Origin of the sequence: Mammaliicoccus fleurettii, assembly GCF_002018435.1 — a bacterium.
Taxonomy (GTDB): domain Bacteria; phylum Bacillota; class Bacilli; order Staphylococcales; family Staphylococcaceae; genus Mammaliicoccus; species Mammaliicoccus fleurettii.
On the sequence record NZ_MWJM01000005.1, the window covers coordinates 1 to 57671 of the forward strand.

Genomic DNA, 57671 nt, shown 5'->3' on the forward strand with positions numbered 1-57671 from the left:
CACTCTTTGAAGTACTATAAGTACTCAATTATTGGAATTAACGTTGACATATTGTCATTCAGTTTTCAATGTTCATTTCGTCTCACAAGAATCTATTATACACGCTTCTAAATTCGAAGTCAACAACTTTTTAAAATTAATTTTCAAAGTGTTTTGATGTGTTATTTATCTCTCGCTCACAAGATATAACTATACACGCTAAATCTAGTGAACTCAAGCATAAAAATTACACCAAAACAACCATTGTTCTCAAATATGATTATTTCTCAACATATTCTTTTAAATTATCGTATATTCTTTCAGCATCTTTGTAGCCTTGTTTATATAAAGCGTCTAATTTCTTAGGATTTTTCTCAATTCTATCTACTGATAACGAATCTGAAGGTCTTATTACGAATAAATTCCCTTTTTCTTCTTCCTCTTCTATCCATTCTAAAGTCTTATTGTAATGTTTATATCTAATGGCCATGAGATGATTCACTTTAGGATATGCTCTCAATCTAAAAACTCTAGAAAATCTACTTTGTTTTTTGCGATACCCTTTAGGTCTTGTAAGAATAAGAACGTTTTTCTTATAACCTTCCTCAATCGTTTTATTCAAAGGTATAGGATTTACAACTCCTCCATCTAATAAAGTATGTCCTTTGTATTGAACAGGATTTGCCATCATAGGTAATGAACTCGTTGCCTGTAATGCAGTTAAAATAGAATCTTTAGTTTCTTTCTTATCAAAATATACAGCTTCTCCTGTTTCACAGTCAGTTGTTACAATAACAAATTCTTCTTCAGCTTGATCAAACTTTTCAAAATCAAAGGGTTCTAAATAAGTAGGTATATAGTGATACACAAAATCCATTCCAAATATTTCTTTTCTCTTCACATAGTTGGAAAGGGAAATATATCGTTTATCCTTTATATACTTTGCCGTCACACGATGGTTACGTCTATATTGTCTAGATAAGTAACTTGCTGCCATTGAAGCTCCTGCTGAAACACCGATATTATATTCAAAATATAAATCTTTTTTAATAAAGAAGTCTAATACACCTGCTGTATACATACTTCTCATTCCGCCACCTTCTAATATTAACGCTGTGTCCTTTATCATATCCACACTCTTTTCTATACCTTTAGTTAAATGAAAGCAACCTGCTACATATTACATGTGAGCAGGTTGTATGTTTATTATTAAATTTCTGTTCTTCCAGTTATAGCTTTAGACAGTGTAACCTCATCAGCATATTCTAAATCGCCACCTACTGGCAATCCATGTGCAAGTCTAGTTGTTTTAATGCCGATTGGCTTAACAAGTCTAGATATATACATTGCTGTTGATTCACCTTCTATATTTGGATTCGTTGCTAATATAATTTCGGTAACTTCATCACTCTTTAGTCGTTCTAATAATGAAGGAATATTAATATCTTCTGGACCAATACCTTCCATTGGAGATATAGCTCCATGCAATACATGATATAAACCTTTATATTCGCGCATCTTTTCCATTGCTATAACATCTTTAGAATCTTGGACAACACACACAACAGTACGATCTCTTTGCTTATCTTGGCAAATATGACAAGGTGATACATCTGTTATGTGTCCACAAGTTTCACAATAAGTTAGTTCTCGCTTTACATCTACAAGAGATTTAGCAAAAAGAACAACATCGTCTTCTTTCATATCTAATACATGAAAAGCTAATCGTTGAGCTGTCTTGGGACCTATCCCAGGCAACTTCATAAAGCTATCAATTAATTTAGATATTGGTTCTGGATAAAACATCATTACATCATTCCAGGAATGTTAAGACCTTTTGTATGTTTACCTAAACGATCTGCAGTTACATCGTCTGCTTTAGATAAAGCATCATTTGTTGCAGCTAATACTAAATCTTGTAGCATTTCTATATCTTCAGGATCTACAACGTCTTCTTTAATGATTACGTCTAAAATTTCTTTATGTCCAGAAACAACAACTGTAACCATTCCGCCACCAGCTGTTCCTTCAATTTTTTCTTCTTTTAGCTTTTCTTGTTCCTCAGCCATTTTCTTTTGCATTTTTTGCATTTGTTTCATCATTTGTTGCATATTTCCGCCACCGCGCATAATTTCGTCCTCCTAATATCTATTTTGTTCGTTATAGAAAATTAATTTTTGTCATATTTATTATACATACCTTTGGAGATGATGTCATGTATTACTCATCAGTAACACGTACTGTGTCCTCACCAAATAGTTCTTGTGCTTTTTTAACGACATCCGCTTCTTTATGCTTTTCTTCCTTAACCGTATCATCTTGAGCAGGATTAGCTTTTTTAGATTGAATGTATTGTTGTCTAACTTGTAACCACTGTGAATTTGGTACGCCAACTACTTTGACAGTTTTATCTACTATTTCACAGACAATCGCTTCTATATGATTTCTTTTTTCATCATTTTTGTTAACTATCTCGCAATGTATATCTTCATCAAACTTTACCAGTACATGATCTTCACTAGCAGCGACAGGTTCCGAGTTCAGCAATAAACTAACTAATGCTCTTTGTTCTTTCTCTTTAACCGATTCGATAACTGCTTGCCATTTTTCTTTTAGTAAATTTAAATCATCACGATTAGCATGATCAAGAACACGCTCTATTTGTCTAATTGAGAAGACATGTTTAGATTGCTTTCTACCTATGTTCTGTTTATTTTCAATTGGTTTCGCCTTTTGACTACCACCATTCTGAGAAAGTTGATGAACGTGTTCCTCAAGTTGTTTGATTTTATTCATTACTTCACTTGATGCTACTTGATTACTTTGACCACCTGTTGTTGGTTGTTCTTTGTTATTACTTGTAATCAATTCCGTTAACTTAACAATGAGTATTTCTATATGAACATTTTGGTTAATTGCAAAACGCATTGAAACCAATGTGTCGTTAATGCAATCAATCATCTTGTACATTGTATTTAAATCAATATGATGAAGTGCATGTTGCTCGTCATCTTGATCAGTCGTTTTGGCTACAATTGCATCTCTAATGAAATAAATCATATCATTAACAAGTCTATTCACTTCTTTACCAGCAGCGATAAACTCATGATACCTCGTGAAAGCCTGTTTAATATCTTTAGCTACAATGTCGCTGAATAACGCGTTCAATGCTGCTTTATCTACACTACCTGTTACATTTAAAGCATGTTCAAGTGACAAATGTCCATCTCCAAATGCGATTGCTTGATCCATAATACTTAGTGCATCACGCATACCGCCTTCTGACACTTGTGCAATAAATGATAAAGCATCTTGTTCATAAGTAATATTTTGTTCGTCTGCAACAAATGCCAATCTACTTTCTATCTCACCAGAATGAATCGCTTTAAAATCAAACCTTTGACATCTCGAAATAATTGTTGGTGGTATTTTGTGAGGCTCTGTCGTAGCAAGAATAAATATAGCATGACTTGGTGGTTCTTCAAGTGTCTTTAGAAGCGCATTAAAGGCACCAGTTGTTAACATATGCACTTCATCTATAATATACACTTTGAATTTAGATTCACTTGGTGCATATTTTACTTTATCTCTAATATTTCTAATTTCATCTACACCATTATTACTTGCAGCATCTATTTCAATTACATCTGAATTTGTTCCTTGTGTAATACCTTTACAAATTGCGCATTCATTACAAGGTTCTCCATTTGTATTTTCTGTACAATTAATTGCTTTAGCAAAAATTTTAGCAATACTCGTTTTACCAGTTCCGCGTGGGCCATTAAATAAGTAAGCATGTGATTGCTTTTCTTTTTGGATTGCATTTCTTAATGTTTTTGTGACATGTTTTTGACCTACAACATCTGAAAATGACTGCGGCCTATACATTCTATACAAAGCTTGGTAGTTCAAAATGGCACCTCCAAAGTTTAATACGATATACCTTATATTATATCACGAATCGATACTGACTTCTTATTATAAATTACTGAAAATATTCAGGATAATGAACAGTACCTCTTATTTCTTTGGTTGGGTGGTCCCATAAATATTTGAACATGAAGTTCTCATCTGGCACTTCAAACGGCGCATAAATCTCAAAGTCCGAAGCAATATGATAGCCTAGCTTACGATAATATTCAGAATGACCGAGTACTACAACACCTATATAACCATTTTCATATGCTCTATATTCCAACGCTTCTATTAAAGCTTTGCCTATACCTTTATTTTGGTATTGTGGCAAAACTGAAACAGGTGCCAATGCTAATACAGTATTACTTTGTTCATCAGAATTTATTGTTACCTCTGACATCATTGCATGCCCTAATATTTTCCCTGACTCCGTTTTTGCTACTACTTCAAGTTCAGCGTTATAAGTTAGCGATTTTCGAATTTTTCCGATTAACTCAAATTCTTTTCCGTTTGATTGCGCTTCTGTTAAAAAAGATTGTTGTACAACTTCTTTAGCAAGTTCATATTCCGATTCCACAATAGTACCAATTAGTAATTGCGTCATGTATGATAATATCCTCCTGATATAAGAAAAAGGGCGACCGCGGTCACCCTTTTTGAATTTATATTTAATTTGATAATTTAAAATTTAAATACCGTGCACCTTTGCTTTGAACAAACATCACAAGCGTAACCTCAGTCGTTAGCTAAACCTCGGCAACCCTACGGCACATACAATGATCCACTTAATGCTGCTTCCTTCCGGACCTGACATGATTCATGGGTTTGTATTGCATAGGACCGACGTCTTCAGACACCACGTGCTGAGGGCAGACCTCACAATAATATGTCCGCAGCAAAGGAATTCAGTCCTGCATAAGCGGATTTCAAGTACAGGGAACCGCTACCTCCCCACTTAGCACGGCAATTTATATAGTACAACAAAACCTTTACATTTGGCAAGAGAAAACTATTCTTTATATTCGAGTTTGATTAATCACTCTTCGAGAAAAATCTACAAATTTAAATTCCGTTGCAATATGTCTAGATATATTATACTGAAATCGTTCAGCATTATTAAGGTGTACAATCCCTCTAACTGTTGCTGTAAAAGGTGGATCTAAATGACCAAAATAAGCGATCTCTTTATCCGACATTCTCTCAAAAGTAATAGATTTATTTGAATAACTGATTTCCACATTCATTTCATTTTCTATATAACGATAAATTGATTGTGAAGCTACTTCTTTCGTTAGTTTAGGAATCACACTACATATAAAGTAATCTTCATCCATAATATGCACATTGTTGTTCTTCTTTCTTGTTCTAATAACATGCCAAAGTTTATCCTGATCATTTAGTTCAAGAGCATGTTTTACAATTGGTACTTCTTCTGCACGTATTACTTCGAGAAGTTCGACTTCAGTTTCATAGTCTAAACCTAATCTTTGATTAATTTCTTGAAAACTTATCATTTCCGAAATTGGAAATTGAATGATGTCTTCATATATTACAACTGAACCTTTACCTCGTAATTTTTGTATATAGCCCTTTTCTTGTAATAAATTTAAAGCTTTCCTTACAGTTTCTCTAGAAGTTGAATATATTTTTGTTAATTCATTTTCTGAAGGTAGTTGCTGTAAATGAGCATATTCACCATTTATAATTTTTTCACAGATAGATTGGTAGATTTTCATATACTTGTTCATTGGGTTCACCTCTATACCTTCAAAAATTCCTTAACTTCCACTTACTTTAACTACAAATGCGTCATATGGTTGTAGTGTTTTACCTTTTAAATCGTTATTTGCAATCATAATCTCGCCTTCTATATCGATATCTGTTGGGATATCTACTTCTCGGTTAGAGTAATTTGCTATAACTATCCATACTTCATCATTCAAACGTCTTTTATATACAAATAAATCTGAATGCTCCATATAAAGTGGCTCTATTTCTCCATAAGTTATAATATCATGTTCATGGCGTATTTTGATTAATTTTTGATACGTGTAAAAGATTGAAGATTTGTCTTCCAGCGCCGCTTCTACATTAATGTGTTTATAATTATTCGGAATACCAATCCATGGTGTTCCAGTTGTAAATCCAGCATTTTCTTGTTTATTCCACTGAATTGGTGTTCTAGAGTTATCTCTAGACTTTTGTCCAATCACTTTCATAATCATTTCCTCATCTATGCCATTACTTTTTAAAAGTTTGTAAGCATTGAGAGACTCAACATCTCTATATTGATTAATGTCTGTAAACTTAGGATCCGTCATGCCAATTTCTTCACCTTGATATATATATGGTGTTCCTTGTAACATATGCAAAGATATTGCGAGCATTTTTCCGGATTTAACTCTATCTTCTTCTGTTGTATCATTTCCAAACCTTGTCACAACTCTTGGTTGATCATGGTTACACCAGAATATCGCATTCCATCCATTACCTTTAGCGATGTTTACTTGCCAATCCATTAAAATACGTTTCAGTTCAAGAAAATCAAATTTCATGTCTGACCACTTTTCACCATTCTTATAATCTACTTTTAAATGATGAAAATTAAACACACTGCTTAATTCGTGACGCTCAGGATTCGTATATTGAATACAATTATCAATTGTAGTTGAAGACATTTCACCAACCGTCATAATATCTTTATCACCAAAAGTCTGTTTATTCAGCTCTTGTAAATATTCGTGAACTTTTGGTCCATCAGTATAAAATTCTTTTCCAATTGCTTCTGAATTTTCGAATGCACCTTTAGATATTAAATTAATAACATCAAATCTAAATCCATCTATACCAAAATCAATCCAATAATTGATCATTTCGTATATTTCAGATTTAAGCTTGTCATTCTCCCAGTTTAAATCTGCTTGAGACACATCGAATAGTCTTAAATAATAACTTTCTGTTTGTTCATCATAAGTCCATGCATTGCCACCGAATTTTGATTCCCAATTCGTTGGCGGCTCGTCTTTCGTTCCTTCTTTCCAAATATAATAATCTCGATACGGATTATCTTTAGATTTACGAGACTCTACAAACCAATGATGAGCTGTAGATGTATGATTAATAACGATATCTAACATGATTTTAATACCTAGACTATGCGCTTCACTAAGTAACTCTTCAACATCTTCTTTAGTGCCAAAATCTGGATTAATTTGATAATAATCACTAATATCATAACCATTATCATTCATTGGTGATTCATAAATTGGTGTTAACCAAACATAATCAACACCTAAAGTTTGTAAATAAGGTAACTTTTCAATTATTCCTCTTAAATCACCTTGTCCATTTCCAGTCGTATCATTGAAAGATTTTGGATACACTTGATAAACGACAGACTTTTTCCAATCTAAAACTGCCATATTGGTAAACTCCTTTTATAAATTATTCTTTCACCATTTCTTTCGCTTTTTCATTTGCAAAGTTTGAAAGCACAACCGTTAGTATAGCTGGTAATACCATAGCTATCAATGTAGCAATACCGAACACAGCCCAATATTCTCTTTGAATTGAGATGATTGCAGGTACACCACCTACACCTACACTACCTAACACTTTATTAGCTCCAATAAATGCACCTAATAAACTTGAAGAAATAATTGCTGCAAAGAATGGATATTTAAGTGGTAAGTTGACACCAAACATCGCCGGTTCAGTTACACCTAGAAATGCTGAAATACCTGAAGTAACTGCTAAACCTTGTTCTTTACCCATTTTACGTTGTTTATATACTACCCAAGCTCCAAACGCTGCAGAACCTTGACAAATATTTGAAATGGCAACGATTGGCCATAAATATGTTCCTCCGAGTGGACTTCCCATCAGTTGGAAATCTACTGCTAAGAACATATGATGTAAACCAGTAATAACGAGTGGCGCATAGAACAATCCGTACACTGCTCCACCTAGCCATCCTGCACTTTCAAAGATTGCTTTAATAGCATCTGTAATAAGTGTACCTAAACCTAAAGCTAATGGCCCAATTACAATAAATGCTAAGAAACCAGTGACTAATAGCGCTACAGGACCAACGACTAACATCTTGATTGAATCATGAACACGTTTTGTAAGGAATTTCTCTATCACTGACAATACCCAAGTTGCAAATAATATTGGTAATACTTGTCCTTGGTAATTCAACTGCTTAATTTCTAAACCGAATATATGCCATACAGGTATTTCACTTGATTTACCGCCACCCAAATCATATTGAGAAGCAAGTTGTGGATGTAACAAGATTAAACCTAATACTAAACCTAAAATCGGACTACCTCCAAATACACGCATAGCCGACCAACCAATTAAAGCTGGCAAGAAGATAAATGCGGTACTTGCGATAACATTAATGATGTTCGCAAAATCTGCTAACCATAGATATTGCTCAATGAGCGGTTTAGGACCAAATAAATCCTTTGCTGTTAACACATTATTTAAACCTAATAGTAAACCAGCTGTTACGATTGCTGGCAAGATAGGAATAAACACGTCACCTAATAATTTAATTAAACGTTGGAAAGGATTCATTTTTTGTTCTGACGCTTTCTTTACATCATCTTTCGAACTTTCTTCAACCCCTGTTTCTTCTTGAAAAACTTTATACGCCTCGTCAACAGTTCCCGGTCCAATTACAATTTGAAATTGGTTATTCGCTGAAAAAGACCCTTTCACTAAATCAATTTCGTCTAACGCTTCCTTGTTAACCTTACTTTCATCATTTAATACTAATCGTAAGCGTGTAACACAATGCGTTGCTGCGTTAACATTGTCCTGTCCACCTATAGCATCAATGATCTGTCTTATATCTTCTCTTTTCACAGCCATTGAACTCACTCCCCCTATATTTATTTAACTGAATTATAACTTGTATATACAAGTATGTAAAGGCTTACAATTAATATTATATTTATAATGTAGTATGATTGGATAAAGGAGGTTTTGTATATGTCTTTTTTAACAGATGAATTCATAGACCACGATGGGCTTTCCCTAGAGTTCGCTAATGAAAGTTCTACGATTTTTACCAACCATCATCAAGAAGAAATATTTGAGTCTGCAAGTATAATCAAACTGCCAATCATGATTTATATTTTCAATCATACAACTAAAGAGGAACGACAAGAACAAATACAACTATCTAATATTGTTGGTGGGAGTGGTGTATTACAAAATATGAACACTCAGAATGTAAGCATAAATGACTTAATTTATTTAATGATTGTTGTGTCTGATAATACAGCTACAAACACTTTAATCAATCATTTTGGTTTACATCATATTAATTTATTTATAAATGAAACACTTCATTGCGAAAATACTGAACTAAATCGTTTTATGATGGATGAAAATGCGATTGCTGAAGGTATACAAAATATTACGACAGCCAATGACATGATTAAAATACTTCGCTATATTACGCAACACGACGACAAACAAGAAATGATGGACATTATGTACAACCAACATTTGAATGATAAAGTTTCTATTTATAAATCTTTCTATGAAGAATCACTTTCTTTTTATTCTAAAACAGGTGAATACGGGAACGTCGTAAACGATGTAGGTATTATCCAACATGAAGGTACACTCTATTATTATTGTTTTTTATCAAACACAAACAAACCCAAAAAGGCGATCGATTTCTCTCACCAATTCGGGTCATATATTATCCAATCTATTTTAAAAATCTAATAATCTTGCTGCTTTTACTAATATTTTTTGATAATAGCTTCCAGTTAATTTAACAATTTCAATACTTTTCGGTGTATGAGGTGCGTGAATCATCATATCATCACCCATGTATATACCAACGTGTGATAAGAAGCCCTTATCTTCTGGTTTACTAAAGAATAGAAGGTCACCAGGTTCAAAAGCTTTCTGTTCAATAGAAACATCTTCCATTGCTTCATACTGTTCATCTGCATCTCGAGGTATATGGAAATTCTGACTTTTATACATTTGGTAGCAAAGTCCTGAACAATCATATCCATAACTAGACATGCCCCCCCATAAATATGGCAAGTCTAAAAAGAGTCTGGCATTTTCAATTACACCTTGCATTGTCCCTTTCAGAAAAGTGCCTTGCTCATCACTTAAAATAATATCTTTTGAATGTATTAAACCTGTCCCTTCAGGGGTATCTACTTCAATATATTCATCATTATTATTTGTTACTGGCAACACCGTATTAAATGATAGAATTTGTTTTGTTGTAAAATCTAAATTAAACAAAGTTGTTTTCGGTACTTTAACGCGTGCTTTTTGATGTGATTGATAATCCTTCATTTCACTTAGTTGGCTAGTTGGAATATAGCCAGGGTAGCCTTTTTTATGTTGTTTTGAAGCCTGCTCTGTACATATCACATAACTCCAGCCGTCTTGTTCATCTATAACTTCAACCATTTCACCATACAATATTTGTGTATCTATTCTGCTGTCTTCTGTAAACGATAGCTTCTCTTTTAGACTGAGTTCTAGTAGCCATCTTTGAATATTAGCTGGGTACATTATGCCATCTCTATCAATATCTCTAGCTTTATCTGCACTTCTCCATATTGTCCCTACATTAACTCTGCAATATTTTTTCATGAACTCACCTTCTTATATAAAGATTTTCTATCTATTCCTAAACCAAATCCTTCTGACGGTGACACTTTAGCTCCTTCATATACAATACCGCCTTCAATTTCTCTTTCAACTACCATTAAAGGCGCATCAAAATCAACTCGATTTACTTGTTTAGCAGCTAAACTAAAATGCAAAGCCGCAGTTACAGAAACATGCGTCTCCATCATACATCCAACCATACAATGTATATCTGCACTTTGTGCTATATCATGAATTTTTAGTGCTTCGTGTATGCCACCAGTCTTCATCAATTTAATATTCCACAAATTATTAGCACCTACTTCTACTAATCTTCGTGCATCATATGTACTAAACAAGCTTTCATCAACCATTAAAGGTATATTAAATGATTGTGTTAATTCACCAAGAAGTTCATATTCATAGCGGCCAACCGGTTGTTCAATACTTTCAATTTCTAAATCTGCTTCATCAAAATGTTTTAGTGCATATCGCGCACCTTGTTCATCCCAAGCTTGATTAGCATCAGCACTCAATATGACATTGTTAGGCAAAGAAGTTCTCAAAGCCTTCAGTCTATTCAAATCAGTTTCAACATTGTCTTTCCCTACTTTTATCTTTAAGTGATTAAAACCTTCTTCGACATATCTCAAACCGTCTTCAACCATTTCATTTGCTTCATTCAGACTAACTGTATAACACGTTTCTAAATCTTTATTTCCTGGGTTATGATCCAAATACTTATATAAAGGTAATTCAGCTTCTTGAGCTAATAAATCATAAAGTGCAATATCAATTGCTGCTTTAGCACTTGTATTACCAACAATTATTTGTTGTATTTCATCTAACAAATCTTTCGTTAACTGTCTATTTATTAAAAGGGGTTTAAACACTTCTTCAATTGCAGCTTCAATTCCACCTTTTGTGTCACCAGTAATCACATATGTAGGTACAGCTTCCCCAACCCCTACTATATCTTCGTAATTTGTCTCTATAAAAACGTATATACTTTCTATTACTTCAACTGTTCTTAGAGCTGTTTTGAATGGTTTCTTTAAAGACGTCCCGTATCTATAATATTTTATATCTGTAATAAACATAATACTGCCCCTTTATTCTATATTTACACCTGATTCTATTTTTAATAATTTTTGATCCACGTCTAAAATTGCTTTCGTTCCAAATGGTATAGCGAAATGAGGTGTACAATGTCCAATATTCAAATCATATACTGCAGGTTTACCTAAACGCGTTATAAAAAAGTCCAAAACTTCATTCATTGTTAACGATTTTTTAGGATTTTTAGGTTCACTATCGGTAAATGGACCAATTATAAACCCTATAGCATCATCTAACTTTCCAGCCGACTTCAATTGTTGAAGAAAGCCATCAATTTTATATGGTTCTTCACCAATATCTTCTATAAATAAAATTTTCCCTTTTGTATCAATTTCATACGAAGTGCCTAAACTAGAAACTAATAACGATAAACAACCTCCAACAATATCACTTTCAACTCGTCCAGGTACAAGTGTTTTAAATGTTAATTGATCAGTTGGATATGTTATATCTTTACCATCAAATAACTGTTCAAAGCTCTTAATAGACGTCTCATTAAAAGTATCTCCAATATCAGAAGCAATCATTGGCCCTTGATATGTAGTCAAACCTGTTTGTTGTCTAATCGCATTATGCAAACAAGTTATATCACTGTATCCCCAAATAATTTTTGGATATTTCTTAACAAGCTCGTAATCAATTTGCTCCACAATTCTAGGTGTGCCGTATCCTCCACAAGCACAAATGATGCCCTTAACTTCATCATCTTTTAGCATGTCATGTAAACTTTGTATTCTTTCTTCATCTGTACCTGCTAAATGGCCATAAATGTGTTCAATATTATTCGCTAACTTAAATTTAACTTGGTATCTCTCCTCTAAACGTTTCAAGCCATTCTTTAAATGTTCTTGGTTCGGTGGACTCGCTAACGCTACAACACCTAACATATTTCCCCGTTTTAATCCCTTCGCCTTCATTCAGTCACGACCTTTATCAGAATATTCTTATATTATAGCAAAGTTGTAAAACATTTGTACAAAACAAAAAGCACTACCTACTAATGTAGGTAGTGCTTTTCTATATAATAGTCTTGGTTAATTTAAAAATAATGGCGGAGGAAGAGGGATTCGAACCCCCGCGAGCCGTTAAGCCCCTGTCGGTTTTCAAGACCGATCCCTTCAGCCGGACTTGGGTATTCCTCCAAATAAGACAATACTTATCTTATAACATGCCATCACTCATGTCAACAAAAACCGCAAAAATTAAATTGTAATTTTTTTCTTTAAGGCTTTATCTACAGATTTTGCGACTGCTCGCCCTTCTTTTATTGCCCAAACTACTAAACTTTGACCTTTTCTTGCATCACCAGCGACAAATATTTTATCTTGATTCGTTCTAAAATCTTTTTCATTTGCGACTATTTTATTACGCTTGGTATTTAAATTAAATGAATGTGGCACTAAATGCTCAGTTCCTTCAAAACCTATTGATAATAATACTAAATCTGCTGGCCAATGACGTTCAGTACCTTCTACAATAACCATACCATCTTCCGTTTCTTCTAATACTTGTGTATAAAGGCCACGGATATTATCATTCTCATCGACATCATAACGCATCGTTTGAATACCATAAGCTCTTGGTTCAAATCCAAATTTTTCACGGTACTCTTTATGAGCGTAGTCTAATTTGAATATTGGCATTGGTAATGGCCAAGACGTATTTTGTTCCATTTTGTCAGTCAATCTTACATATTTATTAAATTGAACTACTGATTTACAATCATCTCTTAATGCTGTTGCTACACAGTCTGCACCAGTATCACCCGCACCTATTACAATCACATTTTTACCTTTTGCTGTTATTGTCGGTTCTTCAATTTCTCCCATTTGTAATTGCGTTTGTTCTGTTAAATATTCCATTGCAAAATGAATACCAAAACTCATGCGTCCTTCTAATGGTAAGTCTCGTCCTTTTTGTGAACCGGTGCAAACTATAATCGCATCATATTGTGCATCTAGTTCTTCTTTCGTGATGTCTTTCCCCACATTAACATCTGTCTTAAAGACGATACCTGCTTCTTCCATTAATTTAACACGACGCTCAATCACTTCTTTATCCAACTTCATACTTGGTATACCATACATAAGCAAACCACCAGGACGATGATTTCGCTCATATACCGTCACATTATAGCCTAATAAATTTAATTCTTCTGCTGCAGTTAAGCCTGCTGGACCACTGCCTATAATCGCAACTTTCTCTTCAAGACGTTGTTCTGGAAACTTAGGTTTAACAAGTCCCATATCATATGCTTCATCAATAATTGTGCGTTCAATTCCTTTAATGGCTACTGAATCATTATTAATAGCTAAGACACATGACGATTCACATGGTGCCGGACAGACACGACCAGTAAATTCAGGGAAGTTATTCGTTTCAGATAATCTTTCATATGCTTCTTTATAATCTTTTCGATAAACTAAGTCATTCCATTCAGGTATATAGTTACCGATTGGACAACCTATTGTATCTCTACCGAATGATGAGCCTGTCTGACAAAATGGTGTGCCGCAGTCCATACAACGGGCACCTTGTGTTGCAGCATCTTCTGTTGTAAAGCGTTGTTGGAATGGTTCATATCCATTTATTCTATCTTTTAATGACAACTCATCAAGTTGTTGCTTAGGATACTTCATAAAACCTTTAAATTCACCCATAATATGCCCTCCTTCTTAATATACAGAAGCCAGTTCTTCTTCATCACCTATAGATTTTCGATCATCAAAGAATGCATTTAAAAGTGCGTCTTCTTCGTTTTCTAATTTGTGTTGTGAAATCTTCTGCATCATGAGTTTATAGTCTTTAGGAATCACTTTTACTACTTTTTCAACAATTGTGTCGAATGATGCTAACACTGCTTTTGCTTTTTTACTATTTGTATATTTAACATGCTCTTCTAACATATGTTTTAAATTAGCTATTTCATCTACATCTTTTAAAGTTTCAAATTCAAGTGTATCCAATGCGTTTCTTTTCTTGAATGCTTCAACATCTGAAGGCATTGCATAACACACACCACCACTCATACCTTGACCAAAGTTACGTCCAACATCTCCTAGGATAACTACACGTCCTCCAGTCATATATTCTAATCCGTGATCTCCAACACCTTCGACAACAACTTTTACACCACTGTTTCTAACACAGAAACGTTCTCCTGCTCGTCCGTTTATATAAGAAGTACCACTCGTTGCACCATAGAAACATACATTACCAACAATGATATTATCTTCTCTATCTTCATTCGGTGCTTTCAAGATTAATTTACCTCCAGATAAACCTTTACCAAAGTAGTCGTTTGCATCACCAGTATGATGTAAAGTCATACCTTTAGGCGTGAATGCGCCATAGCTTTGTCCAGCATGTTTAAATGTCTTAACATGTATCGTATCTTCTGGTAAGCCTGGTTCGCCGTGTACTTCTGTGATATAACTACCTGTGATAACACCAACATCTCGTTCTGTATTACGCACATTATAGCTTCCTACAAATTTTTCGCCGTGATCAATTGACGCTTTTGCATCTTGATATAACTTAGTTAAATCAAATCCTTCATCAAGATAATGATTTTGATTAGTTGAACGATATCTTTCACCTTCGTTTACGAACAACAATGCTTCTAAATCTAATTCTTTTGCTTTCGGATGAGAATAGTATCTCTTAGAAACTTCTAGTAAATCTGTTCTACCAACAAGATCATCCATTGTTTTTAATCCTAAAGAAGCAAGAATCTCTCTTATTTCCTCGGCAATAAAGTACATAAAGTTCACGATGTGATCCGCTTTACCAGTAAATAATTTACGTAAATCACCATTTTGAGTCGCTATACCTACTGGACATGTATCTTTATGACAAACTCTCATCATAATACATCCAAGAACTACTAATGGTGCACTTGCAAAAGCAAATTCTTCAGCACCTAGTGCACACGCTAAAGCTACGTCACGACCCGTCATTAATTTACCATCCGTTTCAAGCGTTACACGTGAGCGAAGCCCATTTAACATAAGGGTTTGATGTGTTTCTGATAAACCGATTTCCCATGGTAAACCAGCATGCTGAATACTCGTCTTAGGAGAAGCTCCAGTACCACCATCGTAGCCACTTATAACAATTTTATCGGCATGTGCTTTTGCAACACCTGCTGCAATAGTACCAACGCCTGATTTTGAAACGAGTTTGACGCTAATATCTGATTTTCTATTAGCATTCTTCAAATCATGAATTAATTGCGCTAAGTCTTCAATAGAATAAATATCGTGATGCGGAGGTGGCGAGATTAAACCAACACCAGGTGTCGAGCCTCGAACTTCAGCTACCCATGGATAGACTTTTGTTCCAGGTAACTGGCCGCCTTCACCAGGTTTTGCACCTTGTGCCACTTTAATTTGAATTTCTTTTGCGTGTTGTAAGTAATCACTCGTCACACCGAATCGACCGGAAGCTACTTGTTTGATTGCACTCATGTAGTTTGTTCCGTCTGGTTTAACAATAAAGCGTTCAGGGTTTTCTCCACCTTCACCACTATTACTTCGTCCGCCAATTCTATTCATCGCTTCTGCTAAAGTTTGATGCGCTTCTTGAGAAATTGAACCGAAACTCATTGCACCTGTTTTGAATCTTGTAACAATTTGATCTGCTGACTCTACTTCTTTCAAATCAATTGCTTTTTCAGATTTAAAATCAAGTAAATTTCTTAAATGACTCATGCGTTCATTATCAGCCGCTTCTGAATATTCTTTGAACATTTCAAAGTTATTTTCTCTACAAGCGTGTTGTAATAAATGAATTGTTTTCGGGTTAAATGCATGATGCTCTCCTTGCTGTCTCCATTGGAAAGTACTACCCGTATTTAAATGCTTAATGCGTTCTGATTGTCTTGCTTTATTTTCTTTATCAATCGTTTCTATAGATATACCAGACAATTTAGACGGTGTACCTGTGAAATATTCATTGATTACATCTTTACCTAAACCAATTGCTTCAAATATTTGAGCACCTTGGTAACTCTGCACAGTTGAAATACCCATCTTAGCCATAACTTTGATAACACCTGCAGATAACGTTTGACTATACGTATCGATATTCTGCTCAACCGTACCTTCAAGACGGCCCGCAGCAGTTAAATCTTCTATCGTATAATGTGCTAAATAAGGCACAACAGCGTTTGCTCCATAACCGATTAAAGTTGCTAAATGATGCACTTCTCTACATTCACCAGAGTATGCGACAATGCTTGTATCAAGACGTTGTCCGGTTCTTATCAAATATTGATGAATATGGCTCACTGCTAATAGCATTGGCATTGCAAATGATACCTCTTCATCTTCAACAGATTCATCTTCTAAAACAATAATTTCAGCGCCATTTTTTACAGCTTTGGAAACACTTTTTCCTAAGTCATCGAGCGCTTCTTTCAGCGATCCTGTATAAGTTGTCGGAATAACTGCTACACCAAAATTGCTTTCTTGAATTTTTTCAAGTTGTGCTTTTGACAATACTGGGTGGTTCAATTGAATTCTCTTTGTATTATCTTTATGTGGTTCTAACAAGTTACCTTCTTTTCCTAAATACACCAATTCACTTGTTACAATCTTTTCTCTATATGAATCAATAGGTGGATTCGTAACTTGCGCAAAATGTTGTTTAAAATAATTAAACAACGATTCAGGTCTTGTACTTAATACTGCAACAGGTGTATCAAATCCCATAGCTCCAATTGGGTCTTTTTTCTCGTTAACAAGCTCAGACATGTATTTGTTGATCTCTTCTTTTGTATATCCGAAACGACGTTGTAATTGGAATAATTTCTCCTGTTCTACATGAGAAGGTACAGCTACAATGTCATTTACATCTAATTCTTTATGACTAATCCATTCGTCATAAGGATATTCACTTGCGATACGTTGTTTTAACTCGTCATTTTCAATTACTTTATTCTCTTTAAAGTCTACTAGTAAGAGTTTCCCTGGATTCAATTGCCCTTTGTAGACAACATGCTCTTCATCTACATCAATTACGCCTACTTCAGATGAAAATATAATTTCATTAGTATCTGTGATCGTATAACGTCCAGGTCTCAATCCATTACGATCTGTTAAAGCACCTAATTTATCACCATCACAGAAGCTAATCATAGTTGGTCCATCCCATGGCTCCATCAAATAACTGTAATACTCGTAGAATGCTCTAATTTTCGGATCTTGCGTATCATTGTATAACCAAGGTTCAGGTATCAATAGCATTGCTGCTTGTTCTGGAGGAATACTTAAACTCAAGAACTCTAAAGCGTTATCGACTATAGCCGAGTCACTTCCTGATTCATCTAATACCGTTCCAATTTTATCTTTGACATCCCCAAAAATAGTCTCAATTAATTTGTCTTGACGAGCACGCATCCAATTAACATTACCTTTAATCGTGTTAATCTCACCATTATGCATTAATAATCTATTAGGATGTGCTCTCTTCCAACTTGGAAATGTATTTGTACTAAATCTAGAATGGACTGAGCCAAATTTCGAAACATAAGATTCATCTAATAAATCAGTATATAAACCTTTAATTTGATCTGAACGCAACCAACCTTTATAAACAATTGTTCTTCTAGATAAACTTGCAAAATATAAATCTAAATCTTGTTCATCACCATATCGTTCAATTTGCTTACGTGCAATAAATAAAGAACGATCAAAGTGTTCGCTCGTTTTGTTTTCAACAAATACTTGTTGAATATATGGCATTGTCTCCGCAACATGTTCTGCTAATACGGAAGAGTCTACCGGCACATCTCTATAAGAAATAACCTTTAATCCTTCTGCTTCAAAAAAAGCATTGAATTTCGCTTCGTGTTCACTACCTGCTATTTTCTTATCAGTGAAAAACATACCAACTGCATAATTTTCTTCTTCAGGTAAATTTAATTTTAATTTTTGTTTAAAATAGAGGTGAGGGACTTCAGTCATAATACCAGCACCATCGCCAGTAATACCATCTGCTCCAACTCCACCTCTATGATCTAACCTACATAGCATTTCAATTGATTTTAATACAATATCATGTGACCTTTTGTTGTCCATATTGGCGTAAAAACCAATTCCACAAGCATCATGCTCGTCCATTGAATCATATAGGCCAAGTTGTCTTCTATCTTTCTTAAATGACATACGACATCACCTCAACAGTAAATTTCAGAATCTTCAATAATTTATAGTTTATATCATACTTTATAAAGACTCATCTTAACAATATATAAAATAGATGAAATATATCTAAAAATTAGATAAAATAAAAGCGAGGTGTTAAAGATGGAGATAAAACAATTAATTTACTTTAGAGAAGTTGCAATCAGAGAGCATATTTCAGAAGCTGCATTAGAATTAGAAATCGCACAATCTGCTGTGAGTAGACAAATTGCTAATTTAGAAAAAGAACTTAACACAACGTTATTTTTAAGAGAAGGTAGAAATGTTAAACTAACAGACAGTGGCGAACTCCTTCTTTCACAAGCGAATCAAATTTTAAGTTTGATTGACGAAACGAAAGAGCTTTTCATACATCAAGAACAAACGGACAAACGTTCTATTAAACTCGCTTATACAGAAAGTTATGTTTCGCAAGCATTACCAGCGATCATTAAATCTTATGAACGCGACTTCAATTTAGAAATTAGACCAATGATGATGACACCTACAGAAATTGAAGAAGCCTTACTTTCACATCAAATAGATGTCGCATTATGTGAATTAACACCGAAACTATTAAACAATAAAAACACCATTAAACATACATTATTCGAAGAAACATACAATCTATATGTGCACAACAACAACGATTTATCTATGAATCCTAAACCGCCATTATCACAATTAAGCAATCAATACATTTATCATTTCAACACATTGCCCGACCAAATAGCACAATTAATACGTAAGCATGCATCACAGAAAGCATATCCAATTTCGAATTTCGCATTATTACGACAAACATTACTATCTGAAAAAGGTGTGCTTATCATTCCTGACTATTTAAGTAATGGAATAGAGAATGAACATCTCACTAAGATTGCTTTAACACATACAGAATTAAAAAGAACAATCAACGTTGTATATTTAGAGAACAATCAAAATAACCAATTAAAAACTTTCATAGAACACACACGTTCATTATTACAAAGACAAGCAACTTATCATTAAGGAGGCATAATCTTAAAATGGACTTTATCAATAGATCGACAGAAGAAATTGCTACTGACTTACTTGGCGTTAGAATAATTCATGAAACTAAAGATACCACTTATACAGGTTACATTGTTGAAACAGAAGCATATATTGGTAAACACGACCAAGCTGCACACTCTTTTAAAGGAAAGCGTACTAAAAGTGTACAATCACTTTATCGTGAAGGCGGCACAATTTATGCCCACTCCATGCATAAACAACTGCTCATTAACTTCGTGACACAAGTTGAAGGAGAACCTCAAGGTGTCTTAATAAGAGCTATTGAACCTGAATACGGAATTGAACAAATGGAAATCAATCGTAATGGTAGAACAAGTATTGAATTAACAAATGGTCCTGGAAAGTTCACACAAGCTATGAACATTTCTAAATCATTAGATGGTACTAAACTTAATGCTGGATGTCTTAAAATAGACACTACTAATCGTAAATTCCCTAAAAGTGTCGACCTATCTGCTAGAATCGGTGTGCCAAATAAAGGGGAATGGACAGATAAACCTTTACGATTTACAGTAGCTGGACATCCATATATATCAAAAGCAAGAAAGCGTGATTCTATACCTTGCAAAGACACATGGAAATAATTAATGTATTAATATAGAAGAAAGTATATTCAAATCAAATGAAAAACGATGGTGTAATTACATGAATCCACAACTCAAATCACAATTTAAAAAGCCATTTAACATAACAATTGTTGTCTTCATACTATTAATAATTGGTGCTTATATATTCACACAAAACAATGCACATTTTTATAAGACACCTGTTGGACAAATTACGAACATTACCAACAAGACTGCTGAACAGACTATTGATCAAAACAAAAATAAAGATACGCTACATAAAGAAAAAATTCATTTAAAAATAATGAATGGGAAACATAAAGGAGATAAAATTGAAATCTCCCATAAATACACAAATTCTTTAACTGATTCTGAAAAATATCATAAAAAAGACCAAGTTCTACTATCTTATAAAGGTAAAGAAGATACGGCAATTATTAAAGGGTTAAAAAGAGATGGATCTGTAACACTCATGACTGGTTTGTTTCTATTAACATTACTATTAGTCGGTAGAAAATCTGGTTTATATTCGATTATTTCACTTGTCATCAACGTTACCGTACTATTATTTATGATCGATTATTTTATGAAACATAATAACCATCACTTCTTTATATTGATGACCATAACCGTTATCTTTTCAACGGTCGTTTCATTATTGCTTGTTAGTGGACTTAAACGAAGAACTTTCGTTGCAATCATTTCAACGCTATTCGGCACATTCTTAAGTATTGGAATAGCCCAATTAATAATGATGTTAACAAATAGTGATGGCATTAAATATGAAACGATGAGCTTTTTGACGATACAACCGACACAAATCTTTCTAGCATCGGTATTAATCGGTTCACTTGGTGCTGTAATGGATGTTGCGATTACTTTAACGAGTTCTTTATATGAAATTAAAAAGCAACATCCTAACATCCCCCTTAAACAATTAAGGCAGTCTGGCATCAATATTGGCAAAGATATTATGGGTACAATGACGAACATATTATTCTTCGCCTACTTATCAGGAAGTATTCCAATGGTTATTCTCTATTTCAAAAATAGCAACACGATAACTTATACTCTCTCAATGAACTGGTCCTTAGAAATAACGAGAGCACTCATGGGTGGGATAGGGATTGTTATTACGATACCTATAACAATATTTGTTGCGATGTTATTTTTACAGAGAGAGGAGGCTAACCGATGACAACATTCATCTTAGCTATCATCTTACTTCTACTTATGATTATAGTAGGTGGGAAAACAGGATTCCGATCATTTATAACATTATTTTTAAACTTAATTACGTTATTTATCGCTTTACTATTAATCATTTATAAAGTACCAATATTCATCGTGTTATTTATTTTCTGCTTAGTTATAGCATGTATTAATTTATTTTATATCAATGAATATAATACAAAGACGATAGCAGCATTCTTTGCAACAATACTATCTACACTTATATTAATAGGATTAATCTATTTCATTGTTGATATTTCAATGTTGCAAGGATTTACAGAAGAAGAACAAGACGAAACTTATATATTCTCAATGAACGTCGGCATAAACTATGCACAACTTATGGTGTTCACAATAGTATTAGCTGTAATAGCCGCAGTTATTGATTTAACCATATCCATTAGTTCACCCATGTATGAACTGTATGATGCACATCCTAAAATTTCACTTGATCAACTATTTAGGTCAGGATTAACAATTGGCAGAGATATCCTTTCAACAACAACTAATACAATTTATTTTGCATTTATTGGCGGACAAATTACATTATTTTTCTGGTTTGGTAAATTGAATTACACATTCGGTGAAATTATCAACGCTAAAATATTTGCAGCAGAAATCATCACAATACTGTTAGGTGGAATAGCTGTCAGTATCGCGATACCTATAACATCATTTATTACCGTGCAATTAATAAAGAGACTACAAAGACAGTAATCAGGATTTATAGTAATAAAAAAACTGTCACCAAAATTAAAAATTTGGTGACAGTTTTTCTATTTTTAAATAGGATCTAAATTATCTTCAATTTCTGCTCTTCTTGGTTCAAGGAAACTTGGTAAGTCTAATTGTTGACCTAGTTGTTCAACGTCATTATAAGGCAAGCCTGGTCCTTCTGTAGCAAATTCAATTAATATATGTGAATGTCTATAATATAAACTCTTAAAGAAGTCTCTATCTACAATTCCAGAATGCACAACTTCTTTTTCATCTAACAATTCTTTCACTTTATTTAATTCATCTTCATCAGCTACTGATAAAGCGAGGTGATGGACACTACCTTTACCAGGTCTTTCTCTCTTACCTTTTTCTTCTTTTAATACGATATCACTATATAATCCATCTAAATCAATCGAATATAATAATTCACTTTCAGAATCTACTAATTCAAAATTTAAATCATTTTCTAAAAAGTTCTTCATTTCAGAAACGTCTTCAATTTTAAATTCAACAGGTCCCATGCCCATAATTTGATGTTCTTTCGGTACATCCGTATATCTATTATTTTGCCAAGCTTTTGGAACTTTGCGATCATCATTAGATAATAACACCATTTCCAAACCTTCATGATCTCTAAAATGTAATGCCATCATACCGTTATATATACCGATAACATCATGATCAACACCTAATTCTTCAAAACGACTCTTCCAATAACTCAAACTTTCTTCATTTGGAACTAACAGGCCAATTCTTGAAATTGAATTTGTACCTTTATACGTTTGACCCATAGGTTTAATTTCAAAAAATGTTAAAGAAGTACCAGGTGTTCCAACCTCATCACCATAGAACAAATGATACATCGAAGGATCATCTTGATTCACTGACTTTAAATACATACGCAAACCTAATTTATTCACATAAAAATCTTTATTTAACTTAGCATCTTTCGTTAACATTGAAATATGATGATGACCTAAAATTTCTACCATAGCAGTACCTCCTATATATTTAACTACATTATATCCGCTAAAGAATAATCATTACAAAAATTAAACTCACAGACGACAATATAGACACCAGTCATAGAGAAGTCACTATGACTGGTGTCTTGTTATGCATATTTTTCGAAATATTAAATTTTTAGCGTTATGATAAAGTTCATGAGGAGAGATAAGATATGACGAGTGAACAGAAGAAGCGATCTATTTCATTATTATTAGCAGGGTTTATTATTTTTTCTAGCCTATATGTTACACAGCCTATATTTAACGGTCTTAGTCACTATTTCAATGTTCCGTTATCTGATGTTAGTTTAACATTGTCTGTTTCTACGTTTATGCTTGGACTCGGTTTAATAATCGCACCAATGCTCAATAACATTGAAAAGAAACGTATGATGTCTATTTCTGTTTTATTAGTAAGCTTACTATCTATAGCTAGTGTATTCGTTACAAACTTCTATTTGTTCCTCGTTATTCGTGGTCTTATGGGTCTAGCCTTAAGTGGTGTTCCTTCAATTGCTATGGCGTACATAGCGGATGAAGTACATAAAGATCGTGTGCGTAAAGTCATGGGATTATATGTAGCTGGTACGACTTTTGGTGGTATGTCTGGTCGTGTTGTAGTAGGCATTTTAACAGACTTAGCGAATTGGCAAATTGCCATTGCGTCACTTAGTATAATCAATTTAATTCTTGCGATATTCATGGTGATATTACTACCCGCTTCAACTGTCCAAACGCCAAATTGGGTGTCACCTAAGCAACATTTAATTAAATACAGTCAATTATTGAGCGTACCTTCAGTTTTAAAAGCAATGTCGTTAGCATTTTTATTAATGGGTACTTTCGTAACAGTATACAGCTATATTACCGTTCGCTTTGAAAGAGCACCTTTTTCATTAAGCGAATCTACCATTGCATTTATATTCATTCTATATTTAATTGGTACATATAGCTCGATCAACTTTGGAAAACTCAGCACTAAACTTGGTATAAAAAAAGCATATAGATTAGCGATAACTATTATGATTATAGGAATAGCACTCACTTTTATCACGTACTTACCTATAGATATTATTGGATTAGCAGCTATGACATTTGGCTTCTTCGGTGCACATTCTATACAAAGTAGTTATATCGCGACACTTACAGACTCCAGTAAATCACATGCATCAACATTATATTTATTAGGCTATTATGTTGGATCTAGCTTATTGACCATACTTGGTGGACATATTTTCGTGAAATTTGACTGGTTAGGTATTGGTTTATTATCACTCGTGCTCACACTAACAGCAGTTGTCATTAGTAATTCATTATTTAAGAATGTCGTTAATTAATAGTCGTATGAAAGTAATAAATTAAGCCTGGGAAAGAGCTCCCAGGCTTAATTGTGCTATTCTAGTCCTAATTTTTCTAATCCTAATTCTTCTACTGTTAGCCCTTCTGTGAAGAAATCTCTTTCTAAAATGGTTGATGCTATTACAATGATGGCATCTATATTTGGTGTTGGTACACCTATTACTTTACCTAGACTTGACCAAAGTACTAAACCAAATGCAATGTCCTCTGTTAAATATCTATTCTCTACTTCGTTTGGACCATTAATTTGTGAAAACACTGGACTTGTATTGAATAATTTATTAAGTGGTTTTTCTTCATCATCTTTTGATAAGTAGCCTCGTTCTATACGAGCGCCTTTTGCTGTATTTAACTCGAACCCTAACTTTCTGCCTAAAGAAAGTCTTTCTAATTCTACAGCATGTAATAGTTTAACTGTATGTGGTGTGATCCCTTCTTTATATAATGAGAAACTATCTGCATAATCTATTCTCCCTACGTTTAAAAGTGTCGGTCCAGGATGTACTTCTGGATTACCATTTTCTAAGTTAGTCTTCCATAGACTTTCTTCTTTAACGACGTAAGGATAGATTTTTTTAATAAGCTTAAAGCTTTCTGTTAAATAGCTTTTATCATATGTTGAATAGTGTACCTTCTTAACATTAAGTGATAAGTTTACTTCTGCTTTATCGTAATCGACTCGTGTCCCATAAGTTAATGTATTCAACTCTGCAAATTTTGGCATCACATCAATATGTTTATGTTCCAAAACATTGATGAATCGTATAGAACCCATTGCTGCAGCTATATTAAATAGAATAAGCTGTTTTTCTGTTATAAATGGCGCCATCGTTTTAGCGTAGTGTTCGATGAATGATGAAGGGATAATCATTTGAATAACTTCTGCATCTTTCAATACATATTCCATATCATCACTGACATCTGTGAATTTTACGAAGTTCTTTTCCCCTTCATTATTAAAATCAAACCCTCCTCTTTCAATTGCTTTATCGAATTTATGGATAGATTGATTTCGGCAATATAATTTCACCTCATGTCCTTTTGAAATCATATCTAAAGCAGCTGTAACTGCACCATTACCAGACCCTACTATTGCTATTTTCATGTTATCCTTCCCTTCTTTAAATGATATAATTTGCCTTTGATTTATATATACCCAGGAAATTTTAACATAAAAGAAGCGTTCATCGTAGCACCTCAGAAAAAATGATTAGAGGCTAAGACAATTCATTTGTCCTAGCCTCTAATTACAATTGATATTTAGTTAATTTGTTTGTTTCGCTTTTTCCTCTATTGTTTGAGTGATCACACTAATAATTGTATTGATATCATCTTCCTCAATTACAAGAGGTGGCGCTAAACGTATAATGTTACCTTGAGTTTCTTTACACAAAACGCCTTGCTCATTGATACTTGATACAATTGATTGTGCATTCTCATTTAATTCAATACCGATAAACAACCCACGTCCTCTCACTTCTTTTATAATTGAACTGTCTATATTTTGTAATCCGCTTAATAATTTTTTGCCTAGTTGTTCTGAACGTTCTGGCAGAGATTCATCTATAAGTACATCTAAAGATGCAATCGATACCGCACATGCTAATGGATTACCTCCAAACGTCGAACCATGTGTCCCTGGTGTAAGTACTTGCATAACATCATCGTTAGCTACAACAGCAGAAATAGGATATAATCCACCACCTAAAGCTTTACCTAATAAATACATATCTGGCTCTACTTCTTCCCATTCCATTGCAAACATTTTACCGGTTCTACCTAATCCAACTTGAATTTCATCTGCAATGAGTAATACATTGTGTTGTTCACATAATGCTTTAACATCTTTAATGAAATTTTTAGGTGGTATATTTACGCCACCTTCACCTTGAATGGGCTCCAAAATGATTGCAGTTGTTTGAGGAGTAATGAGTGACTCTATTTGTTCTATATTTCCAAATTCACTGTATTTAATATTACCTGCTAATACACCAAATCCTTTTTTATAACTTTCATTTGATGACAGAGATAATGAACCAATCGTTCTACCGTGGAAATTGCCTTCCATTGCTATAATCTCTGCATCATCTGCGTTAATACCTTTAACATCTTGTCCCCATTTTGTAGCGACTTTAATTGCTGTTTCTACTGCTTCTGTACCAGTATTCATCGGTAAAACTTTATTTTTGTTCGCTAATTTACAAATTTTCTCTTCCCAAACACCTAAATTATCACTATACAATGCTCTAGAAGTCATCGTAATTTTTTGGCTTTGATCAAGAAATGCTTGTATGATTTTAGGATGACTATGACCTTGGTTAAGTACAGAAAAACCAGATACACAATCTATATATGTATTTCCATCAGAGTCTTTAACGTGTGCGCCTTGTCCTTCAGTCAAAACAATATTTAAAGGACTATAATTATTCGGGCTATACTTTTCTGTTAGTTCAATAAACTGATTCATTTTAGTACCCACCTTTTATAATAAATATACTTAAATTCGTATTAATATTCATAATCATACATTTATTTTGTATATAAGTCAAAATAAAAAGAGAAGATTTTCACTTCTCTTTTAAGAAATTTATTCAAATGATAGTCTTATAGCCATTACTAAAATTTGCTTTTACCATGGCAATTAAACATAATATATTAATATAAACCGTTCAAAAAATAATTGTCACGATTTCAAAGCAAAGGAGCAATATTATGATTATTAGACAAGCGACAATTTCTGATTTAAATCAATTAGTAGAATTAAGAAAAGCTCAATTAATAGATGAAGGATCCAATCCAACACCTAATATTGATCACGATTTAGAACGCTTTTTTACTGATGCATTAACTGATAAATCTCTATATCAATTGCTTGGAGTTGAAAACGACACAATCATCGCTAGCGGAGCAATTGTTTATTATCCATTCCCTCCATCATTTACTAATCCATCTGGCGAAAGAGCTTATGTTACAAATATTTATACTCATCCTGATTATAGAGGTCGTGGTATTGCACAAACAATCATTAAAGCACTCATTAAAAATGTAGAATCTAGAAACATTAAGAAAGTTTTCTTAGCTGCTTCAACATTAGGCAAACCCGTCTATAAAAAACTTGGATTTGAAGAAGCGCCTGAATGGATGGAAATCAATTATGATTTATAAAAAAGATTAAGCCTAATTTAACTAATTAATTTTAACCCTATTGTACTTGCTAATATAAGACCAATAAAAAACATTCTCTTTAAATCTTTAGATTCACCATAATAAATAATTCCTAATAAAGCTCCACCCACTGCTCCAATACCTGTCCATACTGCATAACTCGTACTCATCGGTATTGTATGCATTGCTATTGATAAACAAACAAAACTCAATGAGAAGAATAATACTAATCCTAATAAAGATGAAATATTATTACGTTTTGCATATATATTTATAAATAAGACACCTAGCATTTCAAAAAGTCCTGCCATTACTAACACTATCCATGCCATTTTATGCTACCTCCTCATCATTTGTTACAAGTTTCAATCCAACCACACCAATAATTAATGTCACGATTAATATCACTTTACCTACAACTAAAGGTTCACCAAAGAATGCGAAATCTGCAATTGTAACGCCTGTTGCACCTAGTCCTACATAAACTGCATAAGAAGTCCCAACAGGTAATTGTTTAGACGCATTAATTAACAAATAAAAACTTACTACAATTGCTATAACCGTTAAACACCATTCAAACGTATTAGTAGCATGTGTAAGACCAACTACCCAACCTACTTCAAAAAGTGCACCAACCATAATTTTTAACCAATTCATTATTCATTCCTCCTTAAATAAAAAAGCCTAGGAAACTTATTAAATAAGTCTCCCAGGCTTTTATCCTTCCGTGTCACAAGTACATACTCGTGGCTTTCTCTCGGTCCAGGCTAACATTTTTGTTACGGAACCCTAGAAAGCTTTTATTAGATTAATTCGAATTATAGCAAATACATAATTTTAGGTCAACAAAGTATAATTCGTATCACTTAATTACAAATCACAACTCAAATCATATATAATAGAATTAATATATTATGAGCTAAAGCAATTGAGGTGAATGCATTGAATCAAACAGGATATCGTATCAAACAAAGAAGAGAAGAACTTGGATTTAGCACGTATAAATTAGCCAAACTTATGAACGTAAATCAATCAACTATTTCCAGATATGAAACCGGGCAAACGGCCAAATTGACACCAACAGTAGTTGAAAAATTAGCTATCGCACTCTCTACTACACCAGCATATATTATGGGATGGGTAAACGTTCCAGAAGCGTATGAAGACGAAGAAGATTCTCAAATAATAAATGAATCCATTCAACTCCTAAGATCATTAAACAAAAAGAAAAAAAGAGAAGTTTATGAGTACATTCAAGAAATTTCTAAACAATAGAGGATTCTATACTCCATAAATTTTAAGGAGGCAATACGTATGAACGTAAACTATCAAACAGACGAAACACATGCTCATCAAACAATAACAACTAATATCCATTCAAATAAATCACATATCTTCAAGCTATTAGGTACAACCACAGGAATACAACAATGGTTTCCAGAACTATCATTTGAAGAAGAAAAAGAAGGCAGTCGTTTAGTTTTCGATTTAGGAAACAATCAATATGAGTATTTTGATATTACCAACTACGAATCAGACAGCCGCATAGCATATAATTGGGATCAAGGACATGTAGACTTCACACTAGAAGAAAACGGAGACACAACAACTCTAACATTCAAAGAATCATTACCTTACACATTCCAAACCATAGCCAATGACTTTACAGGATGGTATTTCCAGATACAAAGCGTTAAAAAATTAGCAGAAACCGGACAACCACTATCAAAATCAGACTTTGATTTCGAATCAAAAACTAAAGAAATTGAAAGATCATTAAAAATTGACGAATAATGAGCTAAAATTAGTAAAATTAGTTTACCGAAATGAATAATAAAACCCAATGAAGTGTTAGGGACATAATTACGAGTAATGTCCCTAAGAGCAACTATAAAAAATAAGCATATCACTGTAAACTTTAAAAAAGCAGTTAAGTGATATGCTTATTTATTTTAAGTTAAGATTTATGTCCAAAACTCTTCATTATTTTATAATCTCCATATTTTCATACTAATATAAACAATAAGAAAAGCTACACCCGCAAATATAAACGGTATCATAATTGCCATAATCCTATCTTTACTTTTAACTTTCTTAGTTCTTTCTCTTATTGTTTTAACATCTTTACCTTCCATATGATCCAAAATCTGGCTAAAAGTTTTAATGTTATGTTTTGCTTTAAATCTATCAATTTTAAAACCATAAAACATACTGATTAACCACAATATAAAAGGTATAACCACCCCATACATACCTATAAATTTAACAATCGGCATTACGGTAATAAGTGCCAACAGTAAATATAACAACATCAGCCAAGTCCACTTATCAAGTTCTTTTCTATTAATTTCATTCTTCATCATATTTACGTCTCCTTTAACTAAATGATCTAAGGAAACATCGAAAATATTACTTAGCAGCAACAAAGATTCTATATCAGGATAACTCTTACCTCTTTCCCAATTGGAAATAGATTGTCTGCTCACAAATACTTTTTCTGCTAAATCTTCTTGAGATAAATTAAACTCTTTTCTTAAATGAATAATTTGCTTACTTAAGTTCATTTCGATGACTCCTTGTTATCAATTTAGTAAAAGACTTAAAAATAGTGTACCAAACAAAGTTTACATTGCACCAAAAAACTAAAATTATAATTGCAAAATATTTTTTGCAACGTTGTTATATCAAGGTTCAACTAAAAAGAAGCTGACAGTCCTTAGCTGTCAGCTTCTTTAATATTAAAGTGATTCCAATAAACTAATATATTTTTTCTTTTGTTTATTGGAAACGTAGAATTCATATTTCCCTTTTTTATACCGAAATTCGTATTTAGATATTTGCATCTTATCCTGTAATGTTTCGATGTCAACTTGCTTTTCTTCTAATAAATCTGTAATTCTTTGGTTATAAAAATCTTTTCGAATTCTTAAGTTCATCATAATAAAATGAAATATAAACAAAGGTACAGCTGCAATTTCTAAATACATACCCTTTGCAATTAAATAATATAAGATGCAAATAATGAATATCCCTATAATTTCCAAAATATATCTTATTGGATTATATTGATAATTTTCTATTAATGCTCTTCTTAAAGTTCTCATTTTACATCCTTCTAATTATTATAATTTCCAAGAATTTTTAAATATTTTTTCTTTCTAGATGACGAAACAAAAAACTCATAAGTATTTTCATTTTCAGTTACTTCATATTTTGTTAAACCAGTTATTTCGTATAATTTTTCTTTAGAGATATTTTTCTTGCGAATATGGCTATTTAACTTTTCATTTAGTACTTCCCTTGTAACAAATACATTAAAGTGAATAAAATTTAATAAGACCATCACAACACCAAATAAAATTATTTGTACGATATCAGACTTTAAAATTAATAATGCTATCCAAACTATTAGACAAGGTATTATGAATGAAAATATAAATTGCTTTGGTCTTAACTTTATATTTTCTGTAATTGTGTTCATTAACATCACCTCGTAACAAAATATTAGTTTATATTATTAATTATACAGACTAAAATCATTATTTTTCAACACTCTATTATAGCCCCGTATTTCCTTTTTGTAATTGTCTTTCGATAAATGTTCGTTTCGATTCTAAGTGTTCTGGTAAGTATAGCGGGATGTCTTGAAATTGCTTTTCTTCAAATGTTATTGCTTCCATATTGAGCTTTAACGTCGCTACTTCGAATAAGAGCTGATTAGGGTCTTGATAATATATGGATTTAAAGAAGCCTCTATTTTTTATAGGTGAGTGTATCATATTTAATTTATCTAATGATACTGCGATATCATCTAATGTACTTTCCGCTTCTGCTGATATTGCTACGTGATGTATAGCTCCAAATCCTTGTTCTTCTAATGGATTAAATGTGTCGTAAATCAAATGTACTTCATGGTACATTTCACTATTGTTGTTATGCAGTATATTTACGGTCAAACCTGTATCAAAGAATGCTGTTTGACCATATGTCTTCCAATTGAATAAATCTTGGAAGTGTTGTTTACTTGCTTCTGGATATCTCACTCTAGCGTGTACGGAATCTAAGGCTAATATTTGATGTTCAAAGGGCACAACACTATTTTCATCTCTGTTGAATAAGCTAATGTCTTCATGATCAGCTATTACGATTAAGCCAAGCGGTGTTTGATCTGGTCCTTCAAATCGAATTAGACTGCGGTCAGTATAACTTTCAATACCGTAGTGACAAACTTCAAACTGATCAAATCGCTGTTCCCAATATTGTAATGACTCTACTGATGGTACTTTAAATAACAATCGATCAAATGCATTAGCTCCGAATTGATTATCTTTACCTTCTTTCATTTCAAACAATGTCACTTCAGTTCCAGGTCGACCATATTTATCTGCAAAGAAAATATGATACATTTCATAGTTCTCTTGATTAACAGTCTTCATTAGTAAATTCAGACCTAGTATATTACGGTAGAAGTTAAATGATTGTTCTGCATCGTGATTAATAATAGATACATGGTGTATAATTGAATCATGATTCATTAACAACAGCCCTTTCAAATTTATGGAGGAGATAGAATGGAATATTTCTTACAAGAAAACCCAAACTCTGATACTTTAATTGTACTTTTTCATGGTACCGGAGGCAATCAATACCAACTTCTACCGTTTTCAGGTGCGTTATTCCCTGAAGCTAACATATTAAGTCTGCAAGGCAATGTTGGAGAAGGAACAGAAAGACGATTTTTCGCACCATTAAATCATAATGCTTTAGATCGAAATGATTTTAGCAAACATACTGAAGACTTTGTAGAATTTTGGCATTCATTTATTAAAGAACATAACTATCAACATATTATATTCTTTGGTTATTCAAATGGTGCAAATTTCATCATTGGTCTACTTGAACAAGGCATTACAAATATTGACCGTGTCTTATTACTTCATCCATCTAATTTAGAATATAAAATCACTGAAAGATATGAACATACATCTATTATCATAACAAGTGGTTCAAACGATTATTTAACTGTACCAGGTAAAATTAAGGCACTAGCCGATGAACTTAGACCATTATTTAAAGAAGTTCAATTTGAGCTTTTAGACGGTGGCCACGAATTAGATGAACCAGAAATCGAAAAATTAAAAACAATCCTTTAGTCATTATTGATTTATAAAATGACCAAATTTATCTTATCAAAAGTGCATTTACAGATGATATAATAATGAAGTCGCCTTAACTTCCGGCGGTATTTTCGGCGGAAGGAGGTGTAGCCAGTGGAACTACTTTTTGTTAGTATAATTGCACCTGTTGTTTCAGGATGCATAATTGCGGGTTTTACGTTTTGGCTAAACAGCCGCAATAAATAATAAGGTGACATAGCCCATCAAAAAGAACCCCCAACCTATTCCAGTAGGTTGGGGGTTCGGTGTTCCAATGGAACTACTTTTTGTTAAACATATTATAACATCATAGTTTAGAAAAATGCAAAAAGGATCACCTAGTTAAATTTGTTTAACATATTCGCGTAATTTATTCAGTGCATGCTTATGTTCGAAACTCTTGTTCACATCATGACCACAGTCATCGGTGGTTGTATTGTCACTCTATTTGCGCATTGGCTACGCAATCGAGATGATAAGTAAAATAGGCGACTAGCCAACACAAAAATCCCCTCACTACTCGCAATAGTGAGGGGATTAGTGCATATATGTTCGAAACTCTTGTTAAAGAGATTATAACATCATAGTAGAGAAAACTGCAAAGTACATACTATAATAATCGTCCAGCTTTATTTAAAAGTGTTCAATCTTGATTCTTTTTTTATTAGCATTTTTTACTTTGAAACTTATACTGTTATTCTCGATTCATTATCTTTGCTATTGCAATATCTAAATGGTCCCCAGATTCTTTAAGTTTACTTATTATATTATTTTTGTCTTGTTCGGTACGTGTTTGACTTAATTTATATGCAGCTTGTATTTCTTTAACTTCAATTTCAAATCCTATAATTCCATTGATTTGTTTACGTGTGTTTTCAGACATATTGTCCCAAGTTGCTCCGTTGTCTCTATGTCCTTCATATTTATTCAACAAATAGGTTAAATCTTTAATAAGTTCGCTTTCACTTAAAAGTCTACTATCCCCATATACATGAACACTTTGATAATTCCACGTTGGGACATCTTCTTTTTCATACCAAGTAGACGAAATATATGCATGAGGTCCTTGAAATATAATTAAAACATTTGATGCTTTATTTAATAATCTCCATTGATCGTTATTCTTAGCTAAATGACCAGTAACATATATCTCTCCGTTTTTTTCATGAATATTAATTGGTACATGCGTCGCTATAGGTTTATCCCCATCGTTTGTTATGATCGTTACAAATTGATGTTCTAGCATAAATGATTTGATTTCTTGAATATCATTTTCTTTATAATGTTTTGGAATATACATAGTAAAGCCCCCTTATAAGTGTTTAATCATGATATAGTCTATTTGTTTTTCATCCCCCATATAAAAAGCATGTTCATCTATTTTTTCAAATTTAAATTTTTCATAGAATGCAATAGCATTATAGTTCTTCTCCCATACACCTAGCCAAATATGATCGCATGATAATTCTTTAGCTACCTCAATTGATTTATCATATAGTTGCTTACCTAATCCAAGTTTTTGAAATTGGTTTAGAACATAAATACGTTCAATTTCTAAATTATTTCCTTCAATAAATTCCGTTTGAGCGTCTTGAATATTTAATTTTAAGTATCCTGCTAATGATTTTTGATAAAATATAAAATAAAAAAATGAATTTGAATTTTGAAATTCTTTTAATAATCTTTCTTTAGTGAAAGTGTGTAGTAAATAATTGTCAATGTTCTCTTTTTTATTTTGTTCTCTAAATGTTTCATCAAATGTTTGGTATGATATACTTTGCAATTGTTCTAAATCTTCTATGACACATTCTCTTATCATTTTTTCACCATCCTTTAATATTGTCTTTTGTTACCTTTTTTAACGCTTAACCAATCCTCAGATATATTGTTTTTCACTCGGTCTAAAGCTCTCGTTAGATCATTAATTTCTTCTTCAGTAAAACCTTTTAATGCTACTGAATTAGAGTGATTGTTTTCCCTTATTATAAACGGATAAAGTTCTTCACCTTTTTTAGTCGGGAATAACATTTTACTCTTTTTACTTTGATGGTGATTTTTTTTGAAAATTAATTCGTTTTTTTCAAGTTTATTTATTGCTCTTGATGCTGTAGTGCGGTCAATCCTCAACATTTCAGCCAATTTTTCTTGTATGATACCTGGATTTTCACAGATTCTGACTAAATATACGAATTGGCCTTTTGTAAGACTGATTTCTTTGAATTCTATGTTGCTTATAGAGTCTAATGATCTAGAAATAATACCTATATCTCTTAATATGTCTTTCATTGTCTTACCCCTTTTATTTTTGTTGCAAATGCAACTATTTTATTTAATAATGTAACATATATTAATTATATTTCAAGGATCTATTACTTATAAATTAAGTCGTAATAACTAAGAGTGAAATAAAATAAATTCTAAAATACTTTGGGACACAAATCCCTTTATCAAAAAAGTCACCCAATCTGGAAGATTGAGTGATTTTTTGTTTATGATTTTTAGTACAAAGCAATTAATAAGTAAATAAATAATACATTATTAGCTATCCCATTTTGAACGTAATATACATGAACAGAAGTTATTTTGTGGGTATTCTGGTTCAAAATACTTTATAACGTCTGATTTGATATTGCCAAATGTCGTTTCTGGTTTATGTTTGAAACCATCGTAAAATGCTTGTATTACATCATGTTTAAAATTCCCTCTAGGGAATTTTGTAGCGACTGCTTTACGTAATTGATCAGAATATTGATTCCAATTATCGCCCATAACATCCATACCAACACCATGATATAGTAGAGCAACATTATTTTCCTTATGTTCTGCAATACCTAAAGTCGTGTGTAAAGCTATAGAATCCCATGCTAATTGCAAATCACTTTTATCATAATTATAATTTTGTAAAAATTGTCTAACAGCATTTGCTCCATCAACTTCAAATCTTAAATCATCGCTGCCATAAGTTTCAGTTAAGCCTAAATCGTGAAATAACGCTGTGATATAGAGCAATTCTTCATCCTATTTTAGTTGATCTTGGATTCCTTTTGTTTCTCCAAATAAATAAACTCTATTAGAGTGATTCCAAATTAATTCATTTCCATATTCTCTTACAATCTCTTGTGCATCTTGAATAATTTTACTATCTGGGACTTTAATTTCATCTAAACTTTTAATCAATTAAAAAACCCCTTCTCAAATTATAATACATTTAATATATTCCTCTTAATTTAAAAAAGTAAACTTATTTGAGAAGGAGGAAAGTTGAGATTTTTACCATGAAAGTACATTGGATTATCACACTCAAATTTTAGCGACACCTTTTCAGGTGAGTAATTTCGCTTTTGGATATTTCAAATCAACTCATACTGATGAATAACATAGGTGAATTAAATATCAGTATAATCTTTAATTTTAAAGTCAGAAAATGTTGAATCATAATCTAAGACATATTTAGATTTGATACTTTTGCCATCATTGTCTTTCTTTTCAATCTCTATTGTGATTATGTCACCTTTTTTATCATACTTTGTTACTTTTGGTGTAGTGAATTCTATGCCTCCACCTTCTTCTACAACTTTTTCAATATGATCTGCTGTATCTGAACTACTCTTAATATAGCTTGATACATACATGTAATCTTCTTCCTCATATGCTTCATTTAATGCGTCGGTATAGTCTTCCATAAACGACTGCACATCTTCTTTAAGATCTTCATTTTCTTTATAATCTTTAATTTCATCATCATCAAATGACAAATCTACTGTCACTTCTTCTTCGTCTTCTTCGACTTTATCAACATTTACTGTATCCGTTTTAAATGTTTTATCATTTACTTTAGTTTGAGCATATACTTCTACTTTTTCATCTGGTAAAAATGGACCATAAACTGTTTCATCATATGTATTATATGTGCCTTTTTTCTTACCATTTATAAAAATATCTACATCTTCTTCACCATAGCTATATTCTGAATCAATATTAACTATGATATTTTTTTGTTTAAAATTCTCAATAACTTCTGAAGAACTCGCCATGTTTACAATCATTTCTCCATTAAACTTCTTCTTCCCTTGTTCTTTAGTTGCCTTTAAATTGTAGTTACCTATTGGAAGTGTAGCAAATGACTTTTCATCATTTTGTAATAGTTTAATTTTTTGTTTTTTACCATTATATTCATATGTAACCACGCTGTCATTATCGGGGTTAATTGATACATTTTCTTTTACAACTTCAAAATCATAATTATTAAAGATTCCGTACTTTTTACCATTTTTCTTTAATTGAATGACTGCTTGATCGTCAGCATTGATAGAAGTACTTTCTGCATCATTTTCTTTCATTTCTTGTACTTTGCTTTCAATTTCATCAGCGAATCTATCTGAACTATCCGCTTCAACTATATAATCATAAAATGCTCTACTTTCTGTCTGACTCAAATTACGATTATTAAATTTTAGATGGGTTTTTAAATTTTTTGTGTTTCCTTTTTTAATATCAGTAGAAATTTCTTTAGCTTCATTTACTGGAGATAACTTTGACTCAAAGACTTTATAAACTGCCAATATCAATAAAAGTAATAAAGCAACGATTGCTATGATAATAATTGCTTTTTTGTTCATTTTCTTTTGTCGTTTTGGGCTATTAGGTTGTTCATTAACAGGCGTACCACATTGAGTACATACCTTTTGCCCTTCAGTGAGCTGATTCCCGCAATTTTTACAATATTTCATGGCTACCCTCCTAATAATCCGTCAAAATCGAATCAATCATTTCTAATGAACTAGATATCGATCTTTCCACTAAAATACGTATAATAATCGCTGTAATAATAAAATAAATCAAAATGCCATACACAACTGGCATACGTAAGTTATTTTGATTACTATATTTTGTCATTAAGTAGATTGGTGATATTGCAAACAACAATATACTTAGAAAAATTAATATTGTTGCGAAAGTAGGTACTTTAATAGTCATAAAAAGTAGTCCTATGAAGAAAACTACCGTTGAGAATAAATTAAAAGATACAAAATCAGATAACACTTTATGAACACTTGAATCAATGTTTAATATTTTTATAATTCCAAATGTGATACCAAATAGCACTGCTAAACATACAACTGTGGGAATTAATATACTAAATATGATACTCGATTTAGATGGCCCCCAAATTCCAAGGTCTGCAGGAACTATAATCAATAAAAAGATTAATAACAATAACACCCCTGCACCTACTAAAGATGCTATAAATTTATAGCTGTAAGCATGTTGACTCGTCACTTCTTCATCTATTCTTGTAAAAATATTCTTGAAAAAGCCTTTACTTTCATTTAAAGTATCGTTTTTATATGTATTCAAAGAACTCTTAAATTTTTCTACTTTTTCACTACTATTGTTTGGTGCAGCAGTAGTTACACTACCGTCAGACTGAACTAACTTTTCTCCACATTCTCCACAAAATCTATCATCTTGTGTCACTGGCGAACCACATTTTGGACAATTCATATTAAACACTCCTTATTTATATTTATATATAATGTTATCATAAAAATATATAATTTTTTATAGAAAATTTAAATAAATCAAAAAAGTTATAATATTTTATGTTAATACCTATAATTTTATAAATAACAACGATGAACTTATAAATATTTAATATGAATTTTTTCTACTTTATTAATATTTTCCCTCTTATAATTCATAGGTTATAGCCCAGGAAATATTGACCTCTTTATAAATTAAATGAGCTTTTTACAATATGACGATATTATAAAAAGCTCCAGGTTTTATTATTTTATAATTGTGTTCTCAAAGACAAGTCTAGGTTTAGCACCTAATATTAATAAGAATATTTGAGCGTATTTTACATCTTGATGATGTTTAAAGATATTCATCAAAATATCAATATTTTCATCTTCAGTAATTTTTTTAACTTCGTCAGTATAAATTTGTAATACTGAATCTTTAATAAACGGTGGTCGTGATTCAATTTTATCAATACCATTTATCAATTCACCTAAATATTGATAGTGGATTTGTAATTGTCTCGTTAAACTGACAACATGCTCTAAGTTTTCAAAGAATCGAGGATAGTTCTTTTCTAATGATACAATGTCATTTTGAACTTTATAAATTTCATTTGTACTTGCAAACATAATTAGTAACTCCCTTCTTTAATTCTTTCCCAAGGTTTTTCTAAACCTATTATTTTTGTTAATTCTTGGCTATGCTCTCTTCTTTGTCTTCTCATGTTTGCACGTTTACTTCCTGATTCAAATAAAAATAATTCTTCTTTCGTTTCTGGTACTATAGCTGGAACTCTTATAGGTCTCTTGTCACCATCTAATGCTACGAATGTTAAAAATGCAGTTGCCGCAATTTTTCTTTCTCCTGTTAACATATCTTCAGCTATAACTTTACAGAAAATTTCCATCGATTTATTCCCTGTGTATGACACGAATGACTCAATACAAACTGAATCTGTTTGTCTAATTGGTACTAAGAAATCTATAGAATCCGTAGAAGCTGTTACGCATTCTTTTACTCTTGCATGTCTTCTAGCTGATAACGTTGCATTGTTATCTAACTTTTTCATTAATACGCCTCCGAACAACGTATTATAATTATTCAAATCATTGACTAGTACTTGGTCTGTACTTACTACTCTGCTCTCGTTGGGGTGTTTAAAATGTATCATATATATTTCCTTCCTTGTATCTCGTATAACTACATCTTAATCCCCTAAATACATTTATAAAAATCGTTAATTTTTATATAAACTATAAAAATAATCTATGTAAACGCATTACTCATTCATTTAAAAGTAATCTGTCTTGTAAAAATTCAAGCAATTTCTTTGTAATATGGTTTTGATAACCTTCTTTTTTCCAAATAATCGCCAATTCCCACCCGATATTCAAGTTGCTAATGCTGACACTTTTCAAGTCTTCATTCAGCAAATCTGTAATACTAGAAGGTAAAATACAAATACCTAAATCAGATAAGATCATCTGCTCAATAAAAGTCCACTGCGTACTCTCAGATATAATATTCGGAATAAAGCCCGACATTCTACAACATTGCTTAATACGATCATTTAAATAATAATCAGAATTAAAAAGAATGAAACTCTCGTTTGAAAGTTCACTTAGATCCACAGACTTTTGATCAGCTATATAATGATTTTTATTAACTACAACTTTCAACTCTTCACTGAAAAAGAAGAACGAATTAAACAAATTATTATCAGTAGGTAGCACAGTAATACCTATGTCTAAATCATCCTTTAAAATCTCATCCTCAATTCTTTTACTACCATCTTCCAAAATATGAAACGTCACATTAGGATATAGTTGATGGAATTCAGAAATCAGCTTAGTAAACTTATTCACATTCATAATCGTAGGAATACCAATTCTCACATGACCTTCTTCAATTTCTAATAAATTATTCAATTCAACAGGAATATTCTCATACATCTTCAAGAAATCCTTACAAATTTTATAAAAGACTTTTCCAGCATCCGTTAATACGATTTGTCTCTTAGAACGATCAAACAACGCAACATTTAATTCCTCTTCTAATAACTTAATTGAATTACTAATAGTAGGTTGTGTAATGTATAAATTCTCTGAGGCTTTCGTCATACTCTTGAACTTTGCAACTTCTATAAAATATTGCATTTGTTTTATCTCCACGATAAATCCCCCAATAATTATTAATCTTCTTTACATTATTACACAAAACGAGGCTGAGACAAATTTATGTCTCAACCTCGCTTTTGTAATCAAACCAGCTTATATAGTTTCCTTATCAGCAGTTTTGCTGGGAACTGCTTTTAACACTACTCTTATCAGCAATTTTACTGAAATCTGCTTTTAACACTACCCTTATCAGCAATTTTGTTAGAAACTGCTTTTAACACTACCCTTATCAGCAATTTTACTGATAACTGCTTTTAACACTACTCTTATCAGCAATTTTGTTGAAATCTGCTTTTAACACTACCCTTATCAGCAATTTTACTGAAATCTGCTTTTAACACTACCCTTATCAGCAATTTTACTGATAACTGCTTTTAACACTACTCTTATCAGCAATTTTGTTGAAATCTGCTTTTAACACTACCCTTATCAGCAATTTTACTGAAATCTGCTTTTAACACTACCCTTATCAGCAATTTTACTGATAACTGCTTTTAACACTACTCTTATCAGCAATTTTGTTGAAATCTGCTTTTAACACTACCCTTATCAGCAATTTTACTGAAATCTGCTTTTAACACTACCCTTATCAGCACTTCTAAATTATTCCATCTTTTTTCTTCTTTTGTTTTTCCTATATTAGATATTTTTGTCATGACCCAACTTACAATAGACGTAGAACCATAGGAGAATGCATCTACAATATTTTTATATCCTTTTAAATGTTCCGATTGTGCCATCTCATTTATTCTTTTACTCAATTTAAGTCATGGTCATAATATGCCATAAATTAAAAATAATAAATTTATCAATGGTAGTATCGTCAATATATAAAATCTTTAGTTTACACTCTCAAAATCAACTAAACTACATTAGCTATAATAATCAAAATTATAGCGCAAAAAACAGCTATCGCACTAGTGTATATACTAGTTTTGTATCTAACACGCTTATTACTTTTGCTTATGATTTTATAAATTTCATATCCCCAAAGATTCAAAGAAGCAAAACCAAATGCTACAAAACCTATTCCAAATACATAACCTAATATAATTAAAATCATTATTATTTTCCTTTCTAATTTTAATTTCCACCTAGATTCAAAAAGTTAAAACTCTATAAAATCAACACAAAAACAACCCTCTAACCGTTGATGTTAAAGGATTGTTCTATTTTTATATATTATTCCCACTCAATTGTACTTGGGGGCTTAGATGTAATGTCATAGACTACTCTATTTACGTGATCTACTTCATTTACGATACGGCTTGATACTTTTTGTAAGACTTCCCAATCGATTCTTGCAAAGTCACTTGTCATGCCGTCTATTGATGTTACTGCGCGTACGCCGACTGTGTAGTCATATGTACGATAGTCTCCCATAACACCTACTGAACGGATGTCAGGTAATACTGTGAAGTATTGCCATATATCTCTTTCTAGACCTTCTTCACGTACAACTTCTCTAAGAATTGCATCAGATTCTCTCACGATTTCTAATTTATCTTCTGTGATTTCACCTAACACACGGATACCTAGTCCTGGACCTGGGAATGGTTGACGCCATACAAGGTGTTCTGGTATTCCTAATTCTATTCCTAGTGCACGTACTTCGTCTTTAAATAATGTATTAATTGGTTCGATTAATTGGAACTGCATATCTTCTGGTAATCCACCTACGTTATGGTGTGATTTAATTGTTTGTGCAGTTTTTGTTCCTGATTCGATAATATCTGTATATAACGTTCCTTGAGCTAGGAAGTCTACACCTTCTAACTTAGATGCTTCGTCATCAAATACATATACGAATTCATTACCAATGATTTTACGTTTCTTCTCTGGATCTGATACACCTGTTAATTTATTCATAAAGCGCTCTTTAGCGTCTACTCTGATGATATTCATATTAAATCCTTCACCAAAGTTTTCCATTACCATGTCGCCTTCTCCTTTTCTAAGAAGTCCATGGTCTACGAAAATACATGTTAATTGATCACCAATTGCTTTATGAAGCAATACTGCTACGACTGATGAATCAACTCCACCACTCATCGCACACAATACTTTACGATCTCCAACTTGTTTTCTAATTTTTTCTACTTCAATATCAACAAAGTTTTCCATCGACCAGTTACCTGTACATTCACATACACGACGAATAAAGTTTCTTAATAAGTCGTTACCAAATTCAGTATGACGTACTTCTGGATGGAACTGTACACCGTATAATTTTCTTGATTTATCTTCAATTGCTGCATTTTGACAACTTGGGCTATCTGCAATGATTTCAAAGTTCTCAGGTATATCAATAACCTTATCACTGTGACTCATCCAAACTGTTTGACTGTTAGGTAAACTAAAGAATAAATCATCATCTGATTTAACGTTTAACGTTGCTTTACCGTATTCACGTTCATTCGCTCTTTCTACAGATCCACCTAATAATTTTGTCATTAACTGCATCCCATAACAAATACCTAATACTGGGATGCCAAGCTCAAAAATTTCAGGATTAACTGTGAATGATCCTTCTTCATAAACTGAATTAGGTCCACCTGAAAGGATAATACCTTTAGGATTCATTTTTTTAATTTCTTCGATTGAGATTTCATGGTCGTGTAATTCACTATAGACGCCCATCTCTCTTATACGACGCGTAATCAATTGATTATATTGACTACCAAAGTCCAATACAAGAATTAACTCTTGTTCAAAAGCCATTTCCATAATTGTTGTTCTCCTTTAATTAAAATGAGTAGTTTGGTGCTTCTTTAGTAATTTGAACATCATGCGGATGTGATTCTTTAAGTCCGGCGCCAGTCATTCTAATAAACTGAGCATCTTCTCTTAATGCTTCTAAATTAGCTGAACCTGTATAGCCCATACCACTCTTAATACCGCCAGTTAATTGATAGATTGTATCTTGTAGAGGTCCTTTAAAGTCGATTCTACCTTCAATACCTTCTGGAACGAATTTCTTAGCTGTAGTGTCTTCTTGGAAGTAACGGTCTTTTGAACCTTGTTCCATTGCACCAAGTGAGCCCATACCACGATATACTTTGTATTGACGTCCTTGGAAGATTTCAGTTTGTCCAGGGCTTTCTTCTGTACCAGCAAGTAAACTACCTAACATTACAGCGTTACCACCAGCTGCTAATGCTTTAGCGATGTCTCCTGAGAACTTGATACCACCATCAGCAATAATTGCTTTACCATGTTTACGAGCTTCAGTTGCACAATCGTAAATAGCAGTAATTTGAGGTACACCAACACCAGCAACAACACGCGTTGTACAAATTGAACCTGGTCCAATACCAACTTTAACTACATCTGCTCCTGCTTCAAATAATGCTCTTGTACCTTCTTGCGTTGCAACATTACCTGCGATGATTGTTACTTCTGGATATGATTGACTAATTTCTTTAACTACATTTAATACACCTTTAGAATGACCATGAGCAGTATCTATAACAAGTGCATCTGCACCCGCTTCTACTAATTTTTGAGCACGGATTGGTGTATCTTTTGCAATACCTAATGCAGCGGCAACAAGAAGACGTCCTTCTTTATCTTTTGCAGCATAAGGGAATTCAATTACTTTTTCAATATCTTTAATCGTAATTAAGCCTTTAAGTTTACCTTCGTTAGATACTAATGGAAGTTTTTCAATTTTATATTTTTGTAAAATTTCTTCAGCTTCATCTAAAGTTGTTCCAACTGGAGATGTCACTAAATCTTCTTTAGTCATAACATCTGAAATTTTGATGGAGAAGTTCTCGATAAATCTTAAATCACGGTTCGTAATAATACCTACAAGTTCCATATCTTCTTCGTTATTAACAATAGGTACACCAGAAATACGATATTTACTCATTAATGCTTCTGCTGCATATACTTGTTCGTCAGGTGTTAAGAAGAATGGGTTTGTAATAACACCATTTTCAGAACGTTTAACTTTTTGCACTTCGTCTGCTTGATGTTCTATAGACATATTTTTATGAATAACACCTAAGCCACCTTGTCTAGCCATAGCAATCGCCATTTTAGCTTCAGTAACTGTATCCATTCCAGCTGAGATAATAGGAATATTCAACTGAATATTCTTAGATAATGAAACGCTTAAGTCTACATCACTCGGTAATACTTCTGATTTTGCTGGTACTAATAATACGTCATCGAACGTTAAACCTTCTTTTTGAAATTTGTTTTCCCACATGAATAGAACCTCCACTTATTTATTTTCATATTTATTATTTCACATTTTCAATGTTTTGTTGATTGTTTAATCCATTAAAACACAAATTCAATATAATAGCTGAGAAAGTACCAAGTACTATACCGTTTTGAGTTAACCATGCATATTGTTCTCCAAATGTTTCAAGCGCTTGTGGTACAGCAGTAATTCCAGCACCTATTCCTACAGATACAGCAATTACGAGTAAATTGTTTTGTTTGTTAAAGTCTATGCCTCCAAGCATCTTAACGCCGTAAGCCATAACCATTCCAAACATCGCAATCATTGCGCCACCTAATACAGGGAAAGGAATCATACTTGCTAAAGCACCAAGCTTTGGTATCGATCCACATACAATTAAAAGTGCAACCATCATATACATGATCTGATTCTTTTTAGCTCCCGATAATGATACGAGTCCGACATTTTGAGAGTATGCTGTATATGGAAATGCATTAAATATTGCTCCAATCATTATAGCAATTCCTTCAGCTCTATAACCTTTTGATAAACCTTTCCTAGTGATTGGTTGCTTCGTAATTTCACTCAGTGCGTGATACACACCTGTTGATTCAATAAGACTCACAATTGCTACAATTACAAAAACAATCGTAGTGCCAAATTCGAATTCAAAGCCACTAAATCTAAATGGTCTTGGTAACTCTAACCAATTTGATGTTCTTAAACTTGATGTATCTAATAATCCATAAAATGAAGCAACTATCGTACCAATCAGTAAACCTAATAGTATGGCAATAGATTTTATAAACCCTTTTGATAATCGTTGTATAATTAAAATAATGACTAGTGTGAAGACACCTAGGAATATATTTTTAGCATCTCCATAATTTTTCTCACCTTCTCCTCCAGCTAAATAGTTCATAGCTACTGGCATTAAAGTGATACCGATTATTGTCACTACACTACCTGTAACAACTGGTGGAAATAATTTTACTAAATATGAGAAAAATGGAGAAATTAAGACAACAATAATACCCGATAAGAATATTGAACCATACAAGACACCAATACCATGTGTATTACCAACTAGAATCATTGGTGCAACAGCAGTAAATGTGCATCCCAAGACTACCGGTAGTCCAATACCTATTCCTTTATAAACTTGTAAAAATGTTGCCACACCACACATAAAGATATCAATAGAAACTAAATATGCAACTTCTTCTGGTGTGAACTTAAGAGCAGAACCTACAATAATAGGTACCATTATGGCCCCGGCATACATAGCGAGTAAATGTTGAATACTTAATATAAAATTTTTCATTTTATTCGCCTACCAACTTGACTTCATTTCCTAATAAAGAAGCAACTTGGCAAAGTGATAACACTTCTAATCCTTCAGATTCTAATTTTTCTCTACCTGGTTGGAAACTTTTTTCAATAACAATTCCTATTCCTGATGTTGTAGCATGAGCAGCTTTCACTAAACGATGTAAACCTAATGATGCTTCACCGTTCGCTAAAAAGTCATCGATAATTAATACGTGATCATCTTCATTTAAAAATTGTTTCGAAATAACCACTGTACTTGTTGTATTTTTTGTAAATGAGTGGATATCTGTGTGATAAAACTCAGACGTCATTGTAGATGGTTTTGCTTTTTTAGCAAATAAACACGGAACATCTAAATGTAAAGAAGCCATAATTGCTGGTGCGATACCAGAAGCCTCAATAGTAAGTACTTTCGTAATTTTCTTATCTTTAAAGTGTTCAGTAATGACTTGACCAACTTCGTACATTAACTTTGCATCAATTTGGTGATTTAAAAATGAATCAACTTTAAGAATCTTCTCGTCGATTACCACACCGTCTTCTTTAACTCTATCTTGTAGTGTCCTCACACTACTCGCCTCCTCATTTAGATTAAAAAAAACACACCTTAATCCTAAAAAATAGGTAAGATGAGTAAAAAATAATATAAAACCACACCATTTTAGATAGTCTGATTCCAATGTTATTCATTTACTCATAGTCGTGTCATTTAAGGCAACACGGTAGAAACTTCTAAAGCCATATCCTTCAGATTATATGAGTTTTTAGTAATAAATTATTCATTGATAATAACAAAGTATCAGTATTTTTACAATAGGCAAAACCTTATAATCACGCGATTTAAACAGTATTTAAATAAACTGAATTGTTTAAATAATTAGAAAGTTGGTTTATTTTTGTTTGATTCCTTTCTACAAGGGTATTTGTGAATTATATTGTATTTATATAAACAATATTTATTAAGTTTTAAGCGCAAGAGAATAATCACTATTTATCAGATTTTTACACATTACAAATTTATGGAGGTTTTAGTATGGGTAAAATAGAAAAGTTTAATAACGAAAGTGATTTATTGCAACGTATTGATGAATTAAAGCAAGAAGGCGTAGGAGAAAGTGATTTACAAGTTATCTCTGAGGATAAGTTAGAAGATAACTCTTTAGATTACACAGATGTTAAAGTTAAAAGCTCAAGAGGATCATTTAGTGATAAGATTACGGCATTATTCTCTGGTGAAAGTTCTGAGGAAAGAGTTTTATCAAGTGTACATGTTCCAGAAGAGAAATTAGATGAGTACAAAGCAGATTTAAATAACGGCAAGATCTTGTTATATATTGATAATGATAATTTAGATGATAGTAAAAACTATGATTCAGAACACCCTAAAGGTTCTCAATCAGGAAATGAACATTATGACAATACAAAACCATTTTCAAATGAAGGGAATGAAGAAAGTGGCGTTTCTAAAGGAACAGCTGCTGGTGCAGGCGTAGGAGCAGGTGCTGCTGGTGCTGCTGCAGCTAGTTCATCTAAGAATGATAACGATACTTCTCATGATCAAAATGAATTTGGCAATGCTGATAAAGAAAATGAATTCAACCGTAGTGACGACGTTTCTAATAATGATGTTTCTCGTAATTCAAATGAAGACAATGATTCAAATGGCGTTTCTAAAGGAACAGTTGCCGGTGCAGGATTAGGAGCAGGTGCTGCTGGTGCCGCTGCAGCTAGTTCATCTAAGAACGATAATGACATTTCTCAAAATCAAAACGAATTTGGCAACGCTGAAAGAGAAAATGAATTTAACCGAAGCGATGACGTTTCTAATAATGATTTAACTCATAATACAACAGAAAAAACGGATTCACCTTCATTTGATAATGAAGCAGAAACAGATAGATCTACTGACACTAATCGCTATGGCAATAGTATTGATAAAGAAGAAGTTGCACATGATGATGTAGACAATTCTAATTTTGCTGATAATAATGATGACACTTCCACTTCAGCAAACTTAGCAGGTGCATCAGGACTTGGCGCTGCTGGTTATGCGAACAAACAGTCTGATGAACAAGAAACACAAGTAAACGATGAAGATAATCGTAAAGTATACTCTAGTGATAACGAAAGAGATTTAGAAGCATTAAATAATAGAGAAAAAACAAATACCACATATCGCGAAACGGATAATGTTAAAGACCAACAAGATCTTTCAAGAAATGATGATTCATCATTCTCAAGAGTTCACGATGATGATGTGGAAGCAGAACGTTCAACATTAAATTATGATAAGCCAAATGAAAGTGTTGAGCCACCTGCATCAAACGTAGATACAACACGTGAATCTAATTTCTCAACTAGTCAAAATGAAAGAGATACTAACATTAATGCATCTAATCAATCATTTAATGATGGTACTCGAAATGACAAAGATGAAGATTCTGTTCAATTACATGAAGAACGTTTAAATGTAGATAAAGAGAACGTTGAAACTGGTGAGGCATCAGTTGATAAACGCGTAGTTGAAGAACAAGAAGAATTTGATGTACCAGTTGAACGCGAAGAAGTTACAATTGAACGTCGACCAGTTAATGAGAAAGTTGACGAAGACTTCAACGCTCAAGGAGACGACTCAGTGCGTGTTCCATTACACGAAGAACGCGTAAATGTTGATAAAGAGAATGTTGTATCTGAAGAAATAGTTATCAAAAAAAATAAAGTTCAAGATACAGAGCATGTATCTGAAAAAGTAAGACGTGAAGAAGCAGATATAAACAATCCAACAGAAGATAATAATAGACGATAAACTTAATACTTAAGAGGCTGAGACAATTAATTGTCTCAGCCTCTTATTTTTTATTATCATCACAGTTGAATTCTACCTCTATTAATATCTTATGTTATAATATTAGAAAATATTGATTTGAGGGGTTCATAACTATGAATTTTGAAGTTGTAACATCTATCGATGATCCATTATTTAAAAAGTCTTTAGAAATGTACGAAGAAATTTTCAAAGCTGAAGTAAGAGAAGATCGTCACGTCTTTATTCACTCATTAACATCTGAACATATTAAAAAGCATTATATATTTTTAGTTGGTTTAATTGATGATACAGTTGTTAGTTTATCTACAGGACACTATGAACCTACTACCAACTCAGCTTTTATCATTTATTTAATGACACACCCTGAATACCGTAATCAACGTGTCGGTGCACAAACTTTAGAAAAAACTGAAGAAGCACTACATAAACATGCTCAGAACGTTCATGGAAGAGACGCTAACATGATTATGTTAGAATCATTTGGAGCAGATTCATACGATGATCAAAGTAAAAAAGACCTTGCCATTTTAAGAAATAATTTCTTTAATAGACATGGTTATGAAATTCAACAAGATATACCCTATATACAACCAAATCCACAAAAATCATTACCACCAACACCGATAGACTTATACATTAAACAATACTTACCACTTCAAAAAGATGTAATCTCACCAAGTATTCGTTCATGTTATATTAATAAATATATTCATGGAAATGAAAATGATAGAGAATTTGTATATGAACTATTGGATTCAATGGAATTATAATAATTAAACAAGAATCCTAGGACATAAATTAGAATTTTTGAAAGAATGAAATAAGTTGTAGATTAAGTCGACAGTTAATCGAAGAGATTAGCCAAGTTGTAGATTAAGTCGACAGTTAATCGAAGACATACCCAAAATCAACACCATACAACGAAAAAATTCTGGAACATAAATGATTTTCATAAAAAATAAGAGCAGAAATTCATTATTAAAATGAATTTCTGCTCTTATTAAATTTTTAGGACATTTAAGATATAACCTTATTCTATATAATATCTCTTCATTAACTCAGCTACTGTTTCATCTTTTGCGCCTTCTGGATGCGTGCCACACCAAAGATTCATATAGTCTGGATTTTCTAATTTTTTAGACTGCCCTCTCATTGGTTGTGTTAATTTATTTTGAATTGGATATGAGCAGATGCTTTCTTTAAATTGTTCCATATACTTTATATAAGTATTGTTTATACCATTTGCATAACGACCACTAAAGGTATTCGTCAAAGTTATTTCTTCAGACTTTGCTTTTAAAATACTTTCTTTATGAATATTTGGCGCACCACTTTCTTTTGTAGTTAAGAATGCTGTTCCAAGTTGTACGGCTGCCGCACCTTTTTCAATATAATATTTAGCCTGTTCAGGTGTTGTAATTCCTCCTGCTACTACTAGCGGCAAATTCACTTTGTTGTAAGTTTGATTGAATAATTCTTCCAACGTTAATCGGACATAAGGGAGTTCTTGTTTAAACGAACCTCTATGACCACCCGCTTCACTTCCTTGTAATACTATTGCGTCTACACCTATATCTTCTAGAGCTTTTACTTCTTCAAAGTTGGTTCCTGTACCTATCACGATTATATGATGCTGATGTAATTTTTGAACAAGATTTTGTGAAGGTTTCCCAAAAGTAAAACTAACAATTTCTACATTTTTCTCAATAATTATGTCTATCATTTCATCAAAATTGTCCTCTATTGAAACTTCATTCACTCGTTCGTAGTTTAATTTTTCTGCTATAGGTTTCAATAGATTATTCATATTATCTATTTTTTCTTGATTTATTTCAGGGAATTCTGGCACGAATAAATTTACACCAAATGGATTTTGTGTCATTTCCCTAATTTGATCAATATCTTTGGCAAGTGTTTCTGGTGTCATATAGCCTGCACCAATTTGTCCAAGCCCTCCTTCATTGCTAACAGCAGCAACTAAATTAGGTGTCGTCACTCCACCAGCCATTCCTGCTAAAAATATTGGTTTAGTTATTTGTAAACGCGACAATACTGTATTCGTTTCCATTTTCAAAACCTCCAAAATAAATTTTGAACCGTAAGCTAATTATTTTGTTTTTCCTAATAATTAGTGCATTATAATGACATCATACTAAAAGGAGAACTAAAATGACACACTCAAAACTTTCATTAACTGAAATTATAAATAAAAGAAAATCAGTTAAAGAATTCGATCCAAACTTTAAAATTCCTAGAGAAGAAATGACAGAAATGATAGAACTTGCAACTAAAGCCCCATCTTCAATTAATCTTCAACCTTGGCGCTTCGTTGTAATTGATTCTGAAGAAACGAAACAAAAATTAGACCACCTTGTACAATTCAACCAAAGACAATTACACTCTTCAAGTGCAATTATTCTTGTTCTTGCAGATTTGAAACACGCTGAATATGTAAGTGACATTTATGAGAAAAATGTTGAACTTGGTTATATGGATGAAAACTCTAAAGATTACTTCATTGAAACTATTTCTAATTTAATTAGTAGTGCTGATGAAAGTTACTTTAACGCACAAGGATTAATGGATGCTAACTTAGCTTCAATGCAATTAATGTTGATCGCTACAGACCATGGCTATGATACAAATCCAATTGGTGGATTCGATAAAACAGCTGTACTAGAAGCTTTAAACATTGATACTTCAAGATATGTTCCAGCTCACTTAATCGCAATTGGTAAAGGTGTTAAAGCACCTCATGACTCAAGTAGATTACCTGTAGAAAGCGTACTTGCTTGGAATGACGAAAGTAACGGTACTATCGGTCAATAAATAAATTTATCAAATTTTAATTAAGACACCTACTGTCAATTTAATATTTTGAGGCTGAGATAATTAATTGTCTCAGCCTCATTTTTCATATTGCATTCGACACCATTATCGTGTAAAATTCATGTCTATGAGTTTTATTTTTTTACTTAAAAGCTTTACCGCTTTAAAGTATTCATATAGTAAGGGAAGGAATTAAAATGAAAAATTTATCGCAATGGTCATCAAATATTGGCTTTATTTTAGCCAGTGCTGGTTCTGCAATTGGACTAGGTGCAGTTTGGAAGTTTCCATATATGGCTGGTACTTATGGTGGTGGCGCATTTTTATTAATATTTATTATATTTACACTGCTCGTTGGCTTACCTTTACTTTTAAGTGAGTTTGTTTTGGGACGCTATGGTAGAACATATTCAACCAATATCTTCAAAAAAGTATCTGGGAAATCATCATTTAATTTAATAGGATGGCTCGGGAATTTAACAGTATTCGTATTGTTTTCATTCTATAGTGTTATTGGTGGTTGGATTATTCTATATATTATACGTACCTTATTAGATAGCTTTGGATTAACACAATCCCATGATTACGGTAATATTTTTACTGATTACATCTCTAACCCATTTTACTCGTTAGCTAGTCAATTCGCTTTTATACTCTTTACTGTCGTTATTGTAAGTAAAGGTGTCGAAAAAGGGATTGAAAAAGCATCAAAAATAATGATGCCACTGTTATTTATATCTTTTGTCATCATTATTATTAGATCAGTAACATTAGACGGTGCAGTTGAAGGTATTCAATATTTCCTACAACCAAAAATTTCAGATTTAAGCTCTGAAGGTATACTATACGCATTAGGACAATCATTCTTCGCTTTATCACTTGGTACATGTGGAATGATGACTTACGCTTCTTATTTAAATCGCAAGACCAATATCGTAAAAAGTGCTAGCGCCATTGTATGGATGAACATTGCAGTATCTATAGCAGCAGGTTTAGCAATATTCCCTGCAATATTTGCTTTCGGTTTAGAACCAAATCAAGGACCAGGATTATTGTTTATTGTTCTTCCTCAAGTATTTGATCAAATGTTTATAGGACAATTATTCTATCTGCTATTTTTAATATTATTCTTGTTTGCAGCAATTACATCTTCAATTTCATTATTAGAATTGAATATATCTAACATTACTAAAAATAATAACGATAATAGAAAAAAATGGTCATATATTATTGGTAGCTTAGTATTTGTATTCGGTATCCCTTCTGCATTATCAAACGGTGTGTTACAAAACTTCACATTTGGTGTTGGAACATTCTTTGATAATATGGATTACCTAGTCGCAAACGTATTAATGCCTATCGGTGCATTAGGTGTTACAATCTTTGTCGGTCATATATTTAATAAAGAGACAATTTTGAAAGAACTTAATATGAGTGATACTAAAAAAGGCAGAATATTCGTCAACGTTTGGTATTTCTTAGTTAAATTTGTTCTTCCAATCATTATCATCGCAGTATTTATCGGGCAATTATTATAAATTATTAAAATAGTGAGGTTGGGACAAAAATACCCATTCTCAAATAAAGAGAGCTTATCCATCATTTTCGGATTAGCTCTCTTTATTTATAAAATTTAATTAATAACCACAAAAAATGATACTGCTCATTTTGTTACAATAATCCTAACCATTAACAAGGAGCTGAAACTAATCACAAATTTTCAGATTTCATAAATAATGACATATTTCTTATTTGTATATAATACTTTCTATAATTAATACAACAAATACTTGAACTTTATCTTAATTACATGTAATGTAATAAGGGAAGTGTGACGGTTGTCTACCCACAGACAACCCTACCTATAAAACTACTGTCAAACAAAGGATGATTTATACCATGTTAACTAAAGAATTCTCAGCTAAGGTCGGTCTTAGTGAAAAGCAAGTCAGAAAAATCGTACAGCACTTAGAAGATAGAGGATATCAACTTTCTAAGACAGAATACCGTGGAAGAGAAGCAACTGACTTCCAAGAAGAAGATATTGAACTATTCCAAGAAATAGCTGAAAAGGTCAAAGAAACTAACAGTTATGATCAAGCTTTCGAAACGCTTGAACAAGAAAAAGACTTCTTACAAGTTCTAGTTAAAGACGAGCCAGCCAATCAAACACCTGAGCTACAACATTTAATCGAAGAATTAAGATTAGAAGTTCAACATATGCGTAGAGAAAGACAAATGTTAGGAGAAATGTTACAACAAGTACATATCCAACAACAAAAATTGGAACAAACGTTAGCTTTACAAGCTCCTGAACAAACTTCACAAGCTACAGAAACTAAAGTTGGAGCAAGTACAACAGAAAAGGCTAACAGTGCTGAAGAAGTAACAGCAGATAAAGCTACTAAAGAAACTGCTGATAGCAAAGAAGATACTAAATTAAACGAAGATACACCTAATACTGAACTTAAAGAACAAGAGAAACCAACAGTGGCTAAATCAGAAGATAAAGCTTCAGCTGTTAAAACTGAGCCTACAACTACTTCAGACAAGAAAGACGTAGAAAAAGAAGAAGTTAAAGTAGAAAATAAAGAAGTTACTGCTGATAAAAATATAACTACAAATGATATTGCTAAAAAGGACATTACTAATAAAGATGTTCCTAAAGAAAATAAAGCAGAATCACCAGTTACTCAAGATACAGTAAATAAAGAAGCTGCAAATGATGCTACTAAAGAAGAAAAAGAAGAAAAAGAAGAAACTACATCTTCTCAAGTTGTAACTAATTTAGAAAATAATGAACAAACTGATGAAGAACCAAAGAAAAAAGGATTCTTCCAAAGATTATTCAATATTTAATCCAATAAAAGGGAGTTTGGACATTAATGTTCAAACTCCCTTTTTGTTAAGTTTTTGTAAATTTCCACTATATAATTGTTAAATGCAACTTTACTTTGTTATATTGAAATTTATATTAACTCGTTTAATTAACATTAACAATTGGGAGTGTTTCACATTATGGAAACATTAAATTACGAAGATATTAATACTAAAGCGTTATGGAAACATAACAATCAAGTTGTAAAAATTATAAAAGAAGATTTAGATTTTTACATCAAATTAAACCTTAAAGAAAACAACGATAAATTAGTTGTATTTTCAAATGGCGCGTATGACCCTGCTAAAAGTAATCCACCTGTTTTTATGAGAAGTAAATGGCATGAAGACTTTAATGCAAATTGCTTGTATATAGACGATCGAACGATTCATAATACGCAATTAAGATTAGGTTGGGGTGTAGGTACTAAAGAACGTCATTATCTAAGGGACTATTCTGAGATTGCCAAAACAATTACAGACCAACTCAATATAGAGAATAACAAAGTCGTCTATTGTGGTTCATCTGCAGGTGGATTTATGTCGATGTATCTTGCTACTTTACACAAAGAATCTACTGCAGTTGTAAATAATCCACAATGTTATGTTGATCGATATGACAAAACAAATGTCGAGAAACTATATAAAAACATATTCCCTGATTACTCAAGAGACAACATAAAAAAACAATTTGCAGTTAGAATATCTATTACAAGTCTTTTCAGAATTCAAAAGTACGTACCAAAGATTTACTATATACAGAACAGATTATGTAAGACAGATATGAATAGACACTACACGCCATTCTGTAGTTTTCTAGATAAATATAATATCAATAGTACCAATATTAAATTTATCCTCTATAACAATAAAAAAATGGGTCACAACCCTATATCTCGAGAGTCCACAGTAGATTTTGTTAATCAAGTATTAGAGGACAGAATAGCAATGTCAGGTTTTTAAGTAAAAGTCCTTAGGAATATATCCTGAGGGCTTTTTTTAGGCTTTTGAAAAGAATTTTAAAAATTAATAAAGCACTTTCATTAACTTTTATGTTACCCTATACGAGTACTGTAAAAAACTGATAAACTCTTATAGCAAAGGAACTCATTATGAAATTCACAAAAGAAGAATGGCGAAATACAAATTTTAAATTAGATATGGATACGAGTCATTTAAATTTAGAAGAAATCATCAGTCTAAATGATTACTTAACAAACTCTGAAATTAATGAAGTTTATTTGCCACTCATTAACTTTTTAACTAACAAAGTTAAATTCCATAAAGATTATTCATCGGATATAAACAACAAATTACAGAACAGAAATAATACTACACCATTTATCATCGGTATTTCAGGTGGTGTTTCTGTAGGAAAAAGTACAGTATCAAGACTGCTCTTAAACCTACTTCAAGAGTACAATACAGACTGGAAAGTCGATCTTATCACTACAGATGGTTATATTATGCCTAAACAAGAATTGATTGATAAAGATTTACTTTCTAAAAAAGGCTTCCCTGAAAGTTATGACACTAAAACATTAATCAGTCATTTAAAACAAATAAAAAACAATGAAAGAAATATACCAACTTACACATACTCTCATATCACTTATGATCGACTTAAAGATCAATATCACAACATAGATTGTCCTGACATCCTCATCATAGAAGGCGTGAACATATTCCAAGTAAGCCCACATGAAGAAGAACTTGTAAGTGATTATATCGACTACAAAATATATTTAGACACAACAATAGAAAATATGAAAAAATGGTATATCAATCGCTTCTTACTCTTGCAAGAAGAAGCCTTCCAGAAGCCAGACTCACATTTCTATAAATATCGAGACATCCCGCAAGACGAAGCCATCACGATAGCAAAAGACCTCTGGGACAATATAAACGAAGTCAATCTGATAAAAAATATTTTACCAACCAAAAACAGATCAGATCTAGTACTCTATAAAAATCACGATCACGTAATTGAGCAGTTGAAGTTTAATAAATTTTAGATGAGAAACCAACAATAACCCTCTAGCCTGAGAGCTAGAGGGTTTTGTTATACGTTATATATTATTGTTCTTTGCTATACGCTAATATTAAACTATATTTCATATTCAGTATATTTTTCAATTTCTAATTCTTCATGCCTTTGTTTGAATGTTTCAAAGTCCTTTGCATCGCTGAATACAATTATAAAACCTCTATCATCATATAAGTGGAACAGAATCCCTTTATCAATGTTAATGAAATATATTGATGAAAAAGTTTCTTGTTGATTGATATTAGGAGTTAACTTTGGAAAATCTTGATTACATATTGCTTTTATAAGTTTTCCATATTTAATGTCCTTTTTCTTGCACTGGTATGTAAATACATTACTTATCTTAAATACATCATCAGTTTTAATTATTTGTTCATACTTATACGAGGAAGCAATTTGTTTAGTTAGAAATTTTTCAGAAAACCTACTTTTACGAGGGAATATATTATTTGTAGAAATCGAATGAATTAGCTTCATTTGATCTTTTGAATCAAAAATCTCATCAAAGACTCGAATCGCTTTATGATATACATTTTGAAAATAATGTTTATTGGTATAAATACCGTTATCTTCTATCTGAGACAATTCATTTTCTAAAAATACATTATAAGTATTTTTTAAAGTATTGAAGTCAATATCTTTAATACTATTTATTTTATTTACATCAGACATTTTTACATCCTACCTTATTAATATTTTTCCACCTTTATTTAACAATTTATTATAACTTCCACCGTGTCCATTTTCATTATCTTTT

General features: G+C 32.3%; 56 protein-coding genes, 1 tRNA gene, 1 other RNA gene, 1 pseudogene and 2 riboswitches. Of the genes and pseudogenes, 19 read left to right on the forward strand and 40 right to left on the reverse strand.

The genetic code is table 11. The features are described from left to right. Positions 1-259: 259 nt before the first annotated feature. The 9 genes from B2G86_RS05300 to treP all read right to left on the reverse strand — a co-directional run bounded on the left by B2G86_RS05300 (position 260) and on the right by treP (position 8775). Entirely contained in the window at positions 260-1108 is an 849-nt protein-coding gene (locus B2G86_RS05300; RefSeq protein ID WP_078357096.1) for a patatin-like phospholipase family protein, read from the reverse strand. An 80-nt stretch (positions 1109-1188) separates the two neighbouring features. After that, a complete protein-coding gene (gene recR, locus B2G86_RS05305) occupies positions 1189-1785 on the reverse strand; it encodes a recombination mediator RecR (RefSeq protein ID WP_078357248.1) in 597 nt (198 codons plus the stop codon). A gap of 2 nt (positions 1786-1787) precedes the next feature. Next, positions 1788-2108 carry a YbaB/EbfC family nucleoid-associated protein gene (locus B2G86_RS05310; RefSeq protein WP_078357097.1) on the reverse strand — a complete coding sequence of 107 codons (321 nt, stop codon included), beginning with the start codon at positions 2106-2108 and terminating at the stop codon, positions 1788-1790. A gap of 91 nt (positions 2109-2199) precedes the next feature. Then, a complete protein-coding gene (dnaX, locus tag B2G86_RS05315; RefSeq protein WP_078357098.1) occupies positions 2200-3891 on the reverse strand; it encodes a DNA polymerase III subunit gamma/tau in 1692 nt (563 codons plus the stop codon). Between the two features lie 73 nt (positions 3892-3964). Continuing rightward, positions 3965-4498: a GNAT family N-acetyltransferase gene (locus B2G86_RS05320; protein ID WP_078357099.1), complete on the reverse strand. Its 534-nt coding sequence runs from the start codon at positions 4496-4498 to the stop codon at positions 3965-3967. A 91-nt stretch (positions 4499-4589) separates the two neighbouring features. Continuing rightward, positions 4590-4858: signal recognition particle sRNA large type (ffs, locus tag B2G86_RS05325), an RNA gene on the reverse strand. 52 nt (positions 4859-4910) lie between these two features. Further along, on the reverse strand, positions 4911-5642 hold the full coding sequence (gene treR / locus B2G86_RS05330; protein WP_078357100.1) for a trehalose operon repressor: 732 nt from the start codon (positions 5640-5642) through the stop codon (positions 4911-4913). Positions 5643-5672: 30 nt separating this feature from the next. Further along, on the reverse strand, positions 5673-7316 hold the full coding sequence (gene treC / locus B2G86_RS05335) for an alpha,alpha-phosphotrehalase (RefSeq protein ID WP_078357101.1): 1644 nt from the start codon (positions 7314-7316) through the stop codon (positions 5673-5675). A gap of 22 nt (positions 7317-7338) precedes the next feature. Continuing rightward, positions 7339-8775, reverse strand: a complete 1437-nt coding sequence (treP, locus tag B2G86_RS05340) for a PTS system trehalose-specific EIIBC component (protein ID WP_078357102.1) — start codon at positions 8773-8775, stop codon at positions 7339-7341. Between the two features lie 120 nt (positions 8776-8895). Between treP and B2G86_RS05345 the strand changes: the two genes are divergently transcribed. Continuing rightward, complete coding sequence (locus B2G86_RS05345; protein WP_078357103.1) at positions 8896-9642, forward strand: serine hydrolase; 747 nt, start codon at positions 8896-8898, stop codon at positions 9640-9642. Here the strand turns inward: B2G86_RS05345 and B2G86_RS05350 are convergent. From B2G86_RS05350 to gltB, 6 genes are all read right to left on the reverse strand, one after another. Continuing rightward, positions 9631-10539 (reverse strand): C40 family peptidase, encoded by a 909-nt coding sequence (locus B2G86_RS05350; RefSeq protein ID WP_078357104.1) that lies wholly within the window; start codon positions 10537-10539, stop codon positions 9631-9633. The genes B2G86_RS05345 and B2G86_RS05350 overlap by 12 nt on opposite strands. Continuing rightward, positions 10536-11636 carry a dipeptide epimerase gene (locus B2G86_RS05355; RefSeq protein WP_078357105.1) on the reverse strand — a complete coding sequence of 367 codons (1101 nt, stop codon included), beginning with the start codon at positions 11634-11636 and terminating at the stop codon, positions 10536-10538. The genes B2G86_RS05350 and B2G86_RS05355 overlap by 4 nt, the downstream gene beginning before the upstream one ends. Positions 11637-11648: 12 nt before the next feature. Next, positions 11649-12572 (reverse strand): S66 peptidase family protein, encoded by a 924-nt coding sequence (locus B2G86_RS05360; protein ID WP_078357106.1) that lies wholly within the window; start codon positions 12570-12572, stop codon positions 11649-11651. A gap of 132 nt (positions 12573-12704) precedes the next feature. Next, a tRNA-Ser gene (locus B2G86_RS05365) sits at positions 12705-12797 on the reverse strand. A gap of 60 nt (positions 12798-12857) precedes the next feature. Further along, the gene (locus tag B2G86_RS05370) at positions 12858-14315 is read right to left on the reverse strand and encodes a glutamate synthase subunit beta (RefSeq protein ID WP_078357107.1); all 1458 of its coding nucleotides are present in this window, start codon (positions 14313-14315) and stop codon (positions 12858-12860) included. Positions 14316-14330: 15 nt separating this feature from the next. Further along, the gene (gltB, locus tag B2G86_RS05375; RefSeq protein WP_078357108.1) at positions 14331-18824 is read right to left on the reverse strand and encodes a glutamate synthase large subunit; all 4494 of its coding nucleotides are present in this window, start codon (positions 18822-18824) and stop codon (positions 14331-14333) included. Between the two features lie 141 nt (positions 18825-18965). On the opposite strand from gltB, the gene gltC reads away from it, so the two are divergent. The 4 genes from gltC to B2G86_RS05395 all read left to right on the forward strand — a co-directional run bounded on the left by gltC (position 18966) and on the right by B2G86_RS05395 (position 22414). After that, complete coding sequence (gene gltC, locus B2G86_RS05380; RefSeq protein WP_078357109.1) at positions 18966-19853, forward strand: glutamate biosynthesis transcriptional regulator GltC; 888 nt, start codon at positions 18966-18968, stop codon at positions 19851-19853. Positions 19854-19870: 17 nt separating this feature from the next. Then, positions 19871-20482, forward strand: a complete 612-nt coding sequence (locus B2G86_RS05385; RefSeq protein ID WP_078357110.1) for a DNA-3-methyladenine glycosylase — start codon at positions 19871-19873, stop codon at positions 20480-20482. Positions 20483-20543: 61 nt separating this feature from the next. After that, complete coding sequence (locus B2G86_RS05390; RefSeq protein WP_078357111.1) at positions 20544-21662, forward strand: YibE/F family protein; 1119 nt, start codon at positions 20544-20546, stop codon at positions 21660-21662. Next, complete coding sequence (locus tag B2G86_RS05395) at positions 21659-22414, forward strand: YibE/F family protein (RefSeq protein WP_078357112.1); 756 nt, start codon at positions 21659-21661, stop codon at positions 22412-22414. The genes B2G86_RS05390 and B2G86_RS05395 overlap by 4 nt, the downstream gene beginning before the upstream one ends. A 65-nt stretch (positions 22415-22479) precedes the next feature. On the opposite strand, the gene B2G86_RS05400 is transcribed toward B2G86_RS05395, so the two are convergent. Next, positions 22480-23409, reverse strand: coding sequence for a VOC family protein (locus tag B2G86_RS05400; RefSeq protein ID WP_078357113.1), 930 nt, complete (start codon positions 23407-23409; stop codon positions 22480-22482). 188 nt (positions 23410-23597) lie between these two features. Between B2G86_RS05400 and B2G86_RS05405 the strand changes: the two genes are divergently transcribed. Next, on the forward strand, positions 23598-24761 hold the full coding sequence (locus B2G86_RS05405; protein WP_078357114.1) for an MFS transporter: 1164 nt from the start codon (positions 23598-23600) through the stop codon (positions 24759-24761). Between the two features lie 56 nt (positions 24762-24817). Here B2G86_RS05405 and B2G86_RS05410 read toward each other — a convergent pair whose 3' ends face one another. Together B2G86_RS05410 and rocD are read right to left on the reverse strand one after the other, a co-directional pair. After that, positions 24818-25888, reverse strand: coding sequence for an NAD/NADP-dependent octopine/nopaline dehydrogenase family protein (locus tag B2G86_RS05410; protein ID WP_078357115.1), 1071 nt, complete (start codon positions 25886-25888; stop codon positions 24818-24820). A gap of 159 nt (positions 25889-26047) precedes the next feature. After that, positions 26048-27250: an ornithine--oxo-acid transaminase gene (rocD, locus tag B2G86_RS05415; RefSeq protein WP_078357116.1), complete on the reverse strand. Its 1203-nt coding sequence runs from the start codon at positions 27248-27250 to the stop codon at positions 26048-26050. Between the two features lie 245 nt (positions 27251-27495). On the opposite strand from rocD, the gene B2G86_RS05420 reads away from it, so the two are divergent. After that, complete coding sequence (locus B2G86_RS05420; protein WP_078357117.1) at positions 27496-27948, forward strand: GNAT family N-acetyltransferase; 453 nt, start codon at positions 27496-27498, stop codon at positions 27946-27948. Between the two features lie 17 nt (positions 27949-27965). Here the strand turns inward: B2G86_RS05420 and B2G86_RS05425 are convergent, their stop codons facing one another. Together B2G86_RS05425 and B2G86_RS05430 are read right to left on the reverse strand one after the other, a co-directional pair. Next, complete coding sequence (locus B2G86_RS05425; protein ID WP_078357118.1) at positions 27966-28280, reverse strand: DMT family transporter; 315 nt, start codon at positions 28278-28280, stop codon at positions 27966-27968. Between the two features lies 1 nt (position 28281). Next, on the reverse strand, positions 28282-28605 hold the full coding sequence (locus tag B2G86_RS05430; protein WP_078357119.1) for a DMT family transporter: 324 nt from the start codon (positions 28603-28605) through the stop codon (positions 28282-28284). A 47-nt stretch (positions 28606-28652) separates the two neighbouring features. Beyond that, positions 28653-28752: riboswitch (guanidine-I (ykkC/yxkD leader) on the reverse strand. Between the two features lie 129 nt (positions 28753-28881). Here B2G86_RS05430 and B2G86_RS05435 point away from each other — a divergent pair. After that, positions 28882-29223, forward strand: coding sequence for a helix-turn-helix domain-containing protein (locus B2G86_RS05435; protein WP_239701293.1), 342 nt, complete (start codon positions 28882-28884; stop codon positions 29221-29223). Positions 29224-29262: 39 nt separating this feature from the next. Next, a complete protein-coding gene (locus B2G86_RS05440; protein ID WP_078357121.1) occupies positions 29263-29742 on the forward strand; it encodes an SRPBCC family protein in 480 nt (159 codons plus the stop codon). A 194-nt stretch (positions 29743-29936) separates the two neighbouring features. Here the strand turns inward: B2G86_RS05440 and B2G86_RS05445 are convergent, their stop codons facing one another. The 4 genes from B2G86_RS05445 to B2G86_RS05460 all read right to left on the reverse strand — a co-directional run bounded on the left by B2G86_RS05445 (position 29937) and on the right by B2G86_RS05460 (position 32483). Continuing rightward, on the reverse strand, positions 29937-30512 hold the full coding sequence (locus tag B2G86_RS05445) for a helix-turn-helix domain-containing protein (RefSeq protein ID WP_078357122.1): 576 nt from the start codon (positions 30510-30512) through the stop codon (positions 29937-29939). Positions 30513-30686: 174 nt separating this feature from the next. Then, positions 30687-31052, reverse strand: a complete 366-nt coding sequence (locus tag B2G86_RS05450) for a hypothetical protein (protein ID WP_078357123.1) — start codon at positions 31050-31052, stop codon at positions 30687-30689. Between the two features lie 11 nt (positions 31053-31063). Next, complete coding sequence (locus B2G86_RS05455) at positions 31064-31429, reverse strand: hypothetical protein (RefSeq protein WP_078357124.1); 366 nt, start codon at positions 31427-31429, stop codon at positions 31064-31066. A 76-nt stretch (positions 31430-31505) separates the two neighbouring features. Further along, a complete protein-coding gene (locus B2G86_RS05460) occupies positions 31506-32483 on the reverse strand; it encodes a VOC family protein (protein WP_078357125.1) in 978 nt (325 codons plus the stop codon). A 36-nt stretch (positions 32484-32519) separates the two neighbouring features. Here B2G86_RS05460 and B2G86_RS05465 point away from each other — a divergent pair, with 36 nt between their 5' ends. The 3 genes from B2G86_RS05465 to B2G86_RS13145 all read left to right on the forward strand — a co-directional run bounded on the left by B2G86_RS05465 (position 32520) and on the right by B2G86_RS13145 (position 33587). Further along, positions 32520-33101, forward strand: a complete 582-nt coding sequence (locus B2G86_RS05465) for an alpha/beta hydrolase (protein WP_078357126.1) — start codon at positions 32520-32522, stop codon at positions 33099-33101. Positions 33102-33218: 117 nt separating this feature from the next. After that, entirely contained in the window at positions 33219-33311 is a 93-nt protein-coding gene (locus B2G86_RS13140) for a type I toxin-antitoxin system Fst family toxin (RefSeq protein ID WP_107509432.1), read from the forward strand. A gap of 180 nt (positions 33312-33491) precedes the next feature. Then, positions 33492-33587 (forward strand): type I toxin-antitoxin system Fst family toxin, encoded by a 96-nt coding sequence (locus tag B2G86_RS13145; RefSeq protein WP_107509433.1) that lies wholly within the window; start codon positions 33492-33494, stop codon positions 33585-33587. A 211-nt stretch (positions 33588-33798) separates the two neighbouring features. On the opposite strand, the gene B2G86_RS05470 is transcribed toward B2G86_RS13145, so the two are convergent. The 14 genes and pseudogenes from B2G86_RS05470 to xpt form a co-directional block, all read right to left on the reverse strand. Then, positions 33799-34404 (reverse strand): FMN-binding negative transcriptional regulator, encoded by a 606-nt coding sequence (locus B2G86_RS05470; RefSeq protein WP_078357127.1) that lies wholly within the window; start codon positions 34402-34404, stop codon positions 33799-33801. A 12-nt stretch (positions 34405-34416) separates the two neighbouring features. Continuing rightward, entirely contained in the window at positions 34417-34923 is a 507-nt protein-coding gene (locus tag B2G86_RS05475) for a GNAT family N-acetyltransferase (protein ID WP_078357128.1), read from the reverse strand. Positions 34924-34937: 14 nt separating this feature from the next. Continuing rightward, positions 34938-35390 carry a MarR family winged helix-turn-helix transcriptional regulator gene (locus B2G86_RS05480; RefSeq protein WP_078357129.1) on the reverse strand — a complete coding sequence of 151 codons (453 nt, stop codon included), beginning with the start codon at positions 35388-35390 and terminating at the stop codon, positions 34938-34940. 252 nt (positions 35391-35642) lie between these two features. Beyond that, positions 35643-36281 (reverse strand): annotated as a pseudogene (locus tag B2G86_RS05485) (HD domain-containing protein). Positions 36282-36490: 209 nt separating this feature from the next. Continuing rightward, positions 36491-37834, reverse strand: a complete 1344-nt coding sequence (locus tag B2G86_RS05490; RefSeq protein WP_078357130.1) for a TcaA NTF2-like domain-containing protein — start codon at positions 37832-37834, stop codon at positions 36491-36493. A gap of 10 nt (positions 37835-37844) precedes the next feature. After that, positions 37845-38609, reverse strand: a complete 765-nt coding sequence (locus tag B2G86_RS05495) for a zinc ribbon domain-containing protein (protein ID WP_078357131.1) — start codon at positions 38607-38609, stop codon at positions 37845-37847. A 284-nt stretch (positions 38610-38893) separates the two neighbouring features. Then, positions 38894-39259 carry a hypothetical protein gene (locus tag B2G86_RS05500; RefSeq protein ID WP_078357132.1) on the reverse strand — a complete coding sequence of 122 codons (366 nt, stop codon included), beginning with the start codon at positions 39257-39259 and terminating at the stop codon, positions 38894-38896. A 2-nt stretch (positions 39260-39261) separates the two neighbouring features. Further along, positions 39262-39801 (reverse strand): acyl-CoA thioesterase, encoded by a 540-nt coding sequence (locus tag B2G86_RS05505; protein ID WP_078357133.1) that lies wholly within the window; start codon positions 39799-39801, stop codon positions 39262-39264. Positions 39802-39913: 112 nt separating this feature from the next. Next, the gene (locus tag B2G86_RS05510) at positions 39914-40801 is read right to left on the reverse strand and encodes a LysR family transcriptional regulator (protein WP_078357134.1); all 888 of its coding nucleotides are present in this window, start codon (positions 40799-40801) and stop codon (positions 39914-39916) included. A 515-nt stretch (positions 40802-41316) separates the two neighbouring features. Then, entirely contained in the window at positions 41317-41547 is a 231-nt protein-coding gene (locus tag B2G86_RS05515; RefSeq protein WP_078357135.1) for a hypothetical protein, read from the reverse strand. 442 nt (positions 41548-41989) lie between these two features. After that, the gene (gene guaA, locus B2G86_RS05525; protein WP_078357137.1) at positions 41990-43534 is read right to left on the reverse strand and encodes a glutamine-hydrolyzing GMP synthase; all 1545 of its coding nucleotides are present in this window, start codon (positions 43532-43534) and stop codon (positions 41990-41992) included. 19 nt (positions 43535-43553) lie between these two features. Beyond that, entirely contained in the window at positions 43554-45023 is a 1470-nt protein-coding gene (guaB, locus tag B2G86_RS05530) for an IMP dehydrogenase (RefSeq protein ID WP_078357138.1), read from the reverse strand. A gap of 34 nt (positions 45024-45057) precedes the next feature. Next, positions 45058-46326: a nucleobase:cation symporter-2 family protein gene (locus tag B2G86_RS05535; protein ID WP_078357139.1), complete on the reverse strand. Its 1269-nt coding sequence runs from the start codon at positions 46324-46326 to the stop codon at positions 45058-45060. Position 46327: 1 nt separating this feature from the next. Continuing rightward, positions 46328-46903, reverse strand: coding sequence for a xanthine phosphoribosyltransferase (xpt, locus tag B2G86_RS05540; protein ID WP_078357140.1), 576 nt, complete (start codon positions 46901-46903; stop codon positions 46328-46330). Positions 46904-47011: 108 nt separating this feature from the next. Next, positions 47012-47114, reverse strand: a riboswitch (purine riboswitch). 253 nt (positions 47115-47367) lie between these two features. On the opposite strand from xpt, the gene B2G86_RS05545 reads away from it, so the two are divergent. Together B2G86_RS05545 and B2G86_RS05550 are read left to right on the forward strand one after the other, a co-directional pair. Continuing rightward, positions 47368-49140, forward strand: a complete 1773-nt coding sequence (locus B2G86_RS05545; protein WP_078357141.1) for a DUF2382 domain-containing protein — start codon at positions 47368-47370, stop codon at positions 49138-49140. Between the two features lie 134 nt (positions 49141-49274). Then, the gene (locus tag B2G86_RS05550) at positions 49275-49931 is read left to right on the forward strand and encodes a GNAT family N-acetyltransferase (protein WP_078357142.1); all 657 of its coding nucleotides are present in this window, start codon (positions 49275-49277) and stop codon (positions 49929-49931) included. A 260-nt stretch (positions 49932-50191) separates the two neighbouring features. Here B2G86_RS05550 and B2G86_RS05555 read toward each other — a convergent pair whose 3' ends face one another. Then, positions 50192-51229: an NAD(P)H-dependent flavin oxidoreductase gene (locus B2G86_RS05555; protein ID WP_078357143.1), complete on the reverse strand. Its 1038-nt coding sequence runs from the start codon at positions 51227-51229 to the stop codon at positions 50192-50194. Between the two features lie 101 nt (positions 51230-51330). On the opposite strand from B2G86_RS05555, the gene B2G86_RS05560 reads away from it, so the two are divergent. The 5 genes from B2G86_RS05560 to coaA all read left to right on the forward strand — a co-directional run bounded on the left by B2G86_RS05560 (position 51331) and on the right by coaA (position 56882). Then, positions 51331-51990 (forward strand): nitroreductase family protein, encoded by a 660-nt coding sequence (locus B2G86_RS05560; RefSeq protein ID WP_078357144.1) that lies wholly within the window; start codon positions 51331-51333, stop codon positions 51988-51990. Positions 51991-52187: 197 nt separating this feature from the next. Beyond that, positions 52188-53528, forward strand: coding sequence for a sodium-dependent transporter (locus tag B2G86_RS05565; RefSeq protein WP_078357145.1), 1341 nt, complete (start codon positions 52188-52190; stop codon positions 53526-53528). Between the two features lie 361 nt (positions 53529-53889). Then, positions 53890-54849, forward strand: coding sequence for a hypothetical protein (locus tag B2G86_RS05570; protein WP_078357146.1), 960 nt, complete (start codon positions 53890-53892; stop codon positions 54847-54849). 159 nt (positions 54850-55008) lie between these two features. Further along, the gene (locus tag B2G86_RS05575) at positions 55009-55830 is read left to right on the forward strand and encodes a prolyl oligopeptidase family serine peptidase (RefSeq protein WP_078357147.1); all 822 of its coding nucleotides are present in this window, start codon (positions 55009-55011) and stop codon (positions 55828-55830) included. A 149-nt stretch (positions 55831-55979) separates the two neighbouring features. Then, positions 55980-56882, forward strand: coding sequence for a type I pantothenate kinase (gene coaA / locus B2G86_RS05580; protein WP_078357148.1), 903 nt, complete (start codon positions 55980-55982; stop codon positions 56880-56882). Positions 56883-56974: 92 nt separating this feature from the next. Here the strand turns inward: coaA and B2G86_RS05585 are convergent, their stop codons facing one another. After that, positions 56975-57586, reverse strand: a complete 612-nt coding sequence (locus B2G86_RS05585; RefSeq protein WP_078357149.1) for a DUF3885 domain-containing protein — start codon at positions 57584-57586, stop codon at positions 56975-56977. Between the last annotated feature and the right edge of the window lie 85 nt (positions 57587-57671).

Coding starts and splice junctions, on each gene's coding strand:
- B2G86_RS05300 (WP_078357096.1), bottom strand. CDS start 1,108: ATGATAAAGGACACAGCGTTAATATTAGAAGGTGGCGGAATGAGAAGT.
- recR (WP_078357248.1), bottom strand. CDS start 1,785: ATGTTTTATCCAGAACCAATATCTAAATTAATTGATAGCTTTATGAAG.
- B2G86_RS05310 (WP_078357097.1), bottom strand. CDS start 2,108: ATGCGCGGTGGCGGAAATATGCAACAAATGATGAAACAAATGCAAAAA.
- B2G86_RS05320 (WP_078357099.1), bottom strand. CDS start 4,498: ATGACGCAATTACTAATTGGTACTATTGTGGAATCGGAATATGAACTT.
- treR (WP_078357100.1), bottom strand. CDS start 5,642: ATGAACAAGTATATGAAAATCTACCAATCTATCTGTGAAAAAATTATA.
- treC (WP_078357101.1), bottom strand. CDS start 7,316: ATGGCAGTTTTAGATTGGAAAAAGTCTGTCGTTTATCAAGTGTATCCA.
- treP (WP_078357102.1), bottom strand. CDS start 8,775: ATGGCTGTGAAAAGAGAAGATATAAGACAGATCATTGATGCTATAGGT.
- B2G86_RS05345 (WP_078357103.1), top strand. CDS start 8,896: ATGTCTTTTTTAACAGATGAATTCATAGACCACGATGGGCTTTCCCTA.
- B2G86_RS05350 (WP_078357104.1), bottom strand. CDS start 10,539: ATGAAAAAATATTGCAGAGTTAATGTAGGGACAATATGGAGAAGTGCA.
- B2G86_RS05355 (WP_078357105.1), bottom strand. CDS start 11,636: ATGTTTATTACAGATATAAAATATTATAGATACGGGACGTCTTTAAAG.
- B2G86_RS05360 (WP_078357106.1), bottom strand. CDS start 12,572: ATGAAGGCGAAGGGATTAAAACGGGGAAATATGTTAGGTGTTGTAGCG.
- B2G86_RS05370 (WP_078357107.1), bottom strand. CDS start 14,315: ATGGGTGAATTTAAAGGTTTTATGAAGTATCCTAAGCAACAACTTGAT.
- gltB (WP_078357108.1), bottom strand. CDS start 18,824: ATGTCATTTAAGAAAGATAGAAGACAACTTGGCCTATATGATTCAATG.
- gltC (WP_078357109.1), top strand. CDS start 18,966: ATGGAGATAAAACAATTAATTTACTTTAGAGAAGTTGCAATCAGAGAG.
- B2G86_RS05385 (WP_078357110.1), top strand. CDS start 19,871: ATGGACTTTATCAATAGATCGACAGAAGAAATTGCTACTGACTTACTT.
- B2G86_RS05390 (WP_078357111.1), top strand. CDS start 20,544: ATGAATCCACAACTCAAATCACAATTTAAAAAGCCATTTAACATAACA.
- B2G86_RS05395 (WP_078357112.1), top strand. CDS start 21,659: ATGACAACATTCATCTTAGCTATCATCTTACTTCTACTTATGATTATA.
- B2G86_RS05400 (WP_078357113.1), bottom strand. CDS start 23,409: ATGGTAGAAATTTTAGGTCATCATCATATTTCAATGTTAACGAAAGAT.
- B2G86_RS05405 (WP_078357114.1), top strand. CDS start 23,598: ATGACGAGTGAACAGAAGAAGCGATCTATTTCATTATTATTAGCAGGG.
- B2G86_RS05410 (WP_078357115.1), bottom strand. CDS start 25,888: ATGAAAATAGCAATAGTAGGGTCTGGTAATGGTGCAGTTACAGCTGCT.
- rocD (WP_078357116.1), bottom strand. CDS start 27,250: ATGAATCAGTTTATTGAACTAACAGAAAAGTATAGCCCGAATAATTAT.
- B2G86_RS05420 (WP_078357117.1), top strand. CDS start 27,496: ATGATTATTAGACAAGCGACAATTTCTGATTTAAATCAATTAGTAGAA.
- B2G86_RS05425 (WP_078357118.1), bottom strand. CDS start 28,280: ATGGCATGGATAGTGTTAGTAATGGCAGGACTTTTTGAAATGCTAGGT.
- B2G86_RS05430 (WP_078357119.1), bottom strand. CDS start 28,605: ATGAATTGGTTAAAAATTATGGTTGGTGCACTTTTTGAAGTAGGTTGG.
- B2G86_RS05440 (WP_078357121.1), top strand. CDS start 29,263: ATGAACGTAAACTATCAAACAGACGAAACACATGCTCATCAAACAATA.
- B2G86_RS05445 (WP_078357122.1), bottom strand. CDS start 30,512: ATGAACTTAAGTAAGCAAATTATTCATTTAAGAAAAGAGTTTAATTTA.
- B2G86_RS05450 (WP_078357123.1), bottom strand. CDS start 31,052: ATGAGAACTTTAAGAAGAGCATTAATAGAAAATTATCAATATAATCCA.
- B2G86_RS05455 (WP_078357124.1), bottom strand. CDS start 31,429: ATGAACACAATTACAGAAAATATAAAGTTAAGACCAAAGCAATTTATA.
- B2G86_RS05460 (WP_078357125.1), bottom strand. CDS start 32,483: ATGAATCATGATTCAATTATACACCATGTATCTATTATTAATCACGAT.
- B2G86_RS05465 (WP_078357126.1), top strand. CDS start 32,520: ATGGAATATTTCTTACAAGAAAACCCAAACTCTGATACTTTAATTGTA.
- B2G86_RS13145 (WP_107509433.1), top strand. CDS start 33,492: ATGTTCGAAACTCTTGTTCACATCATGACCACAGTCATCGGTGGTTGT.
- B2G86_RS05470 (WP_078357127.1), bottom strand. CDS start 34,404: ATGTATATTCCAAAACATTATAAAGAAAATGATATTCAAGAAATCAAA.
- B2G86_RS05475 (WP_078357128.1), bottom strand. CDS start 34,923: ATGATAAGAGAATGTGTCATAGAAGATTTAGAACAATTGCAAAGTATA.
- B2G86_RS05480 (WP_078357129.1), bottom strand. CDS start 35,390: ATGAAAGACATATTAAGAGATATAGGTATTATTTCTAGATCATTAGAC.
- B2G86_RS05490 (WP_078357130.1), bottom strand. CDS start 37,834: ATGAAATATTGTAAAAATTGCGGGAATCAGCTCACTGAAGGGCAAAAG.
- B2G86_RS05495 (WP_078357131.1), bottom strand. CDS start 38,609: ATGAATTGTCCAAAATGTGGTTCGCCAGTGACACAAGATGATAGATTT.
- B2G86_RS05500 (WP_078357132.1), bottom strand. CDS start 39,259: ATGTTTGCAAGTACAAATGAAATTTATAAAGTTCAAAATGACATTGTA.
- B2G86_RS05505 (WP_078357133.1), bottom strand. CDS start 39,801: ATGATACATTTTAAACACCCCAACGAGAGCAGAGTAGTAAGTACAGAC.
- B2G86_RS05515 (WP_078357135.1), bottom strand. CDS start 41,547: ATGGCACAATCGGAACATTTAAAAGGATATAAAAATATTGTAGATGCA.
- guaA (WP_078357137.1), bottom strand. CDS start 43,534: ATGGAAATGGCTTTTGAACAAGAGTTAATTCTTGTATTGGACTTTGGT.
- guaB (WP_078357138.1), bottom strand. CDS start 45,023: ATGTGGGAAAACAAATTTCAAAAAGAAGGTTTAACGTTCGATGACGTA.
- B2G86_RS05535 (WP_078357139.1), bottom strand. CDS start 46,326: ATGAAAAATTTTATATTAAGTATTCAACATTTACTCGCTATGTATGCC.
- B2G86_RS05545 (WP_078357141.1), top strand. CDS start 47,368: ATGGGTAAAATAGAAAAGTTTAATAACGAAAGTGATTTATTGCAACGT.
- B2G86_RS05550 (WP_078357142.1), top strand. CDS start 49,275: ATGAATTTTGAAGTTGTAACATCTATCGATGATCCATTATTTAAAAAG.
- B2G86_RS05555 (WP_078357143.1), bottom strand. CDS start 51,229: ATGGAAACGAATACAGTATTGTCGCGTTTACAAATAACTAAACCAATA.
- B2G86_RS05560 (WP_078357144.1), top strand. CDS start 51,331: ATGACACACTCAAAACTTTCATTAACTGAAATTATAAATAAAAGAAAA.
- B2G86_RS05565 (WP_078357145.1), top strand. CDS start 52,188: ATGAAAAATTTATCGCAATGGTCATCAAATATTGGCTTTATTTTAGCC.
- B2G86_RS05570 (WP_078357146.1), top strand. CDS start 53,890: ATGTTAACTAAAGAATTCTCAGCTAAGGTCGGTCTTAGTGAAAAGCAA.
- B2G86_RS05575 (WP_078357147.1), top strand. CDS start 55,009: ATGGAAACATTAAATTACGAAGATATTAATACTAAAGCGTTATGGAAA.
- coaA (WP_078357148.1), top strand. CDS start 55,980: ATGAAATTCACAAAAGAAGAATGGCGAAATACAAATTTTAAATTAGAT.
- B2G86_RS05585 (WP_078357149.1), bottom strand. CDS start 57,586: ATGTCTGATGTAAATAAAATAAATAGTATTAAAGATATTGACTTCAAT.